Annotated in this window: 47 protein-coding genes and 2 pseudogenes (1 of these 49 cut by a window edge); 22 read left to right on the forward strand and 27 right to left on the reverse strand. The window is 74.0% G+C overall.

Annotated elements, in window-relative coordinates; genetic code table 11:
- The 5 genes from ACFFHU_RS23770 to ACFFHU_RS23790 form a co-directional block, all read left to right on the forward strand.
- On the forward strand, positions 1 to 841 hold the 3' end of the coding sequence (locus tag ACFFHU_RS23770) for a beta-galactosidase (RefSeq protein ID WP_377342398.1). The gene continues 1658 nt to the left of window position 1, outside the view; 841 of the gene's 2499 nt are visible here — the last part of the coding sequence; the start codon falls outside the window, past its left edge; its stop codon occupies positions 839 to 841.
- A gap of 81 nt (positions 842 to 922) precedes the next feature.
- Positions 923 to 1648 (forward strand): ABC transporter ATP-binding protein, encoded by a 726-nt coding sequence (locus tag ACFFHU_RS23775; protein ID WP_377342400.1) that lies wholly within the window; start codon positions 923 to 925, stop codon positions 1646 to 1648.
- Positions 1645 to 2415, forward strand: a complete 771-nt coding sequence (locus ACFFHU_RS23780; protein WP_377342403.1) for an ABC transporter permease — start codon at positions 1645 to 1647, stop codon at positions 2413 to 2415. The genes ACFFHU_RS23775 and ACFFHU_RS23780 overlap by 4 nt, the downstream gene beginning before the upstream one ends.
- Before the next feature lie 107 nt (positions 2416 to 2522).
- Complete coding sequence (locus tag ACFFHU_RS23785; RefSeq protein WP_377342406.1) at positions 2523 to 3839, forward strand: sensor histidine kinase; 1317 nt, start codon at positions 2523 to 2525, stop codon at positions 3837 to 3839.
- 15 nt (positions 3840 to 3854) lie between these two features.
- Complete coding sequence (locus ACFFHU_RS23790; protein WP_377342407.1) at positions 3855 to 4499, forward strand: LuxR C-terminal-related transcriptional regulator; 645 nt, start codon at positions 3855 to 3857, stop codon at positions 4497 to 4499.
- 106 nt (positions 4500 to 4605) lie between these two features.
- On the opposite strand, the gene ACFFHU_RS23795 is transcribed toward ACFFHU_RS23790, so the two are convergent.
- Both ACFFHU_RS23795 and ACFFHU_RS23800 read right to left on the reverse strand, forming a co-directional pair.
- Positions 4606 to 5913, reverse strand: a complete 1308-nt coding sequence (locus tag ACFFHU_RS23795) for an alpha/beta hydrolase family protein (protein ID WP_377342410.1) — start codon at positions 5911 to 5913, stop codon at positions 4606 to 4608.
- 70 nt (positions 5914 to 5983) lie between these two features.
- A complete protein-coding gene (locus ACFFHU_RS23800; protein ID WP_377342411.1) occupies positions 5984 to 6712 on the reverse strand; it encodes a VC0807 family protein in 729 nt (242 codons plus the stop codon).
- A 37-nt stretch (positions 6713 to 6749) separates the two neighbouring features.
- Between ACFFHU_RS23800 and ACFFHU_RS23805 the strand changes: the two genes are divergently transcribed.
- A complete protein-coding gene (locus ACFFHU_RS23805; RefSeq protein WP_377342413.1) occupies positions 6750 to 7586 on the forward strand; it encodes a hypothetical protein in 837 nt (278 codons plus the stop codon).
- A gap of 123 nt (positions 7587 to 7709) precedes the next feature.
- Here the strand turns inward: ACFFHU_RS23805 and ACFFHU_RS23810 are convergent, their stop codons facing one another.
- Positions 7710 to 10994: an AfsR/SARP family transcriptional regulator gene (locus ACFFHU_RS23810; protein WP_377342415.1), complete on the reverse strand. Its 3285-nt coding sequence runs from the start codon at positions 10992 to 10994 to the stop codon at positions 7710 to 7712.
- 252 nt (positions 10995 to 11246) lie between these two features.
- Here ACFFHU_RS23810 and ACFFHU_RS23815 point away from each other — a divergent pair, with 252 nt between their 5' ends.
- A complete protein-coding gene (locus ACFFHU_RS23815) occupies positions 11247 to 13370 on the forward strand; it encodes an AfsR/SARP family transcriptional regulator (protein ID WP_377342417.1) in 2124 nt (707 codons plus the stop codon).
- Positions 13367 to 13843, forward strand: coding sequence for a S26 family signal peptidase (locus tag ACFFHU_RS23820; protein ID WP_377342418.1), 477 nt, complete (start codon positions 13367 to 13369; stop codon positions 13841 to 13843). The genes ACFFHU_RS23815 and ACFFHU_RS23820 overlap by 4 nt, the downstream gene beginning before the upstream one ends.
- Positions 13844 to 14630: 787 nt before the next feature.
- Here the strand turns inward: ACFFHU_RS23820 and ACFFHU_RS23825 are convergent.
- The 6 genes and pseudogenes from ACFFHU_RS23825 to ACFFHU_RS23850 form a co-directional block, all read right to left on the reverse strand.
- Complete coding sequence (locus ACFFHU_RS23825; protein WP_377342420.1) at positions 14631 to 16583, reverse strand: ABC transporter ATP-binding protein; 1953 nt, start codon at positions 16581 to 16583, stop codon at positions 14631 to 14633.
- Positions 16580 to 17122, reverse strand: coding sequence for a thioredoxin domain-containing protein (locus tag ACFFHU_RS23830; RefSeq protein WP_377342421.1), 543 nt, complete (start codon positions 17120 to 17122; stop codon positions 16580 to 16582). Before ACFFHU_RS23830 ends, ACFFHU_RS23825 begins: the two co-directional genes overlap by 4 nt.
- A gap of 9 nt (positions 17123 to 17131) precedes the next feature.
- On the reverse strand, positions 17132 to 17668 hold the full coding sequence (locus ACFFHU_RS23835) for a MauE/DoxX family redox-associated membrane protein (RefSeq protein ID WP_377342423.1): 537 nt from the start codon (positions 17666 to 17668) through the stop codon (positions 17132 to 17134).
- A gap of 113 nt (positions 17669 to 17781) precedes the next feature.
- Entirely contained in the window at positions 17782 to 18369 is a 588-nt protein-coding gene (locus tag ACFFHU_RS23840; protein ID WP_377342425.1) for an adenylate kinase, read from the reverse strand.
- Between the two features lie 171 nt (positions 18370 to 18540).
- Positions 18541 to 19530 (reverse strand): annotated as a pseudogene (gene cydB / locus ACFFHU_RS23845) (cytochrome d ubiquinol oxidase subunit II); the annotation flags it as partial.
- 83 nt (positions 19531 to 19613) lie between these two features.
- Positions 19614 to 21014 carry a cytochrome ubiquinol oxidase subunit I gene (locus ACFFHU_RS23850; protein WP_377342427.1) on the reverse strand — a complete coding sequence of 467 codons (1401 nt, stop codon included), beginning with the start codon at positions 21012 to 21014 and terminating at the stop codon, positions 19614 to 19616.
- Positions 21015 to 21165: 151 nt separating this feature from the next.
- Here ACFFHU_RS23850 and ACFFHU_RS23855 point away from each other — a divergent pair, with 151 nt between their 5' ends.
- Positions 21166 to 21639 carry a universal stress protein gene (locus ACFFHU_RS23855; protein WP_377342429.1) on the forward strand — a complete coding sequence of 158 codons (474 nt, stop codon included), beginning with the start codon at positions 21166 to 21168 and terminating at the stop codon, positions 21637 to 21639.
- A 146-nt stretch (positions 21640 to 21785) separates the two neighbouring features.
- Here the strand turns inward: ACFFHU_RS23855 and ACFFHU_RS23860 are convergent, their stop codons facing one another.
- A complete protein-coding gene (locus ACFFHU_RS23860) occupies positions 21786 to 22715 on the reverse strand; it encodes a ferritin family protein (RefSeq protein WP_377342430.1) in 930 nt (309 codons plus the stop codon).
- Positions 22716 to 23034: 319 nt separating this feature from the next.
- Between ACFFHU_RS23860 and ACFFHU_RS23865 the strand changes: the two genes are divergently transcribed.
- Both ACFFHU_RS23865 and ACFFHU_RS23870 read left to right on the forward strand, forming a co-directional pair.
- On the forward strand, positions 23035 to 24531 hold the full coding sequence (locus ACFFHU_RS23865; protein ID WP_377342431.1) for a hypothetical protein: 1497 nt from the start codon (positions 23035 to 23037) through the stop codon (positions 24529 to 24531).
- An 88-nt stretch (positions 24532 to 24619) separates the two neighbouring features.
- Positions 24620 to 24988, forward strand: coding sequence for an FKBP-type peptidyl-prolyl cis-trans isomerase (locus ACFFHU_RS23870; RefSeq protein WP_377342432.1), 369 nt, complete (start codon positions 24620 to 24622; stop codon positions 24986 to 24988).
- A 5-nt stretch (positions 24989 to 24993) separates the two neighbouring features.
- Here ACFFHU_RS23870 and ACFFHU_RS23875 read toward each other — a convergent pair whose 3' ends face one another.
- The gene (locus ACFFHU_RS23875; RefSeq protein WP_377342433.1) at positions 24994 to 25467 is read right to left on the reverse strand and encodes a CBS domain-containing protein; all 474 of its coding nucleotides are present in this window, start codon (positions 25465 to 25467) and stop codon (positions 24994 to 24996) included.
- A gap of 151 nt (positions 25468 to 25618) precedes the next feature.
- Here ACFFHU_RS23875 and ACFFHU_RS23880 point away from each other — a divergent pair, with 151 nt between their 5' ends.
- Positions 25619 to 26632, forward strand: coding sequence for an SMP-30/gluconolactonase/LRE family protein (locus ACFFHU_RS23880; RefSeq protein WP_377342434.1), 1014 nt, complete (start codon positions 25619 to 25621; stop codon positions 26630 to 26632).
- A gap of 82 nt (positions 26633 to 26714) precedes the next feature.
- Here ACFFHU_RS23880 and ACFFHU_RS23885 read toward each other — a convergent pair whose 3' ends face one another.
- Positions 26715 to 28007, reverse strand: a complete 1293-nt coding sequence (locus ACFFHU_RS23885) for a L,D-transpeptidase (RefSeq protein WP_377342435.1) — start codon at positions 28005 to 28007, stop codon at positions 26715 to 26717.
- A gap of 431 nt (positions 28008 to 28438) precedes the next feature.
- Between ACFFHU_RS23885 and ACFFHU_RS23890 the strand changes: the two genes are divergently transcribed.
- The 6 genes from ACFFHU_RS23890 to ACFFHU_RS23915 all read left to right on the forward strand — a co-directional run bounded on the left by ACFFHU_RS23890 (position 28439) and on the right by ACFFHU_RS23915 (position 36619).
- Positions 28439 to 29767, forward strand: a complete 1329-nt coding sequence (locus tag ACFFHU_RS23890; protein WP_377342436.1) for a radical SAM protein — start codon at positions 28439 to 28441, stop codon at positions 29765 to 29767.
- A gap of 118 nt (positions 29768 to 29885) precedes the next feature.
- Positions 29886 to 31688, forward strand: coding sequence for a tetratricopeptide repeat protein (locus ACFFHU_RS23895; protein ID WP_377342438.1), 1803 nt, complete (start codon positions 29886 to 29888; stop codon positions 31686 to 31688).
- A 48-nt stretch (positions 31689 to 31736) separates the two neighbouring features.
- Positions 31737 to 32669 carry a hypothetical protein gene (locus ACFFHU_RS23900; RefSeq protein WP_377342439.1) on the forward strand — a complete coding sequence of 311 codons (933 nt, stop codon included), beginning with the start codon at positions 31737 to 31739 and terminating at the stop codon, positions 32667 to 32669.
- A gap of 98 nt (positions 32670 to 32767) precedes the next feature.
- Positions 32768 to 35005, forward strand: a complete 2238-nt coding sequence (locus tag ACFFHU_RS23905; RefSeq protein ID WP_377342440.1) for a glycoside hydrolase family 43 protein — start codon at positions 32768 to 32770, stop codon at positions 35003 to 35005.
- 265 nt (positions 35006 to 35270) lie between these two features.
- Positions 35271 to 36068, forward strand: coding sequence for a peroxide stress protein YaaA (yaaA, locus tag ACFFHU_RS23910; protein ID WP_377342441.1), 798 nt, complete (start codon positions 35271 to 35273; stop codon positions 36066 to 36068).
- Positions 36069 to 36166: 98 nt separating this feature from the next.
- The gene (locus ACFFHU_RS23915) at positions 36167 to 36619 is read left to right on the forward strand and encodes a YbhB/YbcL family Raf kinase inhibitor-like protein (protein WP_377342442.1); all 453 of its coding nucleotides are present in this window, start codon (positions 36167 to 36169) and stop codon (positions 36617 to 36619) included.
- Positions 36620 to 36691: 72 nt separating this feature from the next.
- Here the strand turns inward: ACFFHU_RS23915 and ACFFHU_RS23920 are convergent, their stop codons facing one another.
- The 5 genes from ACFFHU_RS23920 to pdhA all read right to left on the reverse strand — a co-directional run bounded on the left by ACFFHU_RS23920 (position 36692) and on the right by pdhA (position 42042).
- A complete protein-coding gene (locus ACFFHU_RS23920) occupies positions 36692 to 37585 on the reverse strand; it encodes an RpnC/YadD family protein (protein ID WP_377342443.1) in 894 nt (297 codons plus the stop codon).
- A gap of 153 nt (positions 37586 to 37738) precedes the next feature.
- The gene (locus ACFFHU_RS23925; protein ID WP_377342445.1) at positions 37739 to 38191 is read right to left on the reverse strand and encodes a VOC family protein; all 453 of its coding nucleotides are present in this window, start codon (positions 38189 to 38191) and stop codon (positions 37739 to 37741) included.
- Positions 38192 to 38289: 98 nt separating this feature from the next.
- Positions 38290 to 39813, reverse strand: coding sequence for a dihydrolipoamide acetyltransferase family protein (locus ACFFHU_RS23930; protein ID WP_377342446.1), 1524 nt, complete (start codon positions 39811 to 39813; stop codon positions 38290 to 38292).
- 58 nt (positions 39814 to 39871) lie between these two features.
- Positions 39872 to 40891 (reverse strand): alpha-ketoacid dehydrogenase subunit beta, encoded by a 1020-nt coding sequence (locus tag ACFFHU_RS23935; protein ID WP_377342447.1) that lies wholly within the window; start codon positions 40889 to 40891, stop codon positions 39872 to 39874.
- A complete protein-coding gene (pdhA, locus tag ACFFHU_RS23940; protein WP_377342448.1) occupies positions 40891 to 42042 on the reverse strand; it encodes a pyruvate dehydrogenase (acetyl-transferring) E1 component subunit alpha in 1152 nt (383 codons plus the stop codon). The genes ACFFHU_RS23935 and pdhA overlap by 1 nt, the downstream gene beginning before the upstream one ends.
- A gap of 307 nt (positions 42043 to 42349) precedes the next feature.
- On the opposite strand from pdhA, the pseudogene ACFFHU_RS23945 reads away from it, so the two are divergent.
- Positions 42350 to 42802 (forward strand): annotated as a pseudogene (locus ACFFHU_RS23945) (Lrp/AsnC family transcriptional regulator); the annotation flags it as partial.
- A gap of 62 nt (positions 42803 to 42864) precedes the next feature.
- Here the strand turns inward: ACFFHU_RS23945 and ACFFHU_RS23950 are convergent.
- Together ACFFHU_RS23950 and ACFFHU_RS23955 are read right to left on the reverse strand one after the other, a co-directional pair.
- The gene (locus ACFFHU_RS23950) at positions 42865 to 43668 is read right to left on the reverse strand and encodes a lytic polysaccharide monooxygenase (RefSeq protein ID WP_377342449.1); all 804 of its coding nucleotides are present in this window, start codon (positions 43666 to 43668) and stop codon (positions 42865 to 42867) included.
- Positions 43669 to 43790: 122 nt separating this feature from the next.
- On the reverse strand, positions 43791 to 44465 hold the full coding sequence (locus ACFFHU_RS23955; RefSeq protein WP_377342450.1) for an MOSC domain-containing protein: 675 nt from the start codon (positions 44463 to 44465) through the stop codon (positions 43791 to 43793).
- Positions 44466 to 44705: 240 nt separating this feature from the next.
- Here ACFFHU_RS23955 and ACFFHU_RS23960 point away from each other — a divergent pair, with 240 nt between their 5' ends.
- Positions 44706 to 45221 (forward strand): hypothetical protein, encoded by a 516-nt coding sequence (locus ACFFHU_RS23960; protein WP_377342451.1) that lies wholly within the window; start codon positions 44706 to 44708, stop codon positions 45219 to 45221.
- A 9-nt stretch (positions 45222 to 45230) separates the two neighbouring features.
- Here ACFFHU_RS23960 and ACFFHU_RS23965 read toward each other — a convergent pair whose 3' ends face one another.
- A complete protein-coding gene (locus ACFFHU_RS23965; protein WP_377342452.1) occupies positions 45231 to 46085 on the reverse strand; it encodes a phytanoyl-CoA dioxygenase family protein in 855 nt (284 codons plus the stop codon).
- 157 nt (positions 46086 to 46242) lie between these two features.
- Here ACFFHU_RS23965 and ACFFHU_RS23970 point away from each other — a divergent pair, with 157 nt between their 5' ends.
- Together ACFFHU_RS23970 and ACFFHU_RS23975 are read left to right on the forward strand one after the other, a co-directional pair.
- Positions 46243 to 47295 (forward strand): glutathione S-transferase family protein, encoded by a 1053-nt coding sequence (locus ACFFHU_RS23970; RefSeq protein ID WP_377342453.1) that lies wholly within the window; start codon positions 46243 to 46245, stop codon positions 47293 to 47295.
- Position 47296: 1 nt separating this feature from the next.
- Positions 47297 to 47734: a protein-tyrosine phosphatase family protein gene (locus ACFFHU_RS23975; RefSeq protein WP_377342454.1), complete on the forward strand. Its 438-nt coding sequence runs from the start codon at positions 47297 to 47299 to the stop codon at positions 47732 to 47734.
- Positions 47735 to 47858: 124 nt separating this feature from the next.
- Here the strand turns inward: ACFFHU_RS23975 and ACFFHU_RS23980 are convergent, their stop codons facing one another.
- The 7 genes from ACFFHU_RS23980 to ACFFHU_RS24010 all read right to left on the reverse strand — a co-directional run bounded on the left by ACFFHU_RS23980 (position 47859) and on the right by ACFFHU_RS24010 (position 57323).
- Positions 47859 to 48815: a DUF1775 domain-containing protein gene (locus tag ACFFHU_RS23980; RefSeq protein ID WP_377342456.1), complete on the reverse strand. Its 957-nt coding sequence runs from the start codon at positions 48813 to 48815 to the stop codon at positions 47859 to 47861.
- Between the two features lie 144 nt (positions 48816 to 48959).
- A complete protein-coding gene (locus ACFFHU_RS23985) occupies positions 48960 to 50051 on the reverse strand; it encodes a hypothetical protein (protein ID WP_377342457.1) in 1092 nt (363 codons plus the stop codon).
- A 140-nt stretch (positions 50052 to 50191) separates the two neighbouring features.
- Positions 50192 to 51529, reverse strand: coding sequence for a type IV secretory system conjugative DNA transfer family protein (locus tag ACFFHU_RS23990; protein ID WP_377342458.1), 1338 nt, complete (start codon positions 51527 to 51529; stop codon positions 50192 to 50194).
- Positions 51530 to 51533: 4 nt separating this feature from the next.
- On the reverse strand, positions 51534 to 52802 hold the full coding sequence (locus ACFFHU_RS23995; protein ID WP_377342459.1) for a M48 family metalloprotease: 1269 nt from the start codon (positions 52800 to 52802) through the stop codon (positions 51534 to 51536).
- Positions 52803 to 53228: 426 nt separating this feature from the next.
- Positions 53229 to 53678, reverse strand: a complete 450-nt coding sequence (locus tag ACFFHU_RS24000) for an ATP-binding protein (RefSeq protein ID WP_377342460.1) — start codon at positions 53676 to 53678, stop codon at positions 53229 to 53231.
- A 235-nt stretch (positions 53679 to 53913) separates the two neighbouring features.
- On the reverse strand, positions 53914 to 54240 hold the full coding sequence (locus tag ACFFHU_RS24005) for a protease inhibitor I42 family protein (RefSeq protein WP_377342461.1): 327 nt from the start codon (positions 54238 to 54240) through the stop codon (positions 53914 to 53916).
- Positions 54241 to 54536: 296 nt separating this feature from the next.
- On the reverse strand, positions 54537 to 57323 hold the full coding sequence (locus ACFFHU_RS24010) for a valine--tRNA ligase (protein ID WP_377342462.1): 2787 nt from the start codon (positions 57321 to 57323) through the stop codon (positions 54537 to 54539).
- Positions 57324 to 57399: the final 76 nt, after the last annotated feature.

The following is a 57399-nucleotide window of genomic DNA, read 5'->3' on the forward strand; positions in this document are numbered from 1 at the left end:
CCTCGGCGCCGACGTGCAGCGGCGGCTGGTGGACCATGTCGAGTCCGGCGGTCGGCTGCTGCTGCACGGCCCGCTACCGGTCCGCGACCACGACGGGACGCCGTGCACGCTGCTGGCCGACGCCCTCGGCGTGACCCCGACCGACCTGATGGAGGGCGGCGCCCATTACTTCCCGTCGGTGATCGGGCACGGATGGGCGACCGGGCCGGCCGAGGTCCGGGTCGGCTGGGCCCAGCTGCTGGAGGGGGCCGGCGAGCCGGTGCTCACCGAGGTCGGCTCGGGCCGGCCGTGTGCCGTGGAGGTGACGGCCGGGGCCGGCCGGGCGCTGGTGATCGCCGCCGACCATCCCTGCCTGCTGGACTTCTGGCGGGCGGCGCTGGACCGGCTCGGCGTGCGACCCCGGCTGCGGCACGACGCCGAGCAGCCCGGCCTGGTGCTGACCGCCACGGCCGACCGGTCCGGCCAGCGCCTGCTGCACCTGCTCAACGTGGCGCCGACGGCGATCGAGTTCGGACTCACCGACTCCGGCCGGCCGGTGCTGGGCGGCCGCCGGCTGCGGCTGGCGGCGCGGTCCGGGATGATGCTGCCGGTGGGCGTCCGGCTCGGCCCCGCGGGCGGCGAGCCGGCCCGGCCGGTCGCCACCCTGGTCGAGACGAGCTGCGAGTTGCTGTCCCGGGACGACTCGGCGGTGGTGCTGCGGCCCACCCAGCGCGAGGACGTCGCGGTGTTCACCACCGACCGGCCGGTCCGGGCCGACCGCGGCGAGGTGGTCGTGGACGGCGACCGGGTGACCGTCACGGTCAGGGACGGCGGCGACGACCCGGTGCGGATCGAGTTCTAGCGCGCCCGGGGGAAAACCACCGGGCGGAGTCGGATGATTTCCGCCTTCTGAGCGCCGACGATGGCGCCTAGCGTTGCTCGCGTGATCGAACTGCGGCAGTTGACCAAGCGTTACGGCGACCGGATTGCCGTGGACGGGCTGAGCGTCCGGATCCAAACGGGAATGGTGACCGGCTTCCTCGGCCCGAACGGCTCCGGCAAGTCGACGACCATGCGGATGATCCTCGGCCTGGACGCCCCGGACCACGGCGCGGCGCTGATCGGCGGGGTGCCGTACGCGGACCTGAGCTGGCCGCTGAGGTCGGTCGGCGCGCTGCTGGACGCCGGGGCCTTCCACCCCGGCCGCAGTGGCCGCGCCCACCTGACCGCGCTGGCCGCGAGCAACGACGTCCCGGCCCCCCGGGTCGAGCAGGTGTTGCGGATCGTCGGCCTGTCCGGCGTGGCCGAGCGGCGAGCCGGCAGCTACTCGCTCGGCATGCGGCAACGGCTCGGCGTCGCGGTGGCGCTGCTCGGCGACCCCGGCGTCCTGCTGCTCGACGAGCCGGTCAACGGCCTGGATCCGGAGGGCATCCGCTGGATCCGGGACCTGCTGCGGGGGCTCGCCGCCGAGGGCCGGACGGTGTTCGTGTCCAGCCACCTGATCGCCGAGATGGCGCTGACGGCGGACCGGCTCCTGATCATCGGCCAGGGCAGGCTGCTGGCCGAGACCACCGTCGCCGAGCTGGCGGCCGGCCACGACAACCTGGAGGACGCGTTCTTCCGGCTCACCTCGCAGACCACCGACTACCGCGGAACGGAAGTGTCATGACCGGGTACGGATTCCGGCAGGTGGCCCGGATGGAGTGGATCAAGCTGCGCAGCGTCCGGTCGACCTGGTGGCTGACGGCCGCGACGGTGGTCGCGATGGGCGCGACGGGAGTGGGGGTCGGAGTCGGCTACCGGTCACACACCCCGGTCGCCACCACCGCCCAGATCCTGAACAACAGCCTCAGCGGGGCGATCCTGGGCCAACTCCTGCTCGGCGCGCTCGGCGCGCTGACGGTGACCGGCGAATACGCCACCGGGATGATCCGTTCGACGCTGGCCGCCGTACCGCGACGGCGGACCGTCCTGGCGGCGAAGGCCGCGGTGTGCGCCGGCCTGGCGCTCGGCGTCGGCCTGGCCGCCAGCTTCGCCGGCTATCTCGGTGGGCAGCTGGCGATCGCCGGCACGGCCATCCCGACCGCTCCCCTGGCGGACCCGGCGAACCTGCGCGCGGTGCTGCTGACCGGCGTCTATCTGGCCGCCACCGCGCTGATCGGGGTCGGTGTGGGGACGGTCGTGCGGCACTCCGGCGGCGCGATCGGCATCCTGTTCGGCCTGATCTTCGTACCGTCATTCGCGGTCGGGTTGTTCGGCGAGAACGGCATCGCGGTGGGGCGGTTCGTACCGCTGCTGATGCTGCTCAACTCGATCGCCGTCACCTCGCCGATGGCGGGGCTGTTCGCCGGCTGGATCAGCGCGCTGGTGATGTGCGGGTACGCGGCGGTGGCCATCCTCTGCGGCGCCGCGCTGCTGAACCGCCGCGACGCGTGACCGCCAGCCGCGACCCACGACTCGTGACCCGCGAGCCGCGACCCACGACGCGGGTCACCCCGACGACCCGTGCCCCACAACCGCGCCCGAGCGGCGACAATGGGCCGATGACCGCGCTGCGCGCCCCGTTCACCCCGGTGGCCCTGCGCCGGGCGGTGTTCTGCGTGTTCGGCGTCCTCAGCGCGGTCGGCGTCCTCGCGGCGCCGGCGATCGTGCCGGGCCTGGGCGCCCTCTACCTCCGGGCCACCGGCGCGGCGTCCCGGGAGCCCGCGCCGGTCGTCGCGCCGGTGTTCCTGATCCTCCTCCCGCTCACCGTCGTGCTCCTGGTGGCGCTGGCCGCGCCGACCGGCCGGGCGATGGGGTCCGTGCACCGCCGGCTCGCGCAGCGGCTCCTCGGCGCCGACGTGGCCGCCCCGCCAGCCCGGACCGCCGGCGCGCTGGTCGCCGACGGGCCGGGCTGGCGCGCCGCCGGGTACGGGCTGCTCAAGGTCCCGCTGGCGATTCCGCAGGGGTACGGTGCCTTCTGCTACCTGTTCGGCCCGGTCAACCTCAGCTACCCGTTGTGGTGGCCGCTGTTCCGCAACCACCCGCCCGGCACCCGGCTGGGACCGGTGCGGGCGCTGACGCCGTTCGGCCCCCTCGAGGCGCGGACGTTCGCCGGCACGTTCGGAATCGCCGCGGCCGGTCTGGCCATGCTCCTGGTGGCGCCGTGGGTGATGCGCGCCGGTACGACCGCGGACGTGGCCGCGATGCGGTGGCTGCTCGGCCCGCGCCGGCTCGCCGAGCGGGTACGCGAACTCCAGGTCAGCCGCGCCCAGGCGATCGACGACGCGGCCACGATGATGCGCCGGCTGGAACGGGACCTGCACGACGGCGCGCAGATCCGGTTGGCCACCCTGGCCATGAACCTCGGCATGGCGACCGAGAAGCTCGGTGTCGACGGCCCACCGCCGGATCTCGCCCAGGCCCGGGAACTCGTCGGGCTCGCCCACCGCGGCGCGAAGGACGCCCTCGCCGACCTGCGCCAGCTGGTCCGCGGGATCCACCCGCCGGTGCTCGACAACGGCCTCGGCGACGCGCTGGCGACGCTCGCCACCAGCAGCGCGGTGCCCGTCGAGGTGACCGTGGAGCTGCCCGAGCGCCCGGCGCCCGCGATCGACACCATCGCCTACTTCTGCGCCGCCGAGCTGCTCGCGAACGCGGCCAAGCACAGCCACGCGACCCGCGTCGGGCTCGGCGTCGTCGGCGCCGGCGACCGGCTGACGCTCACCGTCACCGACAACGGCGCCGGCGGGGCCGACCCGGACGGCCCCGGCCTGACCGGTCTGGCCCGCCGGATCGCGGTGGTGGACGGCCGGATGCGCGTGCACAGTCCGGCCGGTGGTCCGACCCGGGTCGAGATCGAGCTGCCCACACGGGTGTGAGGAGGGGACGACCCCATGCGGGTGGTGATCGCGGAGGACGCCGCGATGATGCGGGAGGGCCTGGTCCGGCTGCTCGCCGACCGGAACTTCGAGGTCTGCGCGGCGGTCCCCGACGCGGACGCGTTGCGGTCGGCGGTCGCCGCCTTCGTGCCGGACGCGGCCGTGGTCGACATCCGGATGCCGCCGACGCACACCGATGAGGGACTCCGCGCCGCGATCGACATCCGCCGCGACCATCCCGGCGTCGGCGTGCTGATGTTTTCCCAGTACGTCGAGACCCGCTACGCGACCCGCCTGCTCGCTGACCGGCCCGGCGGGGTCGGGTACCTGCTCAAGGACCGCGTGGCAGACGTCGCCGACTTCGTGGACGCGCTGACCCGGGTGGCAGCCGGCGGCACCGCGCTGGATCCGGAGGTGGTCGGCCACCTCATGCGGTCCGGACGGGACACGGCCGGCCTGGCGTCGCTGACCCCACGGGAGCGGGAGGTGCTCTCGTTGATGGCCGAGGGCCGGTCCAACGCCGGCATCGCGGCGGCTCTGGTCATCACCCCCGGCGTGGTGGAGAAGCACGTGGCGAACATCTTCGGCAAGCTCGGGCTGCCCGCCTCGGACGGTGACAACCGCCGGGTCCTGGCCGTCCTCCGCCACCTGGGCGGCTGACGGTGGCCCATCGTCGGGCGAACCCGCCGGCCGCAGCCGAAGCAGCCGCCGAGGCAGCCGCCGGCCGGCAGCCGAAGCCACCGGCCGGCGGGAATGGCTTCCCGGGTCAGGGAACGAAGGTGACATCGCGCAGTCGTGGCGACGGACCGTCCAGCAGGTGACCGTCCCGGCCGCGCAGCCACCGATCGAAGAAGGCGGCCACCAGGGTCTCCTCGGTGCGGACGGCCCGGCCCGGTTGGATGCTGCCGATGGCCTCGGTGACGAAGCTGTCCGGGAGGCCGAGCTGCCGGGCGATCTGCGGGAGCAACGGCACGGTGTCCTTGTAGGAGTCCTCGCTCTTCGCGCCGGTGAGCCGCAGGTCGACGTGCCATCCGCTGCTGTTGTCCCACAGCATCCGCCAGGACGGCGTCTGCTGGTGGTCGGTACCGGGGTCGCCCATGAACATGAACGGCCGATCCAGGCCGTGCCGGGCCACCGGCCACAGCGCGATGGGGTCGGGCATGATCGGTGTCTCGATGCTGCCGCCCAGGTCGATCGCGGCATCGATGCGTGGGTCGTCGTTCATGGCCTGGAGAGCGGTCAGGCCGCCCGCCGAGACGCCGAGCATTCCCGTGCGGCGCAGGTCCAGCGCGCCGGCGACGCCCCGGGGCAGCGTTCTGCCCTCCGCGTCCGGGTTCGTGCCCCGGTCCAGCGCCGCCAGCTGGTCGAGCACGAAGCGGGTGTCCGCGATCCGCGTGTCGAATATCCTGGCCCCCAGCTTCTGGAAGCCGTCTGGCGTGTGCGCCTGCTCGAACAGCTCCGGCACCACGGTGCCGACGACCCGACCGTCCGGGAACTCCACCTCGGACGTCTCGTAGGTGTGGTCGATGGTCACCACCACGTACCCGCGGCTGGCCAGGTCCTGCACCTCGGTGGTGCCCCAGCTGCGCGGGTCGCCGGCACCCGGGGAATACAACAGCACCGGGAACGGTCGGTCGCGCCGCGCCACCGGCGCGCCCCGGTGGCCGCTGGTCCGGGTGGCGGCGAAGTCGACCGAGCCCGGCGGTATGCCGTACAGGCTGGCGCCGACGCCGGCGGCGCTGCCGAAGTGGGCCGCCGCGCCGGGCGTCATGTGCGGCGCCAGCGGGAACCGGCGCACCTCGGTGGCCGGGTACCAGAGGCTGACCATCAACTCGCGGTGGGCCGGGGTGGCCGTCCACGGGTCGGTACGGGAGGGGTCGATCAGGTGCAGGTCGACCGTACCCACCGGAAAGGGCCCGGTCGGCCTCGGCAGGGTCAGTCGAGCCGGTCCGCCGGCGTGCGCCTGGACCTGCGGCATGCGGCGAGGGGAGGCGGACGATGGTGCGGCGGTCGCGACCGTGACGCAACCGACGATCATCGAGGCGAACAGGGCGGTGCGGAATCGTTGTGCCATGAGCGGCTCCTGGTGAGCAAACGTGGGCTGCGCCTGCGGCTGCCCGTCATCGCACCTCACGCTATGAGCGTCACGTGTTCGGTAGAAGGCGGCTTTCACCCGCATCCGTACCGGGGATATCCCCCGTGGCGTCCGGGGTGGCCGAGCCGTCCGGGCCGGCCGCGGCCGGGTTCGCCCGCGCCGCCCGGGCCTGGCTGCGCCGGGCGTAGACGATGGTCCAGGTGACCAGGGCCGCCACGACCACGTACGCCAGCACGGGTCCGACGATCACCATCGTTCCGATCGCCAGCTGATAGCTGAGCACGACCCGGACGACCGACTCGACCAGAAAGGTGATCCCCCAGACGACGGTCAGCACCCGCTGGGTGTGCCGGAAGCCGGGATACTGCCAGAGCCCGTCCCACCAGGCGATCCGCTCGGGCGAGCCGCCGGTGGCGAACTTGCGGCCGAAATAGAACATCAGCGGCCGGGGCGCCAGCAGCGAGCCGAGCAGCACCAGGCCGAACAGCCCGGTGATGGCGGACTCCTTGACCAGCGCCAGTCGCGGGCTGTCGAAGATCACCGAGGTGGCGATCCCGAGAACGATCAAAATCAGGGTGAGCACGCCGAACTCGTCGATCCGGCGCCGGACCAGGTAGCCGCCGAGGATCTCGACGACCGGCCAGACCGCGCTGATCGCGAGCGCCGCCACCGTGCCCGTCCCCCGGTCGGTGAGCATGGAGTAGGTCAGATACGGCAGCACGATGTTGAACAGGATGGTCGGGCCGAGTTCGAGCAGGAGCGTGCGGAACCGTGTCATGTGTCGACTCCCCGATGCGACAATTATGCTCACGTACGTGAGCCAGACCGTAGCATCAGAATCGGGTCCCGTCACCGCCGCCCAAGCCCGCGGCGCCGGCATGGTCCCGTTCCTGTTCGGCGTGACCGGCCGGCCCGAGCTGCCCGGCGCGCTGCTCACCCGGCTGCTCGGTGACCTCGGGCTCAGCCGGGCGGCCGCCCGCGCCCTGCTGCTGCGGATGCGCAACGACGGCCAGCTCGTTGGCACCCGGCGCGGCCGGGGGGTCGACTACCGGTTGGCCGGCAGCGCCGCTCGCGGATTCGAGCGGGTCCGCACCGCCGCCCAACCGCCGCGGACCGAGTGGACCGGCGCCTTCCACGCCCTGCTGCACCAGGTGCCCGAGTCGCGTAGGGCGTTCCGTGACGCGCTGCGCCGAGCGGCGGTCATGACCGGGTACGGGATCCTGCAACAGGGTGTCCTGATCGCGCTGACCGACCGGTCGCACCTGCTCGCCCCGCTGGCCGACCCGCCGGCCGAGGCCATGGTCTATTCCGCGCGGCTGGCGATGTCCGACGCCGAGGCGGCTCGCGCGGCCCGGCACGCCTGGTCCCTGGACGAGCTTGCCGCGCGGCACCGGCGGCACATTGCGACGCTGCGTGACGCCGTACGGCAGGGCCGCACCCCGCCGGCCGGGCCGGCCGGGCTGCGCCGGTACGCAGAACTGCTGCGCGCCCCGCTGATCGACACGCTGAGCAGTCCGCGCCTGCCCGAGCCGCTGGAACCGGCCGACTGGCCGATGCCGGACCTGCAGGCCGCGATCGGCGAGGTCCAGCGGGTGTACGGCGGACCCGCGGTCAGCTATGCCCGCTCGCTGCTCGACGAGCCCAGCGGCTGACCGGGCCGATCGCGACGAGGTCACCGTGGCCGGCGACCGGGTGACCGTCACGACGCGGAGCGCGGGCACCGACCCCGTCGTGTCGAGATCGGCTGGTGCCGCGCCGCGGCAGGGCTGCGATGGTCAGGCCGCCCCCTCCCCCAGCTCGGCCGGGACCGCGAGGCCGAGTTCGGCGTAGAGCCTGACAGCCTCCCGCCGGTGCGCGCCGTGCTCGGGATGCAACCGGGCGAGCACCACCAGGGTGCCCGCCTCGCCCAGTCGGTAGCCGGTCCGGCGATGGTTCTCCAGGGCGGTCTGCGCGTGCCGGACGGCCTGCCGCGGCTGATCCCAGCGCAGGTTGACCCGGGCGAGCGCGGTCAGGGCGCGGCCCTCCAGCACCCCGAAGTGGCACTCAGCCGCGGTCGTCAGGGCGTCGCGGGCATGGTGGAGGCTCAGCTCGTGGTTGCCCAGCCGGCGATGCGACGCGGCCAGCCCGAGCAACGCCACCGTGCGGCGGTACCGGTTGTTCACCTCCGCTGCCGCGGCCAGCGCCTGCTCGTACCATTCGATGGCCTCGACCCAGTGGCCGAGCGCGCGATGCGCGTCCGCCACGGTGTTCAGGATCTGCGCCGCCGAATCCCGCTCACCCAGGCGGCGGAGCAGGGCGAGGGAGGTGAGCGCGAGGTCGAGCGCGCGGTTGCGCTCCCCCAGCACCAACGTCGTCTCGGCGATCCTGTTGAGTGCCCTGGGCTCCTCGTGCCGGTTGCCGCTTTCCCGCTGCAGGCGCAGGGCCAGTGTGGACAGGTCGAGCGCTGCGGCGTACCGGCCCAGGCTGTGGTACACGGCGGCCAGCGAGTCGACGACCACCGCCTCGCTGGCCGGGGCCCGCGCCGCACGGGCGAGCCCCAGCGCCGCCGTCAGGGTGTCCACCGACTCGGACAGGCGGCCCATGAAGTGGTACGCGTTGCCGAGATTGTTCATGGAGGTGAGCCGTACCGTTTGCGGCGCGTCCTCGCTGAGCAGCGCGATGCCGGACTTGTGCCGGTCGATGGCCTCCGGCAGGCGGCCCATCTCCTGGTAGATGATGCCCAGGTTCCCAGCGGCGACAGCGCTACCCCGGCTCCAGCCGCCGCGGTCGCTCAGCACCCCTGCCCGCCGTAGGTGCTCGATCGCCTCGGTGGTCCGGCCGAGCAGGTTGTTGACCTGTGCCAACCCGTTGTGCATCGCCGCCTGCGCGCACGGGTCTGCCGCGGCCTCGGCCGCGGACAGCCCGCACCCGGCGGCAGCGAGCAGGTCGGCCAGGTGGCCGCGCCGGGCCAGGTAGCCGCGCATCCCGTCGGCCAGCAGCCAGGCCGGTTCCCCGAACCCGTGCCCAGCGGCGTCGTGCACCGCGGCGATCAGATTCGGCCGTTCGGCGTCCAGCCAGGCCAGCGCCTCGATGGCCTCGGCGAAGTCAGGGAGGGCGGGCGGCGCTTGCCCGGTCGGACCGGGAAGCCGGACCATCTGGTGATAGAGCAGTTGCGCGGCGCGGTCGACGGCGTGCACATACCAGTTGAGCAGCCGCCGTAGCGCGACCCGGGCTTCGCCCGCCCCGCCTCCGACGCCACCCATGGCCTTGTCCCGGGCATGATGCCGGAGCAGGTCGTGGAAGCTGAACCGGCCCGGGGCATGCTCGTCGACCAGGTGCGCGGCGGCGAGCTCGTCCAGCAGCGGGCCGGCGCGGTCGGCGGTCGCGCCGATCAGCGCGGCGGCCGTCCCGGCGGTGAAGTCCGGCCCGGGCACCACGCCCAGCAGCCGGAACAGCCGGCGGGCTCCCGGTTGCACCGCGCGGTACGACAGGTCCAGGGCCGCCCGCACCGCGGCCTGCTGGTCGCCTTCGATGGACAGCGCCGCGAGCCGGTTGCCGCCGCGCAGCTCGGCCACGTGGTCGGTGATGCTGCGGCGCGGCTGGTAGGCCAACTTGGCGGCGGCAACCCGCAGGGCCAATGGAAGGTGGGCGCAGAGGTTGGCGAGCTCGTCGGCCTGGGCAGCCTCCGCTCGTACCCGGTCCGCGCCGACCAGGTTGACGAGCAGGCGGCGGGCCTCGGCCCGGGTGAGGACGTCCAGCGTGACGGGGCGGGCGCCGTCCCGGGCCACCAGGCCGGTGAGCCGGTCACGGCTGGTGACCAGGACCGCGCAGCCGTCGCTCGCCGGCAGCAGCGGGCGAACCTGCTCCGCCGATCCGGCATTGTCCAGCAGCGCCAGGACGCGCCGTCCGGCCAGCATCGACCGATACAGGCCGGTGGCCTCGGCGACGTCCAGCGGCACCCGCTCGGGAGAGACACCCAACGAGCGCAGCAGCGTGCCGAGCGCCCGCACCGCAGAGACCGGTGGACCGGGCGCATAGCCCTGTAGGTCGAGGTACAGCTGCCCGTCCGGATAGGCGTCGGCGGCGGCATGCGCCCACCGCACCGCCAGGGCGGTCTTGCCCACCCCGGCGGTCCCGGAGATGACCGCAATCCTCCGGCTGCTCGCTCGCACCCGGCTCAGGACGGCGTCGAGCTGGTCGAGCTGCCGCGTCCGCCCGGTGAACCCGGCCGTGTCGGGCGGCAACTGGGCGGGGATGCTCCGGTCCGCCGGCTCCGGGCTCGGTGCGGCCGGCGGGCGCGCCGACCGGTCGAGAGCCGGGCGCTGGATCGGGCCGGCCATTCGTTCCGCCGGCATCTGCTGACGAAGAACGCGCAGCTGCGCGGCCGCCAGGTATGGTCCGGGCTCGACCCCGAGCTCCTCCTCCAGCCGCGCCCGCACCTCCCCGTACAGAGCCAGCGCCGCGGTCTGCTGCCCGCTACCGGCGAGGGCGAGGATGAGCTGCGCAGCCAGTCGTTCCCGCAGCGGATGCGCATTCACCAGCGGGCGGAGCTCGGTGGCCACGGTGGCGTACCGGCCGAGGGCCAGCTCCGCCTCCGCCAGGTCCTCGCATGCGGCCAACCGCTGCTCCTCCAGATTGGCCGCGGCGGCCGCCACGAATGCGCCCGTGGCGCCGGTCAGGGGTGCGCCCCGCCACAGCGAGAGGGCGGCCCGGAGCTGGTCCGCAGCGCCCGCCGAGTCCGTTTCCTGCGCCCGGCACACCCGCTCGGTGAACGTGGCGAGGTCCAGCTCGCCGTCGTGGACCGCAAGCCGGTAGCCACCCGGACGGCTGGTCAGCAGCCGGTCGGCCGCGTCCCCGGGCAGCGCCCGGCGCACCTGGGACACGCAGCCGTGTACCTGTGTGCGAGCGGTGGGCGGCGGCGCGCCCGGCCACAACGCGTCGATGAGCTGCTGGGTCGAGACCACGCGGTTGGCGTTGAGCAAGAGGTAGGCCAGCACCGCGCGCTGCTGCGGCCGGCACAGAGATCTCAGATCGTCGCCCGACGAAACCTCGATCGGGCCGAGGATTCGCCATCGGATCACGCGGTCGTCCCCCGGATCGGCTTGCTTGATCCCTTTTGCAGCGAGCGTAGCAGCCGCGTAGCCCCCGCATAGGTGAGCGCGACAGGCTGCAGGGAGCAACCCGAGGCGGTGCGGTCCGGCCGACGGCTTCCCCTCCCTCGTACGCGAGTGGCGCCTAGTCGTGCGGCCGGATCTGCCGTTGTCGGCAGGCAGATCGCTGTCCACGGGGGACGGATCATGAGTCGCCAATTTTGTTTGCTCGGCCCGGTTGTCGTGCGGCGTGATGGGACGGATCAGGAACTCGGTACCGCCAAGCAGCGCAGCCTGCTGGTCGCGCTGCTGCTGGACGTCGGGCGGGTGGTGCCGGTCGATCGGCTGGTGGAGCTGTTGTGGGGCGCCGAACCGCCCCGCTCGGCCGTGGCCAACATCCGGACGTACGCGTCGCGCCTGCGGGCGGTCCTCAATGGTGAGACGGAGCATCTGCTCAGCCGCCCGCCGGGCTATCTCCTCACCGCGCATGCCGATGAGGTGGACTTCCTGCGCTACGAGCGGTTCGCCCGCCGCGCCCAGCAGGAACTGGCCGACGGGCGAACGGCGGCGGCCGAGGCGCTGTTCCGCCAGGCGTTGTCGCTGTGGCGGGGCGCGGCCGCCGAGGACATCCGCCGGTCGGGCCCGCTGGGCGCCCGGCTGGACGCCCTCGACGAGCAGCGGGTCACCCTCCTGGAAGACTGGATGGAGAGCCGGTTACGCCTGGGCGACCACCGGGCCGCGATTCCTGAGCTGCGAGAACTGACCAAGACCCATCCGCTGCGAGAGCGGCTGTGGTCTCAGCTGATGCTGGCGCAGTACCGGGCCGGCAACCCGGGCGCCGGCCTGGCGGTCTTCAACGAGGTACGCCGGACGCTGGTGGACCAGCTGGGCGTCGAGCCCGGGCCGGCGCTCACCCGGTTGCAGGCCGCGATGCTCGCCCACGATCCGGGGCTGCGGGCCGAGCACACCGGCGCGGACCCCGGGACAACCACGGTCAGGGTGTGCCCCCGGGAGCTCCCGCCGGACGTCTCCGCACTGCTCGGGCGGTCCGCCGAGCTGGACCGGATCGACGACGCGGCCCGGAACTCGGCGCCGGTCGTGGCCCTGCACGGACCCGCCGGTGTCGGCAAGTCGGCCCTCGCCGTGCACGCCGCGCACCGGCTGGCCGAGCGGTATCCGGACGGACAGCTCTATGTCGACCTGGGCGCGAACGAGCCCAGGTCGGCGCCGGTCACGCCGATCTGCGTGCTCCGGCGCCTGCTCCGCACGCTCAGTGGCGGCGGGCCCGTCGATCTGGATGACCCGCTGGAGGCGGCGGCCCGGCTTCGTACCTTGACCGCCGGCCGGCGGCTGATCCTGGTGCTGGATAACGCCCTCGACGAGGGCCAGGTCCGCGGGCTGTTGCCGGGCCGGACCGGCAGCCTGGTCATCATCACCAGCCGGCGCATGCTGGCCGCGCTCGATCCGGTCGCGCACGTGGACGTCGGCCCACTCCCACCGGCGGTGTGCGCCGGGCTGTTCGCCCGACTCACCGGCCCGGAACCTGCCTGTCGTCCCGAGCTCGACCAGCTGGTCGAGCTGTGCGACGGTCTGCCGCTGGCGGTGCGCATCGTGGCGGCGCGGGCGGCCGGTCGTCCCGGCAGGTCGATCCGCTCGCTGGTGGAGCAACTGGCCGACGAGCGGACGAGGCTCGACGCGCTCTGTCACGACTCACTGTCGATCCGTGCCTCGCTGGCCGCCAGCTGCCAGCAGCTCACCCACGGCAGCCGGCTGCTGCGCCTGCTGGGCGCACTGGCGTTGCGGACGGTCCACCCGGCGATCGCGGTGGCCGCCCTCGGCGGCTCGCGTTTCGAGGGCGATCGGGCGTTGGACCAGTTGCTCGAGCTGCGGCTGATCGAGCAGCGGGGACCTGCCCGGTACCGGGTACCGGACCTGGTACGACTCCATGCCGCGGAACTCGACCCCGGTGAAGACGTTCAGGCGCCGCTGTACCGTGTGCTGTCCTGGTACGTCCGTCGCCTCGCCGGTTCGGCGAGGTGTCAGACCGGGGAACGCGGCGGCGGGGACGCGGCTCCGCTCATCGGCGCCCGGGAGGAGCGGCGACGCGCCGACGGCGGCGCGGCCGCGCCGTGGTGGCGGAGCGAGCAGGCCAACCTGCAGGCGCTGCTCCACCAGGCGTACCGGTCGGGACGGCCACTCACGCAACGCGTCGAGCGGCTGGTAGCCGTGCTCCAGCCGTTCGCCGGCCCGCCGGCCACCCGCGGCCCCGGCGCGGGCCACCCGGCGTTTCCCCGTACGGCCGACTTGCCCCTTCCCACCGGGCGGTTCAACCTGCCCGGGCACACCGACGAAAGGATGCCCCGATGAGTGTGGCTGGATGGTCCATGGTCGCCGGCGGCTTGGCGCTTGCCGGGGCGGCCGCGCTGGCCCGGCGCCGGCTGGTGGCGATCACCGTGGAGGGCCGCAGCATGGAACCGACCCTGCACGAGGGCGACCGGGTCCTGGTGCTCCGCCGCCCGCTGCGCCGGGTGCGGCGGGGCCAGATCGTCGTGCTCGAGCAACCGATGCCCGGGGCGCGGTGGGCGCGGCTGCCGAGGCCGACGCACCGGATCGGCGGCCGGGACTGGCTGGTCAAGCGGGCGGTGGCGGTGCCGGGCGACCCGGTACCACCCGCCGTTGCCCCGGTCGCCGGCGACCTCCCGGACGGCCGGGTGCCGGCCGACTCGGTGGTGGTGCTCGGGGACGGTGTGAGCAGCCAGGATTCCCGCATGTGGGGTCTGGTACCGGGGGAACGGGTGCTCGGGGTGAGCATCGCCCGCTTGCCCCGCCGGGTGGTGTGAGGCCGGCGGTCCGGCGGTCCGGTCACCGCGGTACGCGGACGGGGGCCGGGACGGGCTCACCCGCCCCGGCCCCCGCGGTGTGGCGCTGGGCCGGTTTTCCGCTGGGCCGGCCGCGCCGACCTCGCGGAACGGTCTAGCAGCTGCCGCAGGCGTAACAGGCCTTCCGGCAGTTGCAGTTCCAGTAGCACTTGCGCCTGGTCGCGCAGGGGCCCTCCTCGCACCAGGACAACCCATACTCGGCGCAACACGCGCCGGCCTTCGTGGCCGGCGCAAAAGCCGTCAGCATGCGATCGGCCATCCGTCCGAGAGACTTCATCTTGCTCACCTCCTCCTCAATGGTTGATCCGACCCTAGAAGGAGGTGATACATTTCCGCGGCACCGACGATATAACGCGGCCGAACTCGCCTAGCCCCAGCCCCGGATACGGCGGCCGGTTAAGCTGGGTCGGAAAAAGCGCGTTCCCCGGGACGACGCCGCGTCCCGGGGAACATGCCGGAGGGTCAGCCACAGCCGCAGCTTGTCGAGCACACCGCCCGACAGTTGCAATCGAAGGTGCATCTGTGCTTACCGCTGGGGCCGCACTTTGCATAGTACTCGCAGTACCACAGTCCTCTTTCCGGACAGCAGGCACCGGCCTGCGCCTTGGGCACGAATGCCGTCAGCACGCGATCAGCCATCTTCCCGATCGTCCTCATTGTGGTTCACCTCCTCTCGGCTTTCATGTCCATACCGTATGGGTCGGCGCTACATTCCCGACCGACCACAGATACAATTTCGGCGTCACTCTCAGCGGCTGTCCGTGGCCACGAATCCGGCCGCGCCGGACGCCTCCGGCGAGCGAACCAGCTCGGGTCCGGACCCCACCTCCGGCTCCTCGGCGGCCTCCGCCTGGTAGCCGGTCGACTGCAGCCGGAAGAGCCGGGCATAGACCCCGGCGGCGGCGATGAGTTCCCGGTGGGGGCCCTGCTCGACGACGACGCCACCGCGCAGCACCGCGATGGTGTCGGCATCTCGGACCGACCCGAGGCGGTGCGAGATCAGCAGGGTGGTGACGCCGATCCGGTGCTCACGCAACTGGCTGTGCACCTCGTGCTCCGCTTCCGCGTCCAGACCCGCGCTCGGCTCGTCCAGGATCATGAGGTCGCGCCGGTCGCGCATGAACGCCCGGGCCAGCGCGAGACGTTGCCACTGGCCGCCCGACAGCCGGACCCCCACCGAGGGGTCGCCGTCGTCGTTCTCGTCGAACAGCATGCGGGTCAGCAGCGTGTCGTAGCCGCGGGGCAGCCTCTCGACCACCTCGTGTACGCCCGCCCGCCGAGCGGCCGCACGGAGCGCCTCCCGGTCCGCCAGCCGGCCGATGTCACCGATTGCGATGTTCTCTCCGGCCGTCAGGTCGTACTCCACGTAGTCCTGGAAGACGGCCGCGGTCCGCTGACGCAGCGTGCTCACGTCGGCGTCGCGAAGATCGATCCCGTCCCACAGGATCGTCCCTCGGGTCGGGTCGTAGAACCGGCACAGCAGCTTGACCAGCGTGCTCTTCCCCGCACCGTTGAGGCCCACCAGTGCCAACGCGCGGCCATGGGGGATGACCAGGTTGACGCCGCGCAGCACCCAGGGGTGCTGGTCGCTGTACCGAAACCACACGTCACGCAGCTCGATGCCGCGCCGCAACGGCGGCAGGGCCACCGGATCCGGCGGGGCCGGCAGGTCCGGTTCGACTTCCAGCACGGCCGCGAAGTGCCCGAACAGCAGCAGTTGCTGATGGGTCTGCGTGATCGCGGTCAGCAGGGTGGCGATGGCCGCCTGAACGCCGGCCACGGCGGCGATGAACATCGAGACATCACCGATCGTGAGCACCTTCTGGTGGGCGGCCGCGACGGCCCAGGCGAGTCCCGCGCCCGCCACGGCCGTGCTCACCAGCGCCAGGCCGCCCTGGGCGACCGCCTCACGCCGGTCGACCCGCCGCTTCTGCGCATCGGCCGTGCGTCGCTCCGCGAGCATCCGTCCCCGGACGAACGGTCCGATGCCGAAGAGTCGGATCTCCTTCGCAGCCTCGGTGCTCTCCAGCAGGCCCCGATAGAAGATCTCCCGCCGTTCCGTCGGCCCGATCGACCAGGTCATGGCGGCGCGCTGGCGGGAAAGCCGCAACTCGGTGATCAACATCGGAATGCCGGTCACCAGCACCACGGCGGTCATCATGGGGCTGATCACGGTCAGCGAGACGACCAGTCCCAGGCCGGTCACGAGCCCTCGTGCGGTGCTGAGCACGCCGTCCACCAGCTCCGCCGGGCCGATGGTCGCCTGCTGGGCCAGCCGGAGACGGTCCAGAAAGACCGGATCCTCCAGCCGCTTCAGCCCGCGGAGCCGTTCGACGGCGCGGTACAGGTCGTCCGCGGCCGCCAACGAGACCGTCCGGCCAATCTCCCCACGCAGGTACTGCTCGAACTGCGTGAGCGCCGCGATGGCGATACTGGTCCCGGCCAGCACGGCGGCCAGGCCGAGCAGCGTGGACAGCGCGGCCCCTGCCGTCAGGTCGTCCAGAACCAGCTTCGTGACCCAGGCGATCGCCACCGGCGCGGCCCCCGCGCTCAGCGCGCAGCCGGCGTACCCGAGAACACCGCCCGGGACGGTCCGCCAGACGAGTCGGGCGGCCGCCCCCGCGGCGCGGAGCATCCCCGGACCGCCCGCGTCGGATGCGGTCTCCGGGCGTGACCCGCCGACGAACCGCACCTCGGTCACGCTCCGACATACGCGGGCAGCGCCCGCAGGTCCCTGCCGCTCGCCACGACCGTACGGTCCTGCACGAGATAGACCGCCGGGTAGGCCTGGGCACCGAGCGCCGTCAGCGCCGGTCCGTCATAGCGCTCCACGATGGTTCGCGCGTACGGGCTGAGGGCGGCGACCTTCTCGGCCACGAGCGTCGAGTCCGGGCTGTCGGTGGCGATGACGGCGACCACCCGGTCCCGACCACCGGCGACCGTGCGCGCGTGGTCCACGAAGCCGGGCAGCAACGCCTCGCAGGGCTGGCAGCCGGGTGAGAAGAACCCGACCACGGTCTCCCGGGTCAACGACTCCGCGGTGAGGCTCTCCCCGTCCGTGGTGGCGGCCACGAAGTTCCCCACCGGGGTGCCCGGGGACGCGATGACGGCCTCGGGCATGAGCTGGGCCCGCTTCAGTTGCTCGGTGTGGTCCCGCAGCCGCCGGATCACCCCGAAGGTGAGCAAAAGGTCGAGCAGGACCAGTACGGCGAGCACGATGAGCGCTCCGGTGACCAACATGGATGCCTCCTACTTCGGGGGATTCGGGTTGACTGCCTGGCCGAGGAAGAGTCCGAGGATGTCGTCGAGGTGGATCAGGATGAGCGCGGCCACGAGGCCGGTCGCGCCCGCGACGACAAGGCCGACGGGTTGCGCACCGCCGGCGCCGAGCGGCAGACCGCCGGCCGCGGCGGCCAGCAACACGCCGTTGCGCAGAAGGTGACGAGGGCCGAGGGGTTCGCGGGCCGGACCGAAGCAGCGGCACGCGATCCTGCGCCCGGCCCGTAACGTCGAGGCGACGGCGACGGTGAAGCCGGCGAGCAGGACAAAGGCCACGACGCATCCGACCGGCGCCGTGACCGGGAGCAACACCAATGGCACAACGGCGCATTCGAGCAGGGCTACGGTAAGGGATAACGGGCCGATCAGAGCGGCTGGCAATGGCAGGAAGTCAGGCAGCGAATCACCAAAGGCACGCAATTCCGCCCGGCTTCGCAACTTGCTCGTCGCGGAGACGAAAAAAACAACGCCGATCAGGATCCGGCACGCGACCTCTAAGTACCGCACGGTCCGAGGCTACGAGAGGGCTCTACACCCTAGATACATTCCGCCAATAACGTCGACGGCAAGCGATGGTGCGCAAGGCGGCGGCGAAGACGGAGCGCCGGAAGGGCCGCCGGTCAGACTTCCCGGATCTCCTCGCGAACCCGCTGCAACCGCTCGATGATGGCGGCCGTAACCTCGTCCACCTGCTCTGCCCCATTGACGCTGATCAGACGTTCGCGCTGACGGTAGTAGTCGAGCAGCGGCAGGGTGTGCTCCTCGAACACCCGCAGCCGGTGCGTGACCACCTCTTCGGTGTCGTCGGTGCGGCCGGTTTGCCTACCCCGCTCCATCAACCGGCGGACCAGTTCCTCCCGGGGCACGTCGAGATAGAGGGCCACCTGCACGGCGGCGTTGATGTCCCGGGCCACCTCGTACGACTGCTGAGCCTGCTCGACGGTGCGGGGGAAGCCGTCGAGGATGTACCCGCCGTTGCGGCTGGCCGCCTCGACGGGTTTGCGGAGCACGTCCATCACGATGCCGTCCGGGACAAGATCGCCGCGGCGCATCGTCTCGGCCACCGACCGCCCGATGGAGGTCTCCTGGGCGATGTGCTTGCGCAGCAGGTCGCCGCTGGAGATGTGGGCGATCCCGAAGTGCTCGGCGATGCGCTGCGCCTGGGTGCCCTTGCCCGCCCCCGGGGCGCCGATCAGCAGCAACCGCATATGCTCCCCCTCCTCGAACCGACCCCTGCGAGGGTAGCCCGTACCCGATCAACCACCGGCCGCCGGCCCCGGCTACCCGACAGGTGGCGCCGCAGGTGGCACGGCCGCCGGGGCTGGCGGCGCCCCCGCCGGTTGGGCCGCCGTTCCCGGGTCGGGCCGGCCGACCGGCGGCGGGATGTCCGCGGTGCTCAGCCGCCGCCGGAACACCAGGTAGGTCCAGCCCTGGTAGGCCAGCACCACCGGCGTGACCAGCACGGCCACCCAGGTCATGATCCGCAGCGTGTACGGGGTGGCGGAGGCGTTCGTCACGGTCAGCGTGCCGGCCGGGTCGAGCGTCGACGGCAGCACGGCCGGGTACAGCGCCACGAACAGCGCGGCCGTGGCGCCCAGCACGGCGCCGGCGGTGGCCAGGAAGGCCCAGCCCTCCCGACCGGCCCGGATGGCCAGCAGCCCGCCGAGCAGGGCCGCGGCCGCGAGGGCCGACAGCAGGCCGCTCACCGCGTCGCCGTGCGCCAGCTGGGTCCAGCCCAGAAAGCCGACCGCCGCTACGGCCGCCACCGGTCCGAGCCGGCCGGCGAGCGCCCGGGCGTCGGCGCGGATCTCGCCGGCGGTCTTCAGGGCCACGAAGACCGCGCCGTGCGTGGCGAACAGCGTCAGCGTGGTCAGCCCGCCCAGCAGCGCGTACGGGTTGAGCAGGTCGGCGAGGCCGCCGGCGTACTCGTGCCGGGCGTCAAGCGGCACCCCGCGGACGATGTTGCCGAACGCCACGCCCCAGAGCAGCGCCGGCACGGCGCTGCCGCCGATGATGGCCGCGTCCCAGCGCCGCCGCCACCGGTCGTCGTCGACCTTGCCGCGGTACTCGAACGCCACCCCGCGCAGGATCAGCGCCACCAGGATGACCAGCAGCGGGAGGTAGAAGCCGGAGAACAGCGTGGCGTACCACTCGGGAAAGGCCGCAAAGGTGGCGCCGCCGGCCACCAGCAGCCACACCTCGTTGCCGTCCCAGACCGGGCCGATGGTGTTGATCAGCACCCGGCGGCGGGCCTCGGTGCGCCCCAGCAGCGGCAGCAGCATGCCGACGCCGAAGTCGAAGCCCTCCAGCAGGAAGTAGCCCGCCCACAGCACGGCGATGAGCGTGAACCAGACGTCGTTGAGGGTCACCGGTTGCTCCAGCGGGATCGAGGGTCAGCGGGTCGAGGGTCAGCGGGGTCGGTGGCGGCCGATGATCCGGCGGCGGTAGAGGGTCAGTAGGCGAAGGCGAGCGGGCGGGCGTCGTCGGCGCCATCGATCGGCGCCGGCGGCTCGGCGAGCGGCGGGCCGGCCTTGACGGCGCGCAGCACGAGGCCCACCTCGACCACCGCGAGCGCGCCGTACAGCAGGGTGAAGACGGCCAGCGAGGTGGCCACCGCGCCGACGCCGACGGTGGGCGAGACGCCGGCGGCGGTCCGCAACACGCCGAAGACCACCCACGGCTGGCGGCCCAACTCGGTGAAGATCCAGCCCATGCTGTTGGCCAGGAACGGCAGGCCGACGGCCCACACGCCGGCCCGCCAGAACCAGCGGCCGGCCGGCAGCCGGCCGCCGCGGGTGAGCCACAGCCCGGCGAACGCCAGCAGCGTCACCAGCGCGCCGAAGCCGATCATCAGACGGAACGACCAGTACGTCACCGGCACGACCGGCCGGTAGTCCCCCGGCCCGTACGTCTGCTCGTACCGGCGCTGCACGTCGTTGATGCCCTCGACCGTGCCGTCCGGGCGGCCGGTGGCCAGCAGCGACAGCGCGTGCGGCACGCGCAGGCTGACCACCTCGCGGCGGCCGTCCAGGGTGCCGACGGTGAACACCGAGAACGAGGCCGGGCCGGAGGTGTCGTACAACGCCTCGGCCGCCGCCATCTTCATCGGCTGTTGGTGGGTCATCACCCGGGCCTGCAGGTCGCCGGTCGCCACGAGCAGCACCCCGGCGATCGCCACCACCCAGAGCGCGAGCCGCAGGCTGGGCCGGAACACGGCCACCTCGCTGGCCCGGGACAGGTGCCAGGCGCAGACCGCCAGCATCACCACCCCGGCGGTGAGGAAGGCGGCCGCGATCGTGTGCGGGAAGGTCACCAGCGTGGTCGAGTTGGTCAGCACAGCCACGATGTCGGTCAGCTCGGCCCGGCCGGTGACCGGGTTGTAGACGAAGCCCACCGGGTGCTGCATCCAGGAGTTCGCGGCCAGGATGAAGTACGCCGACAGCACGGTGCCGGCCGCCGCGAGCCAGATGGTGGCCAGGTGCAGCCGCTTCGGCAGCCGGTCCCAGCCAAAGATCCACAGGCCGAGGAAGGTCGATTCGAGGAAGAACGCGAGCAGGCCCTCCACCGCCAGCGGGGCGCCGAAGATGTCGCCCACGAACCGGGAGTACGCGCTCCAGTTCATCCCGAACTGGAACTCCTGCACGATGCCGGTGACCACGCCCATCGCGAAGTTGATCAGGAACAGCTTGCCCCAGAACCGCGTGGCGCGCAGGTACTCCGGCCGATCCGTGCGGACCCATGCCGTCTGCAGCACCGCCACGAGCCCGGCCAGGCCGATCGTGACCGGTACGAAGAAAAAGTGGTAGACGGTGGTGATGCCGAACTGCCACCGCGCCAGGTCGAGTGCGTCCACGCTCCGATGGTGCGGGCGGGCGGCCGCGGCCGATCAGGGCCGAAGGTCCCGCGCGAGGCGGGCCCACCGGCCCGCGGTGCCGGGCCGTCGGCGCCTGCCGACCGGGCCGCCGCTGCGCTGCACTGGAGGCAGCCGGGAAGGAGTGAGGACGATGGCCGACAACTATCTGATCGTGGTGGGTGTGGACGGTTCCGACGGCGGCCGGCGCGCCCTGGAGTGGGCGGTCCGGGAGGCGGCGAACCGCGGCGGAGCGGTGCAGGCGGTCGCGGCCTGGCGCTGGGACGGCATCGAGAGCGACTTCGTCACGGTCGGCACGGCCGCGCAGGAGCGGAACCGGACCACCGCGACGCTGGAACGCGAGGTCGGCGCCGTGACCCGGGCGGCCCAGGCCCCCGTGCCGGTGTCGGCCGAGGTGGTCGAGGGCCGGCCGGCCGACGTGCTGACCGCCGCGGCCCGCGACGCCACCCTGCTGGTGCTGGGCAGCCACGGGCACAGCCGGATCCGGCACACGGTGCTGGGCTCGGTGAGCGAGGAGTGCGTCCGCAAGGCCGCCTGCCCGGTGGTGGTGATCCCGGTGCCGGTGCCCGAACTGGCCGGCGGCGCCGAGCCGGCGCTGCGCGGCTGACCCCGCCGAGGCGCCCCGGCCCGGCCCGACTCGTTCGGCCGAGCCCGGCCCGACTCGTTCGGCCGAGCCCGGCCGACCGGGAGGCTCGCGTCAGGATTCCGGTTGCCGGTGACGCGAGCCTCTTGATCAGCTCCGGCCGGCTCGCGTCAGGTGATGAGGTCGATCAGCGCGTCCGTGAACCGGTGCGCGTGCCCGGCCTCGTCGTGGGCGATCTCGGCGAACATGTCGGCGCTCGCCTCGTCCCCGGCCGCGGCCGCCCGCCGGGAGAAGGTCGGGTACATGGTGGTCGCCTCGTACTGCTCACCGTCGATGGCGCCCCGCAGGTTGTCCTCGGTGGTGGCCACCAGACCGGCCAGCTGGGCGGTCTGCGCGAAATGCTCGCCGAGCTCCTGGCTTGCCGTGTTGTCGAACAGGCGGCCCAGCCGGCGTTGCCCGTCGGACCGGGCGTGCTCGGCGTACAGGCCGTACCGCGCCGCCGCGAACGACTCGCCGCGGGTGGCGGCGAGCAGGTTGTCCAGCGTGCGGCCGGTGCACCGGGGCGGCCCCGGCCGGATCGGCACCGGGGTCACCCGCTCGCCCACCGGGAAGTTCTGACTGCCTTCCGGGTGCAGCAGCGCGTCCCGGGCCAGCCGGAACTGCTGCGCGTGCACCGCCTCGTCGGCGGCCAGCTCGGTGAACAGCTCGGCGGCCGGCGCGCAGCCGTCCCGGGCGGCCTGCCGGGCGAACCGCGGATAGAGGGTGGTCGCCTCGTACTCCTCGCCGGCGATGGCCGCGCTGAGGTTCTCCACGTCGGTGCCGACGAACCCGATGCTCGCGGCCTCCATGGCGAAGTGGTCGTACCGCTCCACCCGAGCGGTACGCCGGAACAGCGCCGCCACGTCGGCGTGGTGCTCGAAGTCGGCGCCCTGGGCGTACGCGAGGTAGCGCGCCCAGGCGTACGCCTCGCCCTGCATGGCCGTGAGTGTGTCGTCCCTAGTGGAGGGCGACACCGCCGGCGCGGCCTGCGCGCTGGCGCCCAGGCCGGCGGCGAGGACCACGCCCGTGATCAGCCCGGTGAGGGCGGCGAATGTCCGCACTGGATCTCCTCCTTACGACGGGTAATCGCCTTTGATGCGTCTGAGCTGCTCAAACGTCGGTGATGCTATTCGGGGACTACTTTCTGTAATAGAGCGCGCGCACCGACCCCCGCAGGGCCTCAGCAAATTCCGGCAAGTCTGGCGACGGTGGCGGGGCAGCAGGTCCGGGCTGCGACCGCGGGCGGCGAGCCGGATCCTTCCACCCGGCCCAACCGTGCGGATCGATTGCTCGCCCGATACCATCACGGTCGCCTCCGGCGGACGGGCACGGTCATCCCCGGCCTCGCCGCGCCGGTGGCGCGGTCCACCGGGAGCGTGCATGGGCATTCGTCGACGGGACACGCTGATCCTCGGCGGCTCGCTGGTCGCCCTCGGCGGCTGCCATAGCACGGCCGGATCCGCCGACGAGCCGGCCCGGGGCATGGAGCCGGAGGTGGACGCGCTGCTGGACCGCCGCAGCGCGGCGCTGGCGGCCGGGGACGAGCCGGGGTGGCTGGCGGCGGTCGACGCCGGAAACCCGGCCCTGGTGGCGCACGAGAAGCAGGTCCTGGCCAACCTGCGCCAGCTGCGCGTCGACGGCGGGCGGTTCCGCCGCTGCGGCCGCGCTCCGGACCCGGCCCGGCCGGGCCGGTATGCCAGCTCCCTCCCCCGCGAATCCACGGCGTACGACGTGGACCTGGCGATGCGGCTGCCCGGCGCGGACTCCGCGCCCACCGCGGTGCGGTACCGGTGCGTCTTCGGCCGCGTCGACGGCGCGGTCGTGCTGGTGGACGTGGCGGGCGCCCCGGCCGCCGGCGGCGAGCCCGCGCCGCTGACCGACTGCCCCTGGGACACCGGCGCCCTGCGGGTACGCCGCCGGCCGGACCTGCTGCTCGCCGCGCAGTCCGGGGTGGCCGACCCGGACGCGTTGCTGGAGGTGGCCGCCCGGGCGGCCGCCGAGATCCGCCGGGACTGGGGCGACAACCCCCTGCCGGACGCGTTCGCGGTGTTCGTGGCCGGGGACAGCGCCACCTTCCGGGGCTGGTTCGCCGGCGCCGCCCCGGACTGGTCCGCCGGGGTGACGGTGCCGGTCCGCGGCGCCGAGTCGACGGCCGCGGGCACCGGTCGGTTCGTCGGCTCGCGGATCGCCGTCGATCTTGCGACCAGCCGGTCGACCGGCAGCCCGTACGAGACGATCAAGCGGCAGCTCGCGTACGCGGCGGCCCTGGCCGTGCTGCCGGCCTCGCCGCGACCGGCCGGCCTGCCCGGCGCGGCCGAGTTCGCCGCGCCGCTCTGGGCGGTCGAGGGTTTCGCGCAGTACCTGGCCGGCCGCGACTCCGCGGCGGTGCGGGCCCGATCCGCGCTGCGGCTGCGGGCGGCCCGGCGGCTGACCGGGGCGCCGGAGCTGGCCGGCAACCGGGACTTCTACTCGGCGGCCAACCGGGCCGCCAACGCGGCGCTGGGCTGCAGCGTGTTCCAGTTCGTGGCCGGCCGGTACGGGCACGAGCGGGCCCGCTCGCTCTACCTGGCCGCGGTCACCCACGGTCAGGCCGCCGGCCCCATCCCGACGCCAGCCTCAACGACACGACCCGAGCCAGCCTCAGCGACACGGCCCCAGCCGGCCTCGACGGCAACGCCCGGGCCGGCCTCGACGGCGCGGCGCGGGCCGGTTTCGGCGGCCCGGCCCGACCCCACGCGGGCCGCGCAGCCCGCTTCGGCGCCGAGCGCCGCGCTGGCCGCCGCGCTGGCCCGGGCGGGTCTCGCCGACGGCGGCCGGGCGGACGCGACCGCCACCGACTTCTACACGCAGTGGCGTCGCTTCGTGGAACGCTCCTGAGGCGTAGGTTCGAGCAGTGGAGCCCGGCGACCCGCGCCGGCTCGTTTCCCGGGCCGTGCCGGCCCGCAGCTTCCGGAGAGGACAGCCGATGAGCAGGCCCACAGTGGAACCGCCCGCCGGACCGCCGCCCACCGACCTGGTGGTGGAGGACATCACGGTGGGCGACGGCCCGCGCGCCGAGCCGGGACACCTGGCCACGGTGCACTACGTGGGCGTCTCGCACTCCGACGGCCGCGAGTTCGACGCCTCCTGGAACCGTGGCTCGGCGTTCACCTTCGCGCTCGGCGGCGGACAGGTGATCTCCGGGTGGGACCAGGGCGTCGTGGGCATGCGGGTCGGCGGGCGACGCCGCCTGGTGATCCCGCCCCACCTCGGGTACGGCGACCGCGGCGCGGGCGACGCCATCCGGCCCGGCGAGACCCTCGTCTTCGTGGTCGACCTGGTCGGCGTCGAGTAACCCGGTCAGCGGCCGGCCAGCACGGCCACCAGGTCGCCGCCGGTCACCACCCCGACGGGCCGCCCGGCGGCGTCCACCACGGCCACCGCGTCCACGCCGGCGGTCCGCATGAGCCGGGCGGCGTCCACCAGCCGCTGATCGGCCGCCAGGACCGGCGGCGCGGCCTCCAGCACGCTGCCCACCACCCGCCGGGCCAGCGCGGACGGGTCGTACGCCCAGACCGCCGCCACGGTCCGGTCGGCCAGCACCCCGACGCAGCGCTCGGTGTCGTCGACCACCACGAGGTGCCGCCGACCGCCCCGAACCATGGCGTGCAGCGCCTCGCCGAGGAGCAGGCCCGACCGCACGGTGAGCACCGGTGTGCTCATCACCTCGGTGACCCCGCGGTCGGCCGGGTCGACGGCCGACGCCTCGTCGCCGGCGATCTTGGCAGCGCCGGCCGCCCCGTTCTGCCGGTGTGTCCGGTCGGTGGTGGTCATGTCGCCTCCGTCCCGGGCCGCCGGTCGCCCGGCACGGCCCATCCCCGGTCTCCAGCGTGCGGCGGCCCGGGCCCGGCGTCCAGGGGCGAAGGACCCGTTCCCGCGCCGATCGGGCCGCGACACGGCGGCATCGGCACGGGAGAATGGGCGGATGCCGCCTATCCGCGCACCTCGCCTGATCAGCCCCGTCCGGACCCCCGCCACGGCGCCGCCGCCGCTGGAGGGCCCGTGGGCGGCCACCGACACCCGGCTGGACGCCCCGCTGACCTGGCGGCTGCCGTCCGGCCGGGGCGCCGAGGACGTGCTGGTGGACCCGGCGGGCGCGGTGCTCACCGGCGGGGACGACGGCCGGATCTGGCGCTGGCCGGCGGGCGCCGCCCCGACCGCAGTGCCGGAGCAGTTGGCCGAGACGGGCGGCCGGCCGCTCGGCATCGAGCAGCACCCGGACGGCAGCCTGGTGGTCTGCGACGGCGTGCGGGGGCTGTTGCGGGTGACCGGCGACGGCCGGGTGACCGAGCTGGCCACCACGGCTGGCGGCCGGCCGATCAGGGTGTGCAACAACGCGGCGGTGACCCGGGACGGCATGATCTTCTTCACCGACAGCTCGCACCGGTTCCCGCTGGCCGACTGGCGGCGGGACATGCTGGAATACCGGCCCAACGGCCGGTTGCTCAGCCACGACCCGCGCACCGGCCGCACCGACGTGGTGGTGGACCGGCTCTACTTCCCCAACGGGGTGGCGCTCACCCCGGACGAGTCGGCCGTGCTGGTGGCCGAGACCAGCACCCACCGGCTGCTGCGGATCCCGCTGGCCACCGCCGAGCCGGCCGTGCTGGCCGACCTGCCCGCGCATCCGGACAACGTGAGCGCCGTGGGCGACGGCACGTTCTGGCTGGCCCTGCCCAGCCCCCGGCTGCCGGTGCTGGAGCGGCTGCTGCCGCACCCGCGCTTGCGGCAGGCAGCCGACCTGCTGCCCGACGCCCTGCAACCGCAGCCCCGCCGGTACGGCCTGGTGGCGCTGGTGGATGAGGCGGGCACCGTGCTGCGCACCCTGCACGGCCCGACCGGGGCATACCAGATGGTCACCGGCGTCCGCCAGGACGGCGACCGGCTCTGGCTGGGCAGCCTGGTCGAGCCCGCGGTGGCGGCCGTACCGCTGCGCTGACCGGCACCTCCGCCCGCCCCAGGGTGTTAGGAAGGGCCCCTTCCTATACAAAAAGCGATAACAAGGGGCCCTTCCTTGCGGGTCAGCCGCCGGAGTTGGTGGGGGCCGGGGTGGGCGTGGTGGTGGCGGGGGCGGCGCTGTTGCCCGGGGTCACCGCGGCGGGCGGCGGGGTGGCCGCCGGCTTGAGATCCTGCGGTACGGGCAACGCGCTGCCCTTGACGAACTGGTCCCAGCTGTCGTTCCAGGCCGTCCAGCCGTTGCCCCGGGCCAGCTGCACCTCGGTGCCGCGCACCCGGACGAGGTCGCCCACGTGAGTGGTGCGCATCAGCCAGCTGGCGGTCGTGCTGGACACGTTCACGCAGCCGTGCGAGGTGTTCGTGTACCCCTGCTCGCCCTCGGACCAGGGCGCCGAGTGGATGAACTCGCCGCCCCAGGTGAGCCGCTGGGCGTCCTGGACGGTGACCACGTAGCCGCCGTTGGGCTCGCCCCGGGTGTCGAAGACCGTGCTGTCGAACTTCTCCATGATCACCATGTTGCCGCTGGAGGACGGGGTGCTCGGCTTGCCGAGGCTCACCGGGATGGTCTTGACGAGCCGGTTGTCCTTGTAGACGTACATCTGCTTCGTGTCGTTGTCGATGTCCATCCGGACGGCGTCCGGCGCCACCGTGGCCACCGCGGTGTGGTCGTCGTCGCCGAAGCCGGCCTTGCCCATCGGCAGCCCGGCCAGGGCCGCCCGGGCGGTGATCCGCGTGCCGGGCTTCCACGGGTCCGGTGCGCGGTACGAGACCTGGTTGCCCTCGTCCAGCCAGGACCAGGCCCCCGGTTGCGGCGGGTCCGTGCTGACCAGCAGCCGCTTCTGCACGGCCGCCCGGGCCTCCTTTGGCACCGGCGGGTCGAACGCCACCACGAGCGGCAGGTTCACCCCGTACGACTGGCCGTTCTGCAGGTTGAGGCTGGTCTGCACGATGGTGTCCGGCTTGGCCATGGTGGTGAACTTCGCGGTGCTGGTGGTCGCCTTGCCGGCGCCGTCCGTGGCCGTCACCTGGGCGGTGTAGCCGCGCTTGTAGTCCAGGGGACGGCTGGGCAGCCAGGACGATCCGTCGGGCCGCATGGCGCCGTCGACCTTGGCGCCCTTGTCGTCGGTGAGGGTGACCTCGGTGATCTTGCCGTTGGTCGCCGTGGCCACCACCTCGCTGCTGACCGGCACGTTCGTGGCGTTCGCCGCCGGCGCGATCGCCACGGCGACCGGCGGGGGCGCGGCGGCCTTCCTGCCCGCCCCGGCCTTGCTTCCGCCGCCGCCCGTGCAGCCGGCCAGCGCCATGGATCCGCAGGCGAGCGCCGCCAGGGCGAGCCCGATCCGAGGTCTGCGCTTCATAACCCCCCCAATCCGTACTCGGTCAATCACATTCTGTTATCTCGCTCGCGGTCCGCGTGCCCCTTTCGCGCGAGCCCATCCCGGCAAAACCCTTGCCAGAACAGGGTTTTTGCCGCGATCGGCCGGACGACGGGCGCGCAGCCGTCAATTACGGACAGTTATCGGATGGCCGGTTCGAACGCGCCCAGGAACGGCCTGGACACGCGCCGCGGAACGGTCCGGGGCACGCCAGCCAGGCCGCCCGGAACGGGACAACCGGGTCCCGCCGGTACGGCGTCCGTCACACCCGACGCCCGTGCGGTGGCGCCGGCCGGGAGGTGGAGCATCATTGGGGCCGTGGCGGGGCCGGCCCCGGCACGGCGGAACGGACGTTCCCGCCCACCCCGGCGGCGGGCGACCGGCCGTCGACGACGCGGAGCGAGGGAGTACGGATGCAGACCCGCACCGATCTCATCGAGGACCTCATGGCACGGTTCCCGCACATCCCGCGGGAGGCCGTGATCAAGGAGGACCTGCTGCGCGGCGGGATGGCGTTCGACGACTCCGCGCTGACCGACAACGAGAACGGCGAGGTCAAGCCGAAGTCGTACTTCATCTTCTCGTTCGACCACCGCACGCTGCCGGAGCTGGGCAGCGCGGCGCTGCGCCGGCCGCCGGAGGAGATCGTGCTCACCGGCGGGCCGTACGAGCTGCGCCGGACCGTGGTGTCGGTGCGGGTGAACCCGGAGTCGCCGTACCGGGTGGCCGACGCCGGGGACGGCGTGCTGCGGCTGCACCTCGACGGCCGGCCGATCGCCGACGTGGGCCTGCCGCCGATGCCGGAGTACTACCGGCACACGCTGAGCAACGGCAAGTCGGTGATGGAGGTGGCCCCGACCATCCAGTGGGGCTACCTGATCTACCTGACCGTCTTCCGGGTGTGCCAGTACTTCGGCGCCAAGGAGGAGTGCCAGTACTGCGACATCAACCACAACTGGCGCCAGCACAAGGCCGCCGGCCGCCCGTACACCGGGGTCAAGCCGGTGGACGAGGTGCTGGAGGCCATGGAGATCATCGACCGGTACGACACGACCGGCGCCTCCCGGGCATACACCCTGACCGGCGGCAGCATCACCTCGAAGGTCGACGGCCTGGCCGAGGCCGACTTCTACGGCCGGTACGCCAAGGCGATCGAGGAGCGCTTCCCGGGCCGGTGGATCGGCAAGGTGGTGGCCCAGGCGCTGCCGCGCGCCGACGTGCAGCGGTTCCACGACTATGGGGTGCGGATCTACCACCCCAACTACGAGGTGTGGGACAAGCGGCTGTTCGAGCTGCACTGCCCGGGCAAGGAACGGTACGTGGGCCGGGCGGAGTGGCACCGCCGGATCCTGGACTCGGCCGAGGTCTTCGGCGCGCGCAACGTGATCCCGAATTTCGTGGCCGGCATCGAGATGGCCGAGCCGTTCGGCTTCCGGACGGTGGACGAGGCGATCGAGTCGACCACCGAGGGCCTGCAGTTCTTCATGTCCCGCGGGATCACGCCCCGGTTCACCACCTGGTGCCCGGAGCCGACCACCCCACTGGGCCGGACCAACCCGCAGGGCGCGCCGCTGGAATACCACATCCGGCTGCTGGAGGCCTACCGGGCGACCATGGAGGCCAACGGCCTGTCCAGCCCGCCCGGGTACGGCCCGCCCGGCGCCGGCAACGCGGTCTTCTCGGTCAGCTCGTTCATGGACACCCTCCCACCGGAGACCGAGCCGGCCGCCGTACCGGCCTGACCGTCGCCCGGCGGCCCGGCCGCCGGACCGCCTGGTCCCGGATCGCGGCCTTCCGGCCCGACCTCCCCCGCCCGCTGCTTAGCCTGAAACCGCAGGTCAAGCGGGGCGGGGAGGCCGGATGCGGAGCGGGGGGCGGACCGGCGGGTGGGACGTCGAACGGCCCGAGTCGTGGGACTGGCCGGCCCCGCACCGGGCCGATGAGCGCTCCCGGACGGCGGGCTCGGCGCTACCCGTACCACGCCCCGGCCGATGGCTGATCGCCGCCGTCCTGCTGAGCCTGGCGCTGCTCGCCCTCTCCTACCTGGCCGGCGACGGGGTGGTGAAGCCCCCTCGGTGGGCACCCGACCGGGTGTGGCCGGTCGTGTCCGGGCTCGTCCAGGGCGTCCTGGCCGGCGCTCGCACAATGCTCTTCGCCACCGGCGACCTCCGGTGGCGCCAGCTCGGGCTGCTCCTGGTGGCACTGCTCACCTACCTCGCGTGGCGGCACTGGCGGCAGTCGGTCTTCGCCTACCGGCCCGGCCCGATCGACATCCGGAAGTTCGAGAACGCCGACCCCGGGGACGAAGGTTGCGCGATCTATCTGCGCAGCCGGTTCTGCCGGCAGTTGGCCGACACGGACATCTACCCGCCGTACGCCGGCCCGTCCGACCCGCCCCCGCAGGGCTTCATGGACGCACTGGCCAAGGAGGGGGACTCCACGTCCCTCCCCGGCACGATGATGAGCTTCGTCGGCAAGCTGTGGCCGCGGAGCGGCTACTTCGTCACGGCCACCCTGCAGGAGCGCCGGCCGGAGCCGAAGTACGGGCTGTCGATCACGGTCACCTCGTTGCTCGGGCGGTCCCGGAGCACGACCAGCACCCAGTGGGGCGCGAGCTGGGAGGATGCCACCTGCAAGGCGGCGTACTGGACCATGGCCAAGATCCTGCCCGCCACCCGGCTGTCCCGGCGGCCGCCGTGGCGCAAGTGGTTCGGCCGGGACATGCCCGCCGAGCTGTTCGAGTGCTACAACGAGGCCAAGAAGCGGCACGACGAGCAGAAGCTCGACGACGCGCTCTGGTGGTACCGGGAGGCGCTCCGGCTGGACCCGTTCAACATCAACATCCGGATGATGGTGGCGAGCGTGCAGGAGGACCTCGGGCTCTTCCTGGACGCCCTGCAGACGTACGAGGCCGCCCTCACCGTGGTGGAACTGGAGAACCGTTACACGGGCAACCTGTGGAGCCGTAAGCGGTACCGGCTCTGGCGTCCGTGGCGGTTCGCCTGGTCCACCCTGCGCCTGCTGCATCACCATCCGGAGTGGATCCGGCTGCGCTACCAGTACGCGCGGGCCTTGGGCTACACCGACCGGGTGGCCCGGGACTGGTTTCCCGACCGGCCCGGAGCCCCCGGGTCGGAGCGGCACCGGGTCCACGACCAGGCTCAGCAGCGGCTCTGCGCCGCGCTCGCCGAGCGGTACTGGCCGGCGGTGCTGGACGTGACACCGCAGGACGGCGCGAAGGACCATGTCCGGCTGCTGCTCGCGCACAGCGCGACGGCGCGGATCCTGCTCGCCCTCGCGGCGTGGCAGGAGTTCCACCGGCTGTACGAGGACGCGACGCTACCCTGGTTAGCGCCGGGCGTGGACACCGGGGTCCATCGTCGGCTGCTGCGGCTCATGCGTGACGTCTGGGCACCGCTGCGGCTCATGGAGGCGCGCAGCGGCTACGACCCGGAGACCGGCCGGCTGTTCCGGGCGCCGCGGGGCTTTGACCTGCGGGACGCCGACTGCCTGCCGGACTGGTGGGTCCGGTACCGCCGGGCCAAGGCCAGGCGGGTCCTGGATGTCGGCTGGCCCGTCGATCCGGACCTGCTGGAGCGCCGGATCAACCAGGTGCAACGCCGGTGGAACCCGTTCGAGTCGATGAACCATCTCGACTACTAAGAGGCGGCCTGCGTCGCGGCCTTCGCCCTCGCGGGATGCCCTCGGACAATGCCGGAGCGATCGCCGGACGAGCGGATCTGCGGGCTGCCGCTGGCCAAGCCGCCACGCGAAGTGGAAGATCTCGTCCGGGTGGCCGTGGAGAACCTCCGGGCCGCCCTGCTGAGCACCGAGAGCGGGCGGGCGGGCCGGGTGGTCACCCAGTCGGACGTCCAGGCCGGTACGGCGTCCCGGCTGCGGACGTGGATCCTCAGCAGCGACTCCGATCTGGCCCGGCTGCGGTACCACGCCGAGTTCCGGTACTTCGAACAGGACGTCTACCAGCCCATGCGGCCGGTGCCACCGCGTCCCGAGGACGTCAGCCGGGTACGGGTGGCCGCATACGTCAAGGCGCTGCTGTGCGAGGGTGCCCGCCTGCTGGAGCGGGAGTGGCACCAGCGGCGGCTCTGCGCCGACAGGCGGCCGGATTTCCTGCACGAGGTGCTCCGGTGGCTCCGCTTGGACCGGCGGGCCTGGGAGGCGGTCGAGCGGATCGGCTCCGACGGGGGACGGTACTGGGCGGACCGGGCGGAGTTCGGTCAACTGGTCACCCGGACCGTCACGCTGCTCCGGACCGCGGACCGCGACTTCCCGCCCCGGATGCCGCTCTACGACGACCTCGACCTGCGGCGGCTGGCGGACCTCCCCGATGACCTTCCGGACCTGGCCGCCACGGTCGAACGGTACGTCGACGAGGCGGTGCGGGAGGTCGAGCAACGCCTCGAAGGGCTGCTGCGCTGGACGGCGTACCTGGCCCGGGACCTCGCTGCCGGTGAGGACCACATCCTGCGGCACCTCGACGTGCTGGACGAAAACTTCTCCGCCCGGTACGCCGACCTCTGCATGCGGCACGCCCGGAACTGGCAGCGCGCCATCGACATCCTCGACGGGGCGGATCTGGACGCCGACCCGGTGCGGCCGGAGGAGGAGCAGGTCGAGCCCTGATCCTCGGACCGGCCAGGATGCCGGGCGAAGTCTTTACAACGTTGTGTACAACGATGTAAGAACGACGGCGACGCATCCACCCTCCGGACGGAGTCTCGATGGGTACCCGACGCAGCGCCGCCACCCTCGCCGGCCTGACCGCCCTGATCCTCGCGGGCGGAACCCCCGCGTCCGCCGCCCCGGAGCCGGCCCGGTACCGGAACCCGGTCACGGCCAGCTTCTCCGACACCTTCGCCGACCCGGTGGTGATCCGCGGCCAGGACGGCTGGTGGTACGCGTACGCCACCAGCGACCCGCTGCGCGAGGGCGAAAAGACCCCGCACCGGGTGCCCACCGCCCGCTCGGCCGACCTCACCAACTGGACGTACGTCGGTGACGCGTTCAGCGCCGACCAGCTGCCGCCGTACGCGGCGCCCGGCGCGGCGCTGTGGGCGCCGGACGTGCGCTACATCGACGGCCGGTACGTCATGTACTTCACGGTCACCGACACCACCGTCTCCGACGACACCTTCGACACCGCGATCGGCGCGGCCACCGCGCCCACCCCGACCGGCCCGTGGACGTTCGCCCCGGAGCCGGTGGTGGCGCCCCGGCCCGGCAGCGGCGGCGGTTACCTGTGGACGATCGACCCGGCGCACCTGACCGACGTCGACGGCACCCAGTACCTCTACTACGGCAGCTACTACGGCGGCATCTCGGTCACCACCCTGAGCGCCGACGGGCTGCACGCCACCGGCGGGGCGAACATGGTGGCCATCGACAACAAGTTCGAGGGCAGCTACGTGGTCCGCCACGACGGCTGGTACTACCTGTTCGCCTCGACCGCCAACTGCTGCGCCGGCCCCACAACCGGATACTCCGTGTCGGTCGGCCGGTCGCGCAGCCCGCGCGGCCCGTTCGTGGACAAGCTCGGCCAGCGGCTGGACGTCTCCCGGGCCGGCGGCACCCTGGTGGTGGCGCCGAACGGCAACAAGTGGGTCGGCACCGGCCACAACGGATTCGTCAGCGACCTGTCCGGCCAGGACTGGCTGGCCTACCACGCCATCGACCGCGCCGACCCGTACCTGGACGAGCCGTTCGGCATCAACGAGCGGCCCATGCTGCTCGACCGACTGGACTGGGTGGACGGCTGGCCGACGGTACGCGCCGGCGCCTGGGCCAGCGAGGACCCGCAGCCGGCCCCGGTCACCGCGACCCCGGTGCAGGACCGGTTCGACACCGCCGACCTGAGCGGCTGGCGCCGGCAGAACGGCACGTGGCGGGTCCAGGACGGGCACCTCACCGGCACCGGCACCGTGCGCGCCACCCGGCGGCTGCCCGACGGGGACGTACACGTACAGACCGACGTCCGGCTGACCGGGGCCGCCGGGCTCGCGCTGGGCGAACGCCGTGACCGGGTCGAGGTCCGGATCGACGCGGCGGCCGGCCGTCTGGTTGCCGACGCCGGCGCCGGAGTCCGGGCGAGCGCCCCGTTGCCCGCCGGGTTCGACGCCCGGCACTGGCACAACCTCGCCGTCGAGGTGCGGGGGCGGCAGCTGACCGCGGTGCTGCGGCCCACCACGCTCAGCGGCGAACAGCTCGCCACCGTCCGGCTGCGGCTGCCCGACCCGGTCGACCCGTCGCTGTCGCTCCTGTCTCGTGGCCGAGCGGACTTCGACAACGTCAGCGGCGCGCGGGCGTACCGGTCGGTCAGCCGGACCGTGCCGGCGCCGCGGGTCGGGTCGGCGCTGCCGGCCTACTCCGACGACTTCACCGGCTCGACCCTGTCCCCGGCGTGGACCTGGGTACGCCCCGACCCGGCGGTCACGGTGGGCGGCGGCGCGTTGAACTGGCCGGTGCAGTCCGCCGACCTCACCGGCGCCTCCAACACCGCCAGCGTGCTACTGCGCGACGCGCCGCAGGGCGACTACGTGGTGGAGACCAAGGTGACCCTCGACCTGGGCGAGGACACGGTCCGCAACTACCAGCAGGCCGGCCTGATCGCGTACGTGAACGACGACGACTTCGCCCGGCTCAGCCAGGTGGCCATCTGGAACACCCGGCAGATCGAGTACGGCCGGGAGATCCCGTACGCCGGTCAGACGTCCTACGGCGGCACGATCGTCGGCACCCCGGCGCGAACCACCTGGCTGCGGCTGGCGCGCACCGTCGACCCGGCCACCGGCGAGCAGCGGTTCCGGGCCGGGTCCAGCCAGGACGGCCGGACCTGGATCTGGGGCGGGGTGTGGACCTTCCCGGCCGGCAGCAGCCCGCGGATCGGGCTGGTGGCGCACGGTGGCGCCGAGCCGCCGGTGACCGCGGCGTTCGACTACTTCCGCGTCTACGCCGGGCACTGAGCGAGGGGGAGGGACCCCTCCCCCGCCCGGTCGCGGCGGGCAGGAGTCCCTGGTAGGGGTGCGGCGGGTCGCCGGTTTCTCACCGGTGGCCCGCCGGACCCGTTCGGCGCCGCTCAACGGCCGGTCCGTGGGGCTGCCGCAGGTGTGACGCCGCTCCGGCCGGCGCCGGGTCAGCGCCGCCGACCGGGACCGGCACCGTACGCTCTGCCGGTCGGTGACGCCCGGCCCGACGGGCGGGCCCGCGCGCGCCGGTGGGGGTCGATCCATGCTCGTGCTGCTGCCGCCGTCCGAGGGCAAGGCCGTCCCGGCCCGGGCCGGCCGCCCGCTGGACCCGGCCGCGCTGTCCGCTCCGGAGCTCAGCCCGGCCCGGGCCGCCGTGCTGGACGCGCTGGTCGAGCTGAGCGCCGGCGAGCCGGACCTCGCCCGGGCCGCGCTCGGCCTCTCTCCCGGGCAGGATGACGAGCTGCGCCGCAACGCGCGGCTGCGCACGGCCGCCACGCTGCGGGTGGATCGGCTCTACAGCGGAGTCCTGTACGACGCGCTGAGCCTGGCCACCCTGCCCGCACCGGCCCGCCGGCTGGCCGGCCGGTCGCTGCTGATCTTCTCGGCGCTCTGGGGCGTGCTGCGGACGACCGACCGGGTGCCGCCGTACCGCTGCTCGGCCGGGGCCCGGCTGCCCGGGGTGGGCCCGCTCGGCGCGTACTGGCGGCGGGAGCTCACCGCGACGCTGCCGGCCGCGGCCGGCCGCCGGCTCGTGCTCGATCTGCGCTCCACCGGGTACGCCTCGATGTGGCAGCCCACCGGCGAGCTGGCCGACCGGACCGTGGCGGTGCGGGTGCTGCACGAGCAGCGGGTCGGCGGTGAGCTCCGCCGGTCGGTGGTGAGCCACTTCAACAAGGCCACCAAGGGGCGGCTGGTCCGGGACCTGCTGATCGCCGGCGTCCGGCCCCGGACCCCGGACGAGCTGGTGACGGCCCTGCGGGACCTGTCGTACACCGTCGAGGCGCCGGACCCGGCGCCCGGCCGACCGCGCCGGCTGGACCTGGTGGTCACGCAGCTGTGACCGGGCCGCCCCCCGCGCGGCACGGACGCCTCGGTCGCGGCCGCTCGTTTGCGGCCCGGCAGCACGGGTACGCGCGGTCGTCACGACGGGAGGCACGCATGGCAGGCATCCTGATCCGCAGCACCGCCTTCAACGACCACGACCTCTTGCCAGACCGGTTCTCCCGGGACGGCGGCAACATCTCGCCGCCGCTGGAGTGGTCGGGGGTGCCCGACGGGGCCACCGAGCTGGTGCTGCTGGTGGAGGATCCGGACGCCGGGCGGGTTCCGTTCCTGCACTGGCTGGTGACCGGCATCGACCCGCGGTCCACCGGCGCGGCCGAGGGGCAGGTGCCGGCCGGCGGGCGGGAGTGGGGAAACGACTTCGGCACCGCCGGCTGGGGCGGGCCGCGGCCGCCGCGCAACGACGACCCGCACCGGTACTTCTTCCGGTTGTTCGCGGTCGACCATCCGCTCCCGCTGGACGGCCAGCCGCAGGCGCCGGACGTACACCGGGCCGTCGCCGACATCGAGCTGGCCAGCGCGAACATGGTCGGCACCTTCGCGCGATGACCCGTACTCGATCCGCGGCCGGCGGATCCGCAGCCGGTGTCCCAGCCCGCGGCCGGCCGTGCGTGAGCGGCGTCAGTCGAGGATGTCGTTGATCGAGGCGGCGGTGGTGGCGCGGCGGATCCAGGTTTCGAGCTGGTCGGTGTCGGTGCATCCGGTGATCCGCTGGCGGGCCGCGTCGGAGACGTCGATGCCGCGCGCGGCGAGCACCGCCAGTAGAGCTGTGGCCTCTCCTTCGGCCTTGCCTTCCGTCCTGCCTTCGGCGATTCCTTCAGCCTTGCCCTGGCCGAAGTAGCGGCGGGCGAAGTCGCTCTGGTATTCATAGGTCGAGCTGATCATCAGGGCCTCCAGGTGGTGCCGGGCCGCCTGTGGCAGGGCGGCGAGCACAACGTCAGCGTACAGGGCGGCGTGGTCTCGATCGATGGTGTTCAGCCCGCTGACCAGGGCGTGGAGGATCTTGTCCCGGTCCGGGTGGGCGCCGTGGGACAGGGCGGACAGGACGGCCAGTTCGGGGTTGTCACCGGCTTGAACGGGGTCGGTGACCGCCGGGATGCGGTGCGGGCCCACCACGAGAGGGGTCAGGATCCAGCCGGGATGGCCGATGGTGATGGGGTTGGCGCACCAGGTGGCGGTGCGTCCGTCGGCGCAGACGACCAGCAGCATGACCGGGCAGCCGGAGCGGGCGTGCAGCGTGGTGAGGTAGACCGGCCAGCTGCGGCGTTTGCGCCCGTCCGGGCGGAGTTGGACCTCGATCACCACGGACAGGACGGGGTGGTCGCCGCGGAGCAGGGTGATGACAGCGTCGGCGCGGTATTCGGTGGGGATCAGGTCGGGCAGTTCACCGGAGTCGAGGTGGATCTGCTGGTAGGCAGGGATGGGGATGCCGAGCGGGCCGGTGAGCAGTTCGGTGGCGAGCGCGGGGCGGTGCCGGAACAGCTCGATCAACGCTTCGTGTTGTTGGGAGGGCACACGGTGACGCTATGGTGGGCCACTGACGATTCTCCGGCCGCCACGCGGCGACATCGCGCGGCAGTCCTGTGGGGAGCGCCACAGCGCCCGGGTCGGCGGACGCCGGGTGGCGGTGGCCGGCGTCTCCGAGCGGTTCCGGCCGTACGGCTACGCTCAGGCGGCGGGCGGGCGACCCTGCTCGGCGAGGATGCCGGTGGCCTGGCCGAGCTCGATCAGGTGGCCGTCCGGGTCCTTCAGGTAGCACCGGATCTCGACGCCGTGGTCCATGGGCTCGGTGAGGAACTCGCCGCCCCGGGCCCGCCATTGCGCGTACACAGTCCGCACGTCCGTGACCCGGATGTTCATGGCCGACGTCAGGGTGCGCGAGTCCGCCGGGGCGGCGACCTGGACGCCGGGCTTGTCGTCGGTCGGGCCGCCCCCGGTGTTCAGCACCAGGTAGCTGTTGTGGAACCGCAGGATCGCCGGCGACCCGTCCCGCACCACCTCGGCGCCGAGCACCCGGCGGTAATACTCCCGGGACCGGTCCACATCCCGCACGATCAGCAGGTGGGTGAGCACCGCGCCGCCGGCGGGCTGAAAGTAGTCGGGCGCCTCGTTGTCGGCCATGGGCCGATCCTCCGGCCCGCCCGCCGGTCGCGGGGGGTCTTTCGGGAAAGACCCCCCGCGGCCCGGGCTCAGACGGGGGCGAGACCCCGCAGCTGGGCTCAGACGTTGGCGATGAGGACCGCGGGCGACTCGACGCAGTCGGCCACGAACCGCAGGAAGCCGCCGGCCACCCCGCCGTCGCAGACCCGGTGGTCGAAGGTCAGGCTGATCTCGGCCACCTTGCGCACCGCCAGGGCGCCGTCCACCACCCAGGGCTTGTCGACGATCCGCCCGATGCCGAGCAACGCCGCCTCCGGGTGGTTGATGATCGGCGTCGAGCCGTCCACCCCGAAGACCCCGTAGTTGTTGAGCGTGAACGTGCCGCCGGTCAGCCGCGCCGGCGGCAGGGTGCCGGCCCGAGCCTGCGCGGTGGTCTCGGCCAGCGCCGCGCTGAGCGCCCCGGTGTCCATCCGCTGCACGTCGGCAAGCACCGGCACCAGCAGGCCCCGCTCGGTCTGCGCGGCGATGCCCAGGTGGATCCGGCCGGACTGCACGATCTCGCCGCGTTCGCCGTCCACCCGGGCGTTCAGCTGCGGGTACCGGCGCAGGCCGGCCACGCAGATCCGGGCCAGCAGCGCCAGCAGGCTGACCGGCCGGTCCGGCTGGGCGGCGTTGATCGCGGCCCGGGTCGCCAGCAGGCCGGTGGCGTCCACGTCGACCCAGATGGTGACCTCGGGGATCTCCCGGCGGCTGCGGGAGAGCTTGTCGGCGATGGTCTTGCGCACGCCGCGCAGCGGGATCACGATCTCGTCGGCCCCGGCGTCCGCTCCGGCGTCCGTCGCGGCGGCGGTCGCCGCGGGCCGAAGGTCGGGCACCGCAGCCAGCCCCGCTCCGCGGCCGTCCCCGGCCGGTCCGCCGGTACGGGCGTCGAGGTCGGCCCGGCGGATCATCCCGCCCGGCCCGCTGCCCCGGATGGCGCTCAGGTCGATGCCACGCTCCCGGGCCAGCCGGCGGACCAGCGGGGAGATCACCAGCGGCGCGTCGAGCTCACCGTCGAGCCTTGACCGGTACGCCGACGCGTCGCCGACCACCGCCGGGGCGCCGGTCGGGACGGGCGCTCCGGTCCCGGTCGGGTGGCCCTCGGGCAAGGCAGCCGTCGAGGCCGCGGTGTCGTCCGCGGCGGCCCGCCGCCCCGTACCCGCCCTGGCGGCGCCGACCCGACGGCGACGCCGCCCGGCCGGACCGTGGCCGGTGCCGTACCCGACCAGCACGTTGCCCGAGCCGGCCCGCTCCTCCTCGCGGTAGACGGCGTGCCCCGCCGGCTCGCCGCCGGGATCGTCCGCGCCGCCGGCACCCGCGCGGCCGGCATCGTCCGCGCCGTCGTCGAGCGGCGCCACGGTGATCAGCGGCTGGCCCACCGGGCGCAGCTCACCCGGCGAGCCGTGCAGGGCCACCACCCGGCCCGCGTACGGGCAGGGCACGTCCACGACGGCCTTGGCGGTCTCCACCTCGACCACCGGCTGGTCCACCTCGACCACGTCGCCCACGGCCACCCGCCAGGCCACGATCTCCGCCTCGGTCAGCCCCTCGCCCAGGTCGGGCAGGTTGAACACCTGCTGCGTCGAACGCACGGCGGCGGTCATGCCGCACCATCCTTCGTCCGCGACCGCGGCGCTCGCAGAACCGGCGCACTCCCCGCGCTCACGCCGCTGCCTCCGCGGCGGGCAGCCAGCGGGTGTCCGGCTGGTCGTCCCACTGCAGCCGGGCCACCGCGTCCAGCACCCGGTCCACGCCGGGCAGGTGCAGGTGCTCCAGCTTGGGCGCCGGGTACGGGATGTCCAGGCCGCTGACCCGCAGCACGGGCGCGTGCAGCGAATGGAAGCAGCGCTCCTGCACCCGGGCGGCCACCTCGGCGCCCACCCCGGCGAAGCCCTGCGCCTCCTGGATCACCACACACCGGCCGGTCCGGCGGACCGACGCGGTGACCGTCCGGTCGTCGAACGGAACGATCGTGCGCAGGTCCACCACCTCCAGGTCCCAGCCCTCCTCGGTGGCGGCCTCGGCCGCGGCGAGCGCCACCGGCACGGACGGGCCGTACGCGACGAGCGTGCCGTCCGTGCCCGGGCGGCGCACCACGGCCGTGCCGAACGGCTCGGTGCGGGCCGGCAGCTGCGTCTCGGCGCCGGAGAAGTAGAGCTTCTTCGGCTCCATGAACACCACCGGGTCGTCGTCCGCGATGGCCTCGCGCAGCAGCGAGTACGCGTCGGCCGGGGTGGCCGGGGTGACCACCTTCAGCCCCGGGGTGTGCGCGTAGTAGGCCTCGCTCGAGTCGGAGTGGTGCTCCACCCCGCCGATCCCGCCGGCGTACGGCACCCGGATGACGATGGGCATGGCCACCGTGCCCCGGGTGCGGTTGCGCATCTTGGCCACGTGCGAGGTGATCTGCTCGAACGCCGGGTAGCCGAACGCGTCGAACTGCATCTCGACCACCGGCCGCAGGCCGGACATGGCCATCCCGACGGCGAAGCCGACGATGCCCGCCTCGGCCAGCGGGGTGTCGAAGCAGCGCTTGTCGCCGTACGTGTCGAGCAGGCCGTCGGTGATCCGGAAGACGCCGCCGAGCTGCCCGACGTCCTCACCGAACACCACCACCCGGTCGTCCTCGGCCAGCGCGTCGCGCAGCGCCGCGTTCAGCGCCTTGGCCATCGTGATCGGAGCCATCAGCCCTCCCCCTCGGTGTCGTCCTGCGCCGCGGCCAGCTCGGCGCGCACCTGCGCGGCCTGCTCGGCCAGCTGTGGGGTCGGCCGGGCGTACACGTGCTCGAACAGCGACATGGGCTCGACCGCGGGCTCGACGTTCATCCGGGCCCGCAGGTCGGCCGCGTATGCCTCGGCCTCCTCGGCCACCGCGGCCACCGCCGCGTCGTCGAGCACGCCGCGGTCCCGCAGGTACGCCTCGAGCCGGCTGATCGGGTCGCGACCGGCCCAGGCCTGCACCTCGGCGCCGTCCCGGTACCGGGTCGGGTCGTCGGCGTTGGTGTGCGGCTCCATCCGGTAGGTGTGCGCCTCCACCAGGAACGGCCCGGCGCCGGAGCGGGCGTGCTCGACGGCCCGGTTCAGCACGGCCAGCACGGCCACCGGATCGTTGCCGTCGACCTGCTCGCTGCGCACGCCGTACCCGACGCCCTTGTACGCCAGCGACGGCGCGGCGGTCTGCCGGGACAGCGGGACGCTGATCGCGTACCGGTTGTTCTGCACGAGGAAGACGACCGGCGCCTTGAACACGGCCGCGAAGTTCATGCCCTCGTGGAAGTCACCCTCGCTGGTGGCGCCGTCGCCGATGTAGACCAGCGCCACCGAGTCCCGGCCCTGGTGCGCGTCGCCGTACGCCACGCCGGCGGCGTGCACCGCCTGGGTGGCCAGCGGCGTGCACTGCGCGGCCGTGTGGGTGGCCATCGGGTCGTACCCGCAGTGCCAGTCGCCGCGCAGCAGCGTGAGCACCTCGACCGGGTCGAGCCCGCGGGCCACCAGCGCCATCGACTCCCGATAGGTCGGGAAGACCCAGTCGGTGTCCCGGACGGCCAGCACGCCGCCGACCTGGCAGGCCTCCTGACCGCGGGACGACGGGTAGACGGCCAGCCGGCCCTGCTTGGTCAGCGCGGTGGCCTGCTGGTCGAAGCGGCGGCCGACGACCATCCGGCGGTACATCTCGCGCAGCGTCTCGGCCTGCGGCTCCGGATAGTCGGCGGAAACCGGCTGGCCGGTCTCGTCGAGCATCCGCACCGGCTCGGGGCTGGGCAGCAGCGGTCCGACCGGGTCGGGGTGGTGACCGGGTACGGACGGCCGGCGTACCTCCTGGGGTGTGGCGGTCACGGCGGGCACCTCCTGGACGGGTAGTTGGCTTATGCTCACGTCTGAAGGACTTCTGTTACAAGATCAGCACACAAGTCGGGACGATCGGCGCTCGGGGGGCACCTTGCGGGACCAACAGTCCGAGCCGGCCGGGGATTGGCCCAGCGCCGCCGGACGAACGGCCCGACCCGCCGGCGTGCGCCCCGGCGGCGACGCCGGCGGGGGCCCGGCCGGCAGCGGTTCCGGGGCGGGCTCGGCCGGGCCGGGCGGTTCCGGCGCGGGCCCGGCCGGGCCGGGCGGTCCCGGCGGCGCGGGCGGCGGGGAGCCGGGGCGGCTCCTCGATGAGACCGACCGGCGGATCCTCGCCGAGCTGAGCCGGGACGGCCGGATCTCCATCCGGACCCTCGCCGACCGGGTCCACGTTTCCCGTTCCAACGCGTACGCCCGGGTGGAGCGGCTGATGTCCGACGGCGTGGTGACCGGCTTCCGCGCCCAGGTGGCGCCCGAACCGGCCGGGCTGATGACCTCGGCGTACGTCAGCCTGACGATCGAGCAGAACACCTGGCGCGAGGTGTCCGCCCGGCTGGCCCGGGTGCGCTACATCGAGCACGCGGCGCTGCTGGGCGGCGACCACGACGTGCTGGCCCTGGTACGCGCGCCGGACAACGCGGCCCTGCGCGACCTGGTGCTCAACCAGGTGCAGGGCATCCCCGGGGTCATCTCCACCCGCACCTGGCTGGTCTTCGAGGAGTTCGACGGCACCCGCTCCCCCTGGGAGTGAAAGGAAGGGCCCCTTGTTATCGCTTTTTGTATAGGAGGGGACCCTTCCTAACGCTTCGGCGGTCAGAGCGGCGACCAGAGGGCCGGCGTGTTCGGCGGCTCCCAGCCGGCCAGGGCAGTGTGTGCCTGGCGGCACCGGTATGACCGGCCGGCGTAGCCGACCACGTCGCCGATGCGGTAGGCGGTGCCCGCGGCCCACGCCGGTACGCCCGGCGGGATCGTCGGCGGCGTGCTGACCGTGGGGCTGGGCGTGGGCGCCCCGGTCGGCGTGGGCGAGGCGGTCGGCGTGGGCGCCCCGGTCGGCGTGGCCGACGGGGTCGGGGTGGGGCTCGGGGACGGACCGGGACCGCCGGTGCCGCCGAGGTCCACGTCGATGCAGGAGTAGAACGCGTTGCCGGTGTCGGCGATGTTCCACACGGCGAGGATCTTCTGCCGCCCGGTGCGGCCGGCCAGGTTGAGGCTGTGCGTCACGCTCGCCTCCGGCTGCCGCCCGCCGCCGTCGACGACCGCCACGGGCGCGCCACCGATCAGGTAGGTCCAGTCCCGGGTGGCGTGCCGGGCGGTGAACACCCAGGTGAAGGTGACGGTCCCGGCCGGCACCGGGGTGGCCGGCCAGCCGACGCTCTCATCGTCCAGGATGGCGAAGCTGGCGTTGCCGCCGCTGCAGCTGGTCAGCCCCTTCGGCCCCTCCACGCTCTGCGGCTCGTACTGGATGGGTCCGCAGTTGGCGACCCGGCCCTGGGCGCACAGCGCCTGCCGGCTGGGCGGCGCCGAGACGTACCCGTGGGCGGCCGCGGGCGTGGCCACGGCCAGCCCCCCGAGCAGCCCGCCCACGACGGCCAGTGGCAGCAGGATCCGTACGCGCATCGTGACCTCCTCCGGGTCGCGGGCGACGGGCCGCCGAGCCGGCAGACCCATCGACTTACTGCGATGGAACGAGGTTACGATAAAGTTTGTTAACAGTAAATGCCCACGACCGGCGCCGTCGGTCAGTCCCGCTGCCGGGTCGAGCGGGCGATCCGCTTCCGGATCTCCGCCAGGTCCTCCTCGGGCAGCTCCTCGACCTCGAGCAGCCGGGGCAGCAGCGCCGGTTCGAGCATGAGGGCCCGGAAGCCCTCGGCGATCGTCACCCGCACCTTCGGCTGCTGGACCACGGTCACCTCGTCACCCGCCCGGATCTCCCCGGGTTCGACGATCCGCAGGTACGTCCCGGGGCGGGCAGCCTGGGTGAACCGCTTCACCCAGTGCGGCTCGGCCATCTTGTACTGGAAGGTCGCGCACGGGATCCGCCCGAAGGTGGCCTGGAGCACCACGTCCGGGCCGATCCGCCAGCGCTCCCCGATGGCCGCGCCGTTGACGTCCACGCCCACCGTGGTGATGTTCTCGCCGAACAATCCACCCGGCAGCTCTCGGCCGAGCTCCGCCTGCCACCAGTCGTAGTCCTCACGGGCGTACGCGTACACGGCCTGATCGTCGCCGCCGTGACTCTGAACATCGAAGATCTGGTCGCCGACCAGGCCGCTGCCGAGGCCGCCGTGCTTGGGGCCGGGGGCGCGGACCGGGACCGGTCCGTCCACCGGTCGCTTGTTGATGCCGGTCCGCCCGACCGACTTGGCCGGGTTCGGCTCGGGAACGGCGAGGTTGACCGACAGCAGCTTTCCCACGGCCGCAGCCTATGCGGCCGGCGCGGCCGCTGTCGAAGGCGATTCCGGCGCTCGTGTCGGACCGCGTACCCGGGGAATCGCCGGGCGGTCGGCGGACAGCGACGACCGCAGCCCTGAACTCGCCGTCCCGCCGCGATCGCCCGATCACCTCACCACGCTGCCCCTGGACGGGCCGTACCGCGCTGCCATATGTTGCCGACAGCGCCGATGGGACGGCGGGTAGCCGCAGACGGAGATGACGTGACCGACGAAGTGGACGACCGTCAGTTGTGGGCGGCTCTGGTCACCGCGGAACAGGAGTCCGCGCGCCGGCGGGCCGAGTTCTACCGGCACGCGTGGTCGCGCACGGAGATCCTGGCCAAGGCCCTCGCGGGCGGGGTGTGGGACCAGGCCGTCGCCCTGGAGTTCCTCGACTCCATCCCACACGACGTGCCGGCCCTGCTCGACGACCTCGTCGAGCACGCGGTCTCGCAGCGCTGGGCCGGGCTGGCCCGGCGGGCCATCGCGAACGCCGACCGGCAGCGCACCCGGCCGGTGCTACGCCGGATCGTCGGGGAACGGCTGCGCCGCGCCGGCGCCGACGAGTACCGGCGGCTGGCCGAGCTGCTCGTCGAGGTCGAGGACTGGGCGATGCTGCGGGTGCTGCTCCAGCCGGTCGCGGACGACGCCGACCCGCGGCTACCCGCGGTCCGGGCCGAACTCACCGAACGGTACGGGCCGCTGTGCGCCGTACCGGATCAGCGGGCCCTGCCCTGACGGCGCGGCTCAGTCCGCGCCCATCACCAGGCCCTCGATGGTGTGTTTCTGGGTGATCGGGGTGAGCCGGTCCACCACCGGGCAGCGCAGGTGCGCGCGGACCTGCTCGGGCAGGCCGGCCCAGTAGCCCTCGGTCACCGCCATGTCGTGGTGCGCGGCGTTGCCGGCGCCCGGCGCGTCGACGCCGAGCACCAGCACCGGACGGGCCGTGTCGGAGAGGTTCGGCCGGCCGCGGTGGATGGTCAGTGCCGAGCGGGCGGAGATGTCGCCGCGCTTCGGATACTTCCGGACGGCCCGGCCCTCGTACCGGTCGTAGCGCTCCCGGGCCGGGAACATCCCGTGGTCGAAGGCATCCCCGAGGTCCCACTGGGTGCCGGGGGCGATCTCGAACGGGCCCATCTCCTCGACCGTGTCCACCGCCGTGAGGTTGAACGCCAGCGAGGTGAGCCGGCGCTGCCGCCGGGTGTCCTCGGGCATCGGGAAGTCGCGGTGCCAGGGTTGCATCCGGGCGCCCGGGTACGGGGTGTCGAAGCCGAGCTCGACGATCTCGTACTCGTCGCCCAGCACCGCCCGGCACACCGCGTCCACCCACGGATGGGTCACCAGGTCGACGAAGCCGCGCAGCTGCTCGGGGTGGATCTCGACGTACCACCGCTGCGGGCCGCGGCCGACCCGGCCGTTCTCCCGGGAGCTCGCCTCCTGGAAGGCCGCCTCGATGTCCTGCGCCATCCGGTCGATCCAGGCCGCCGGGAAGGCGCCCCGGCAGGCGGTGATGCCGTCCCGGTACAGCTCGCCGAGGGCCTCGACCGGCACCTCCGGTTCCGCCGCACCGGCCGCTGTGCTGCCGCCGCCGAGCTTCGTCATACCGACCTCCTCGCCACCCCTGCGGGCGGCGTCACGCCGCGCCTGCCGGCAGTATTACAACGTTGTAGATCCGGGGCAACAGGTGCGTCAACGCCGGGCGGGTGGGTATCGGCCATGATGGGACGGGACGCAACACCAGGCGGCGGGAGGGCACCAGATGGCCGAGCAGACCGGCGGCGAGCGGGAGTCGTGGAAGACCGGCGGGAAATACGTCGAGTCGGGCGGCGAGTTCACCAGGGACCAGCGGTACATCGCCACTCGGATCACCGCCGACGGTCGGGACGGCTTCCCGGTGGAGCCGGACCGCTATCGCCTGGTGGTCAGCCGGGCCTGCCCGTGGGCCAACCGCCTGATCATCGTACGGCGGCTCCTCGGCCTGGAGAGCGCCCTCTCGATGGGCGTGGCCGGCCCAACCCACGACGCGCGGAGCTGGACCTTCGACCTCGACCCGGGCGGTCGGGACCCGGTGCTCGGCATCGAGCGGCTGCAGGAGGCCTACTTCGCCCGGTTCCCCGGCTACGAGCGCGGGATCACCGTGCCGGCCATCGTGGACGTGCCCACCGGCCAGGTCGTCACCAACGACTACGCGCGGATGAGCCTCGACCTGTCGACCGAGTGGACGGCGTACCACCGCGACGGCGCCCCGCAGCTCTACCCGGAGCCGCTGCGCGACGAGATCGACGAGGTCAACGACGGGGTGTTCCGGGACGTCAACAACGGCGTGTACCGGTGCGGCTTCGCCGGCAGCCAGGCCGCCTACGACAAGGCGTACCGGCGGCTCTTCGACCGGCTCGACCAGCTCTCCGACCGGCTGCGCGACCAGCGGTACCTGGTCGGGGACACCATCACCGAGGCCGACGTCCGGTTGTTCACCACGCTGGTCCGGTTCGACCCGGTCTACCACGGGCACTTCAAGTGCAACCGGAACAAGCTCACGGAGATGCCGGTGCTGTGGGCGTACGCGCGCGACCTGTTCCAGACGCCGGGCTTCGGCGACACCATCGACTTCGACCACATCAAGCGGCACTACTACCAGGTGCACGTGGACATCAACCCGACCGGCATCGTGCCGCTGGGCCCCGACCTGTCCGGCTGGCTCACGCCGCACGGCCGCGAGGCGCTGGGCGGGCGGCCGTTCGGCGACGGCACCCCGCCACCGCCGCCGGCGGAGCACGAGCGGGTGCCGGTGGAGCACACGGCCGCGGCCTGAGGTGACCGCGCCCTGGGACCCGGCCGCGCCCGGGGTGCTGCGGCTGCCGTCCGGCCGGCTGGTCCGCGGCCGCGGCCTGCGCGCCGGGCCACCGGACGGACCGGCGCCGACGTACGCGCTCTACCTGCTCGGCCGGCCGCCGGCGGCGCCGCCCTGGGAGTTCCGGTGGCTGCGCTGGCCCGACTTCCGGCTGCCCAGCGACCGCGCCGGTGCGTACCGGCTGCTGCGGGAGGCCTGGCGGCGGACCGCGACCGACCGGGTGGAGCTGGCCTGCCGCGGCGGCCGGGGCCGGACCGGTACGGCGCTGGCCTGCCTCGCGGTGCTCGACGGGGTGCCGCCGGCCGCGGCGGTCGCCTTCGTCCGGCGGCACTACCACCCGAGGGCCGTGGAGACGCCCTGGCAGGCCCGGTACGTCCGCCGGTTCGACGCGGGCCGCTGAGGCGCCGGTCAGCCCGACGGGCCGGTGCCGACGCGACGAGCGCCGGCCGGTTCGGCGCCCGTCCAGGTCTGCGGGCTGGCCGGTTCGGCGCCGGCCGGCAGGCGCATCGACGCCGGCCGTGGGGTCAGTCCCGCAGTCGCCAGCCCGCGCCGGGCGACGACTTTCCGCCGCGGGCGCCCACCAGGGCGGCGCCGTCGCCGGCCCGGGCCCCGCTGTCCCGCCGGGTGTCGTCCGCGTCGCCGGCGGCCCGCTCGGCGCCGACCCGGTCGCTGTCGTCGTCGGCGGCCAGCCCGGCGCCGACCCGGTCGCTGTCCTCCGCGTCGGCCCCGGCGTCGGCCGGGTCGAGGGCCGCGGCCTCGCGCCGGCGGCGGGACAGCACCAGATAGCCGACCCCGACCCCGGCGCCCGCGATCACGCCGCCGGCCAGCGCCACGCCGATCTCGCCGGTGAGCCCCAGCGACGCGCCGGAGCCGTCCGTCGCCGGCTGCGCCACGCCCGGGTCGGCGGCCCCGGGGTCGGCGCCGGAGTCCCCGTGCCCGGCGTGCCCGGCCGCCGGCGTGCCGGCCACCAGCGCGATACTGGCCGCCGGGTGCGCGCCGCCGGGCGGATCGGCCCAGGTGACCACGGTGCCGTCGGAGTACGTCTGCACGACCGGCAGCGTCAGCCGGTCACCCTGGGGCAGCGGACCGAGCGAGACGCCCAGCTCGATGGGGCCCACGGTGGCCGGCCGATCGGCGCGGACGAAGGTGATCGAGCTGACCACGTCGGTGACCGCCTCCTGGTGCATCCCGGGCACCGCCTGGCCGAGGTGCCGGCTGGTGATCTTCGGACCCCAGCCGTCCACCGACATCGGGTACACCTCGGCCACGGTGCTGTCCGCCGGGAACCGCACCTCCACCCGCGTGGTGTACGCGCCGGGCCGGTCCTCGGTGAGCCGGACGGTCAGATCGGCCGCGTCGCCCCGGACCGCCTGGGCCGGGACGACCGTGACGTCGGCGTGCGCGTGGCCGGCCCACAGCAGCACGCCGAGCAGCGCCGTACCGATCGCCAGCGCACCGCGTACCAGCACCGAGACCACCATCCGAACCCTCCATCCGCCGTGGGTTCGCGCCGCGTCCGGCGCGACCCCTGCCAGGTAGTTCGGATCGCGACCGGCAAAGGTTCAACGCCCGGCCGATTTGCCCGCCCGGCCGCTCGCCGGTCGCCGGCCGTGCCGACCGGCCGGTCAGTATGACCAGGTCAGCGCGCCATCCGGGCTCACCGTGACGGTGCCGCCCACCGACACCTCCGGGTGTTCCACCGTCGTGGCGAACTCGTTCGGGCTGACCATCGAGGTGTAGCGCACCTCGAGCCGGCCGGGGCGTACGGTTTCCACCGTCGCCCGCCGGCCGTCCCACCGCGGCTCGTCGACCGGCTTGACCTCGATGCCCGGCTGGTCCAGCACGCGCCAGTGGACGTCCCGCTCGTACAGGATGATCCCGGGTACGTGGAATGGGCAGTCGCGAGGGCTCAGCTCCGTGCTCCGGGCACAGGCGGCGAGGTACGCGGCCACCTGGATCCGGATCGCCGCGACGGCCTCCGGCTTGACGGTCACCGCCACCGGCACGGCTACCGGGTCGAGCGCGCCCGGCCGGCCGGCGATCACGGCGTCGCCGGGCGCCGCCGTGACCAGCGGATCGTCGGCCGGGATGGCCACCGCGTACCGGCCCGGGAACACCGGCACGGCGGCCTGGGCGCCGGCCACGGGCGCGGCCGTCACGGTGACGCCGCCGAGCCGGACCCGGTCCGCGGCCGGCGTCACCAGCAGCACCATCGCCATCCCGCCGTCGGAGATGCGCCACGGCCGGGACGACCCCACCCGGTCCCGGGTCAACCACACCGTGCTGCTCAACTCCGTCCCGCCGATCCGGTAGGTGATCGGCAGGTAGGCGCGGCTGCGGTCGGGGCGGCGGGTGTCGTCCCGAGGATCGCCGTAGCCGACCCGGCCGGTCCGCAGGTCGGTCGGCGGCTCGTACCCCTCGCGCAGCGCCGGGTCCCGGCAGCTCGGCGCGGCGCAGCCGACGAGCCGGCCGGCCCGCTCGGCGTCGCGGTCGGCGAGCGCCGCGAACAGCTCCCGGACCGGGCGGTCCGGCGCCCCGTCCAGGGCACCGAGCACGACGACGGCCGCCGGCAGCAGCACGGCCGCCGCGACGGCGGCCGGCAGCAGCGTCCGGCGGCCCGCCCACCACCGCCCTCGGGCCGGATCGCCCGAAGGCGGATCGGGCGGCTCGAACGCCGCATCGCCCGCCCGCGGAGCCGGTGGCGGGTCGCCGCGCACATCCGCCGACCGAACGCGCGGCGCCGGGCCGGGCGGCGGATCGCGCTGCGGCAGGGCGGACCCGCAGGATCGGCAGAACCGGGCCCCTGGACGGGCCGGCGTGGCGCAGGCCGGGCAGCGCCGCGGACCCACCGGCGCGGTCACGGCTGCGCCCGGGCCGGGACCGTGGTGAAGCCGGACCGGACGCGGTACGGCTCCATCAGCTCGGCTGGTCGCGCCTCGACCAGCAGCGGCGGGTCCGACCGGTAGAACAGCCAGGCCCGCCCCGGCGGCAGTTGCTGGAGCGTCTCCACCGGCAGCACCGGCCGGTGCAGCGCGCCGGTCAGGTACCGCCCGCTCGAATAGCTGACCCGCGCCTCGCGGAACTCCCCCGCCCAGCCCGACACGTCCCGCAGGTCGTCGCCGTTGCACAGCCCACCGAAGAGCGCCTTCGCGGTGCTGGCCGTGACGATCGCCTGCTGACCGTCCCGGCCGTACCGGCCGCGCAGCGCGGCCAGGCTCTGCGCTGCCCACAGGGTGACGATCCCGCGCTCGCCGCCCTCGGCGAGCAGCGCGGGCAGCGACTCCACCGGCGCCACCGCGGGCAGGTCGTCCAGCACCAGCAGCAGGCCCGGGTCGATCCGGCCGGTCGACGAGCGCCCGGCCCGGTCCGTGGCCCGCTGCACGATCGCATCGACCAGCGCCGCCACCAGCGGCACGGCGGCCCGCCGGTGATCGGCCTGGCAGACCACGAACAGCGTCGAGCCGGACTCCAGGAAGCCGTCGAGGTCCAGGGTGGTGCCGGCCGTTGCGTCCCGGACCCGCGGCTCGGCCATCGCGTCCAGGGCGTGCCGCGCCAGCCCGTACGCGGCCGACCGCTCGGGGTCGGCGAGCCGCGCGGTGGCGGCGAGCTCCGCGGACCACCCGGCCGCGCCGGCGGCGGCCCGTTCCAGGATGCCCACCGGCTCGGCCAGGTCCCGGCCCGCCAGCCAGCCGAGCACGGCCCCGGCATCCCGGCGGGCGAGCGCCGCGGCGTGCAGCAGCCCGCGCAGCAGCGCGGCCGCGGCGGTGCCCCGGTACGCGTCGGCGCGGTCCCCCGAGCCGGTGGTCGAGACCAGCGCCCAGGCTCGGCGGTAGGCCACGGCCGGGTCGGCGCAGCCGGCCAGCGGGGACCACCGCACCCGCTCCGGGCCGGACCGGGCGGCGAACGGGTCGTACACGTACAGGTCCCCGCCGCGCCGGGCCGCCACCCGGCGGCGCCAGTCGCCCGCGGCCCGCAGCAGGTGGTCGCGGGTGCCGGCGCACAGCACGGCGCCGTCCCAGTGCATCAGCGTCGGTACGAGCAGCCCGGCCGCGTGTCCGTAGCCGGGCGGGGCCACCACCCCGACCGAGTCGGCGGGCGCCGACCAGCACGGCTGATGGCCGTCGACCACGTCGAGGCCCAGGTACACCTGTCGGCGCGGGCGGACCTCGAACGGCGGCAGCGGCGGGTAGTCCACGCGTTCACCAGCCCTTCTCCAGCGTCACCCCGGGCGTCCAGCCGGGCAGCGCCCGGGAGAGCGGGTGATGCTCCCGGACCGGGTAGCGGTGGCCGGGCCGCTCCAGCCGTTCCAGCCGCAGCTCGATCGGCGGATGGCCGGCGTAGACGACCTCCTCCCACCCGGTGCGGGGCTCGTCGAAGGTGCCGGCGATCCCGGCGAGGACGACCCGCAGCGGGTCGGCGTAGCCGGCCCGGGCCGCCACGGCATCCGCCCGGAACTCGGCCTCGCGGAAGGTGCCCACCTGGAGCGGGATGACCAGGTACTCGGCGGTGATGCGGATCGGCCAGAGCAGGACCCGCAGGGCGAAGTGCAGGGTCCGGAGCTTTTCCCGCTTCAGCAACTGGTAGCCGAGTTCGGAGAGGAGATACAGCGGCAGCGTGACGCCGAGCGACCAGGCCCGGGCGAGGGCGTCCCCGCCCACCCAGTGCCCGACCTCGTGCGCCAGCACGGCCGCGACCTGCCGCCGGTCGTACGAGACGTGGTCGAGCAGGCCGGTGTGCACCACCACGTACCGGTGCCCGGCCGCGGCGTTGGGCGTGGGGTGGTCCCGGACCAGCAGTTGCGGCATCGAGCGCAGGCCGAGCCGGCCGGTCACCTCGGCGAGGATCGGCAGCAGCCAGGCGGCCTCCCGGCGGGACGGCCGCCGGGCGCCGGCCAGCCGCCACCACATCCGCTCGGTGGCCATCGAGTAGGCCACGTAGAGCGCGCCGACCACCAGCGCCGTGACGACCTGCCCGACCGCGAGGGTCCACGGCCAGATCGGGTCGTTCGCATAGAGCGCCTCCCACGGCCAAACGGCGGCGATCCAGGCCAGCGTGGTGGCCCCGTTCAGGGCGCCCAGAATGCCGCCGATGATCCCGCCCAGCTGGGCCGCCGCGGTCGGCAGCAGCTCCCGGGCCGAGATCGGCAGCGGGATGACCCAGGTCAGCATCGTGTCGATCCGGCGCAGCATGCCCGGGCCGGCCACCGTGCCGGACAGCGCGCCGGCGAGGCCGCCGAACAGCGCGCCCACCGCGCCGAGCAGCACCACGAGCGGCACGTTGAACCAGCCGGCCACGATCCCCACCAGGGTGGCCGGGACGTTCCGACCGACGGTCCCGCGGACCAGGGTGGCGAGGGACGGCCAGCGGCGCTGCGCGGGCAGCCGTCCCGTGGGCGGCAGCCGTTCCTCCGGCAGCGGCGTCCGCGGCGCCGGAATGGCCGGTACAGGAGCGGCCGGCCACTCCCCCACGACCGGCGCGTCCTGGCCGGCGCCTCCGTCCTCGCCGGCGCGCAGGCCGTCACGTGGCGCCGGGCCGGGCGGCGCTTGGGGGCCGGGCGGCGCTTGGGGGCCGGGCGGCGCTTGGGGGTCGATCCCGGCGCCGCACCGACCGCACACCGTCGCGTCGGCGGGGTTGGGCCACCCGCACTGGTCGCAGTACATCGGCGGTCACCTCCCCGTGCCCGGCTGGCACGAGCCGCGGCAAGCGGTTGGCGGAAATCGACCTGAGTCAACGGTAACCTTCCGTCGCCCACCCGCCTACCCTCGGTCGCGATCGCGACCATGACCGGCCCCGGGCCGGGGTCCGTGCGGGGCCGGCGCGACCAGCCGGCGCGGTCAGCCGGCCGGCGCGACCAGCCGACGTAGTCAGCCGGCCGGCGCGACCAGCCGGCGCGGTCAGCCGGCCGGGGTGATCCGCCTGCCGAGGCGGACCGTGGTGCCCCACGGGCCGCCGCAGACGTCCGCCTCGTCCATCAGGGCGTCCATCAGCATCCGACCCCGGCCACGACCGGCGGACCGCGGGTCGACCCGCGGCTCCGTCCAGCCACCGGTGTCCCGGATCTCGGCCGCCAACCGTCCGGCACGCAGCCAGAGGCGCACGGTCACCCGTTGATCCCCGGCGAACCCGTACCCGTGCTCGATGGCGTTGGCGCAGGCCTCGCCCACCGCCACCAGGACGTCGTCGGCCACCAGCTCCGGCACGCCGGCGGCGGCCAACCAGCGCCGCAGGTCCGCGCGCAACGGCGCCAGCTCGGTCGCCCGGGCCGCGATCGAGGCGTGGAACGGCCGGGCCGGGCGCGACCGCAGGACCGTATCGCCGGCCGCGGCCTCGAGCCCCTCGCCCACCCGTCCGCCCCTTTCCCGCACCGCCGGCGTGTCCATCGCCAGACAACTCCCGGTGACGCAGGTCGGATCGTGCCCCCCGGTGCCGGACAGATTATCTCGTCCGCCGCCGGGGCGCCGACGCCAGTAGGCCACCAAGCGCGGCCGATGCCCGTCGGTCACCAGACGCGACCGATGCCCGTCGGCCATGGAGGCACGGCCGACGCCCGTCGGCCACTGGGCGCGGACCGGAGCCGGGTCAGGCGCCGGTAACCACCACGGTGGTCTCGAACCGCTCGGCGCCGGTGGAGCCGGCCCAATCGCGGCGGCGTGCCAGCCGTACGGGCGTGCTGCCGGGGCTCAGCGCGGCGAACCGGAACCGCCGCTCGCCGCCCCCACCGCGACCGGTCCCGTCCCCGGCGGCGTAGTCGTCGCCGTCGAGCCGGAGCACCTGCGGGTCGTACGCGTCGAGCGCCCACCGGTAGCCCGAGGTCGGTGTCTCGGGCAGCACGATCAGCACGATGTCCTCCGGCGCCGCCCGGTGGATCCCGCCGGCGGCGTCCCGGTCCAGTCTCAGCTCGGCCATGACCCATCCCTCCGCCACCGCATGTCCCGCCCATCGTCCGCCAGCGCCCCCCACGGGTAAAGCTCCGGGAGCGGGAAGGAAGGGCACCTTGTTATCGCTTTTTGTAGCGGAAGGGGCCCTTCCTAACCCCCGGGCCGACGCCGGGCGCCGGCTGGACCTGCCGCGCCGGAAGCCTGCCGGCCCGGCCGCGCGTCGGGCGGGCCGGCCGCGCGCCGGGCGGACCCGCCGCGCGCCGGGCGGACCCGCCGCGCGCCGGGCGGACCCGCCGCGCGCCGGGCGGGCCGGCCGCGCGGCCGTCAGCCGGCGGGCTCGACGGCGAGGTACAGGTCGGCCAGCCCGCTGGGCTCGTCGGCCGGCGCCAGCCGGACGGACTCCGCGCCGACGGCGGCCCGCAACGGTTCGGCGATGGTCTCGGCGCGGTCCCGGGCGGCCGGCGTGCGGGCGTCCAGCACGAGCGCCCCGAGCCGGCCGCGACCCGGCAGGCCGGCGCGGGCCCGCAGGGATCGCACCGCGTCCAGCACGGTCACCAGGGCGTCCACCGCGGACCGGTCGCCGTCCCACTCCGGACGCGGCGCCGGCCAACCGGTGCGGTGCAGGCTCACCGGGTCGGCCGGGGTCCGGAACAGCCGCTGGTACTGGTCCTCGGTGATGAACGGCGCGAACGGCGCGAACAGCCCGAGCACCGTGCGGTAGACCTCCCGCAGCGTGGCCCGGGCGCTTGCCCGGTCGGCCGGGGTGTGCCGGTCCGGGTCGTTGAACCGCTCCTTGACCAGCTCGATGTACCGGTCGCAGAACACCGCCCAGAAGAATCGCGAGGTGACCAGGTACGCCTGCGTGTAGTCGTACGCGTCGAACGCGGCCGTCGCCTCGCGGACGGTGTCGGCCAGGTGGGACAGCACCCACCGGTCCACCGGGGTCCGCTCGGCCACCGCCGGCGTGCCGCCCGGGGCCGGCGGGCCGGCCGGACCGGTCGGCGGCTGATCCGGCCCGGCCGGATCGGCGCCGGTGTGCAGCGCGAGGAACCGGCCCACGTTCCACAACTTCACGGCGAGCTTGCGGCCGGTCCGCACATCCTTCTCGTGGTAACGCAGGTCGTTGCCGATCCGGGCACGGGCGGCCCAGAGCCGCAGCGCGTCCGCGCCGTACCGCTCGATGACCTGGTCGGGGACGTACCGGTTGAAGCCGTCGGCGGTGGTGGAGGCGGCCAGGTCGCGCTTGGCGATCTTCCGGCCCTGCTCGTTGAGGCCCCAGCCGGAGATCATCACGGCCTCCCACGGCAGCCGGTCGAAGAGCAGGTGCGACTGCACGAGGGTGTAGAACAGCCAGGTACGGATGATCTCGAACGCCTGGACGCGCAGGCTCATCGGCGCCACCGGTCCGTCCCCGGTGAAGCCGCGGGCGGCCCAGCCGTCGTTGATCTGCGGGCTGAGCGACGAGGTCATCCAGGTGTCCATCACGTCCGGCTCGCCGCGCAGGTCGGTGCCGCCGCAGTCGGGGCAGGCGGCCGCCGGCGGCGGGTCGGCCAGCGGGTCGACCGGCAGCGCGGCCGGGTCCGCGAGGATGGCCCGCTCGCAGTGGCCGCAGAACCACACCGGGAACGGGACGCCGTACCGGCGCTGCCGGCTGATGTTCCAGTCCCACTTCAGCCCGTTGATCCAGTCCTCCAGCCGGCGCCGCATGAACTCGGGCACCCAGGTCAGCTCGCCGGCCCGGGCCAGCAGCGCGGCCCGCTGGTCGCGCACGGCAACGAACCACTGCGGCCTGATCTGGAACTCCACCGGCGTACCGCAGCGCTCGTGCACGCCCACCACCTGCCGCAACGTGCGGCCCTCGCCCAGCGCGCCGGCCTCGGCGAGCCGCTTGAGCACGGCGGTCCGGGCCTGGGTGACCGGCAGGCCGGCGAACTCCCCCGCCGCCCCGGTGAGCCGACCGTCGGGGCCGATCACCAGCCGCAGGTCGAGCCGGTCCCGGCGCCACCGGGCCACGTCCTCGGAGTCGCCAAAGGTGCACACCATCATCAGGCCGGTCCCGAAGCCCGGATCCACCGACTCGTCGGCCAGGACCGGCACCTCGTACCCGAAGATCGGCACCGTGGCCGTGCCGCCGCGCAGCCCGGCGTAGCGCTCGTCGCCCGGGTGGTGGTAGAGCGCCACGCAGCCGGCCAGCAGCTCGGGCCGGGTGGTGGCGATGGTGAGCGGCGACCCGTCCGGCGCCCGGAAGCGGATGTCGTGGATCTTCCCGGACCGTTCCAGGTCGTCGATGTCGGCCTGCGCCAGCGACGTGCGGCACTCCGGGCACCACAGGATCGGGTCGGTGCCCCGGCGGATGTGCCCGGCCGCGTGCAGTTTCAGGAAGGCGCCCTGGGCGGTACGCCGGCACCGGTCGTCGATGGTCGAATAGCGCAGCGACCAGTCCACCGACAGGCCGATCCGCCGCCACAGGTCGGCGTAGACGGCCGCGGTGGTCCGGGTCTCGGCCAGGCACAGCTCGACGAACTCGGCCCGGGGCAGGTCGGCCGCGCGAATGCCGAGCTTGCTCTCCACGTACCGCTCGGTGGGCAGGCCGTTGTCGTCGAAGCCCATCGGGTAGAAGATCCGGTCGCCGCGCATGCGCCGGTACCGGACGATGAAGTCCGGCTGCGAGTAGCTCATGGCATGGCCCACGTGCAGGTGCGACGCCGAGACGTACGGCGGCGGCGTGTCCACGCTGAACACCGGGCCGTGGCCGGCCGGGTCGAACCGGTGAATGTCGTGCTCGGCCCACAGCTCCCGGGCGGCCCGTTCGACGGCCCGGTGGTCGTAGGGGATGGATCCGGCGGGGCTCGGCCCGTCGCCGTCGGTCGCCGGCCGCGGGTCGGTCGCCGGCCGCGGGTCGGTGCGGGCAGTGGGGCCGGTCGCCGGCCGCGGGTCGGTGCCGGCAGTGGGGCCGGTCGCCGGCCGCGGGTCGGTGCGGGCAGTGGGGCCGGTCGCCGGCCGCGGGTCGGTGCCGGCAGTGGGGCCGGTCGCCGGCCGCGGGTCGGTCGCCGGCCGCGGGTCGGTGCGGGCGGTGGCGGGGCGCAGGTCGGTGCGCGAGGTAGCGGGCATGGTGCGAGAACGCCTCTCAGGCAGGGGAAGCACGACGAGGCGCGGCGCCGACCCGGGCGCCGTCGGGTCACGACGG

Origin of the sequence: Plantactinospora siamensis, from assembly GCF_042434095.1 — a bacterium.
Taxonomy (GTDB): domain Bacteria; phylum Actinomycetota; class Actinomycetes; order Mycobacteriales; family Micromonosporaceae; genus KBS50.

Bases quoted from the DNA above. Each gene is read 5' to 3' on its own strand.
- ACFFHU_RS23855 (WP_377342429.1), top strand. From the start codon at position 21,166: ATGGCCGACAACTATCTGATCGTGGTGGGTGTGGACGGTTCCGACGGC.
- ACFFHU_RS24005 (WP_377342461.1), bottom strand. From the start codon at position 54,240: ATGGCCGAGCTGAGACTGGACCGGGACGCCGCCGGCGGGATCCACCGG.
- ACFFHU_RS23970 (WP_377342453.1), top strand. From the start codon at position 46,243: ATGGCCGAGCAGACCGGCGGCGAGCGGGAGTCGTGGAAGACCGGCGGG.
- ACFFHU_RS23865 (WP_377342431.1), top strand. From the start codon at position 23,035: ATGGGCATTCGTCGACGGGACACGCTGATCCTCGGCGGCTCGCTGGTC.
- ACFFHU_RS23950 (WP_377342449.1), bottom strand. From the start codon at position 43,668: ATGCGCGTACGGATCCTGCTGCCACTGGCCGTCGTGGGCGGGCTGCTC.
- ACFFHU_RS23820 (WP_377342418.1), top strand. From the start codon at position 13,367: ATGAGTGTGGCTGGATGGTCCATGGTCGCCGGCGGCTTGGCGCTTGCC.
- ACFFHU_RS23785 (WP_377342406.1), top strand. From the start codon at position 2,523: ATGACCGCGCTGCGCGCCCCGTTCACCCCGGTGGCCCTGCGCCGGGCG.
- ACFFHU_RS23915 (WP_377342442.1), top strand. From the start codon at position 36,167: ATGGCAGGCATCCTGATCCGCAGCACCGCCTTCAACGACCACGACCTC.
- ACFFHU_RS23830 (WP_377342421.1), bottom strand. From the start codon at position 17,122: ATGTTGGTCACCGGAGCGCTCATCGTGCTCGCCGTACTGGTCCTGCTC.
- ACFFHU_RS23790 (WP_377342407.1), top strand. From the start codon at position 3,855: ATGCGGGTGGTGATCGCGGAGGACGCCGCGATGATGCGGGAGGGCCTG.
- ACFFHU_RS23870 (WP_377342432.1), top strand. From the start codon at position 24,620: ATGAGCAGGCCCACAGTGGAACCGCCCGCCGGACCGCCGCCCACCGAC.
- ACFFHU_RS23875 (WP_377342433.1), bottom strand. From the start codon at position 25,467: ATGACCACCACCGACCGGACACACCGGCAGAACGGGGCGGCCGGCGCT.
- ACFFHU_RS23895 (WP_377342438.1), top strand. From the start codon at position 29,886: ATGCGGAGCGGGGGGCGGACCGGCGGGTGGGACGTCGAACGGCCCGAG.
- ACFFHU_RS23800 (WP_377342411.1), bottom strand. From the start codon at position 6,712: ATGACACGGTTCCGCACGCTCCTGCTCGAACTCGGCCCGACCATCCTG.
- ACFFHU_RS23885 (WP_377342435.1), bottom strand. From the start codon at position 28,007: ATGAAGCGCAGACCTCGGATCGGGCTCGCCCTGGCGGCGCTCGCCTGC.
- ACFFHU_RS23880 (WP_377342434.1), top strand. From the start codon at position 25,619: ATGCCGCCTATCCGCGCACCTCGCCTGATCAGCCCCGTCCGGACCCCC.
- ACFFHU_RS23795 (WP_377342410.1), bottom strand. From the start codon at position 5,913: ATGGCACAACGATTCCGCACCGCCCTGTTCGCCTCGATGATCGTCGGT.
- ACFFHU_RS23965 (WP_377342452.1), bottom strand. From the start codon at position 46,085: ATGACGAAGCTCGGCGGCGGCAGCACAGCGGCCGGTGCGGCGGAACCG.
- ACFFHU_RS23905 (WP_377342440.1), top strand. From the start codon at position 32,768: ATGGGTACCCGACGCAGCGCCGCCACCCTCGCCGGCCTGACCGCCCTG.
- ACFFHU_RS23890 (WP_377342436.1), top strand. From the start codon at position 28,439: ATGCAGACCCGCACCGATCTCATCGAGGACCTCATGGCACGGTTCCCG.
- ACFFHU_RS24010 (WP_377342462.1), bottom strand. From the start codon at position 57,323: ATGCCCGCTACCTCGCGCACCGACCTGCGCCCCGCCACCGCCCGCACC.
- ACFFHU_RS23840 (WP_377342425.1), bottom strand. From the start codon at position 18,369: ATGCGGTTGCTGCTGATCGGCGCCCCGGGGGCGGGCAAGGGCACCCAG.
- ACFFHU_RS23925 (WP_377342445.1), bottom strand. From the start codon at position 38,191: ATGGCCGACAACGAGGCGCCCGACTACTTTCAGCCCGCCGGCGGCGCG.
- yaaA (WP_377342441.1), top strand. From the start codon at position 35,271: ATGCTCGTGCTGCTGCCGCCGTCCGAGGGCAAGGCCGTCCCGGCCCGG.
- ACFFHU_RS23900 (WP_377342439.1), top strand. From the start codon at position 31,737: ATGCCGGAGCGATCGCCGGACGAGCGGATCTGCGGGCTGCCGCTGGCC.
- ACFFHU_RS23780 (WP_377342403.1), top strand. From the start codon at position 1,645: ATGACCGGGTACGGATTCCGGCAGGTGGCCCGGATGGAGTGGATCAAG.
- ACFFHU_RS23930 (WP_377342446.1), bottom strand. From the start codon at position 39,813: ATGACCGCCGCCGTGCGTTCGACGCAGCAGGTGTTCAACCTGCCCGAC.
- ACFFHU_RS23980 (WP_377342456.1), bottom strand. From the start codon at position 48,815: ATGGTGGTCTCGGTGCTGGTACGCGGTGCGCTGGCGATCGGTACGGCG.
- ACFFHU_RS23935 (WP_377342447.1), bottom strand. From the start codon at position 40,891: ATGGCTCCGATCACGATGGCCAAGGCGCTGAACGCGGCGCTGCGCGAC.